The 57416-nt window shown below is 59.5% G+C and carries 51 protein-coding genes, 1 tRNA gene and 1 riboswitch (2 of these 53 cut by a window edge); of the genes, 34 read left to right on the top strand and 18 right to left on the bottom strand.

The features are described from left to right. Positions 1–311: the beginning of an aldo/keto reductase gene (locus ACIQJ2_RS12200; RefSeq protein ID WP_400668885.1), read on the bottom strand. Its footprint begins 748 nt before the window's first position; only the first 311 of its 1059 coding nucleotides appear in the window; its start codon is at positions 309–311; the stop codon falls past the left edge of the window. Between the two features lie 173 nt (positions 312–484). Between ACIQJ2_RS12200 and ACIQJ2_RS12205 the strand changes: the two genes are divergently transcribed. The 11 genes from ACIQJ2_RS12205 (at position 485) to ACIQJ2_RS12255 (ending at position 12709) form a co-directional block, all read left to right on the top strand. Beyond that, complete coding sequence (locus ACIQJ2_RS12205) at positions 485–1465, top strand: ABC transporter substrate-binding protein (RefSeq protein ID WP_400668888.1); 981 nt, start codon at positions 485–487, stop codon at positions 1463–1465. A 17-nt stretch (positions 1466–1482) separates the two neighbouring features. After that, positions 1483–3177 (top strand): ABC transporter permease, encoded by a 1695-nt coding sequence (locus tag ACIQJ2_RS12210; protein ID WP_400668891.1) that lies wholly within the window; start codon positions 1483–1485, stop codon positions 3175–3177. Then, complete coding sequence (locus ACIQJ2_RS12215; RefSeq protein WP_400668894.1) at positions 3165–4196, top strand: ABC transporter ATP-binding protein; 1032 nt, start codon at positions 3165–3167, stop codon at positions 4194–4196. Before ACIQJ2_RS12210 ends, ACIQJ2_RS12215 begins: the two co-directional genes overlap by 13 nt. A gap of 78 nt (positions 4197–4274) precedes the next feature. Then, the gene (locus ACIQJ2_RS12220; protein ID WP_400668896.1) at positions 4275–5270 is read left to right on the top strand and encodes an isopenicillin N synthase family dioxygenase; all 996 of its coding nucleotides are present in this window, start codon (positions 4275–4277) and stop codon (positions 5268–5270) included. A 64-nt stretch (positions 5271–5334) separates the two neighbouring features. Continuing rightward, the gene (locus tag ACIQJ2_RS12225) at positions 5335–6450 is read left to right on the top strand and encodes an endonuclease/exonuclease/phosphatase family protein (protein ID WP_400668899.1); all 1116 of its coding nucleotides are present in this window, start codon (positions 5335–5337) and stop codon (positions 6448–6450) included. Next, the gene (locus ACIQJ2_RS12230; RefSeq protein WP_400668901.1) at positions 6447–7184 is read left to right on the top strand and encodes an NUDIX hydrolase; all 738 of its coding nucleotides are present in this window, start codon (positions 6447–6449) and stop codon (positions 7182–7184) included. Before ACIQJ2_RS12225 ends, ACIQJ2_RS12230 begins: the two co-directional genes overlap by 4 nt. Positions 7185–7252: 68 nt before the next feature. After that, positions 7253–8170, top strand: coding sequence for a PhzF family phenazine biosynthesis protein (locus ACIQJ2_RS12235; RefSeq protein WP_400668904.1), 918 nt, complete (start codon positions 7253–7255; stop codon positions 8168–8170). Between the two features lie 124 nt (positions 8171–8294). After that, a tRNA-Lys gene (locus ACIQJ2_RS12240) sits at positions 8295–8370 on the top strand. A 770-nt stretch (positions 8371–9140) separates the two neighbouring features. Continuing rightward, positions 9141–9929 carry an aminoglycoside adenylyltransferase family protein gene (locus ACIQJ2_RS12245; protein ID WP_400746529.1) on the top strand — a complete coding sequence of 263 codons (789 nt, stop codon included), beginning with the start codon at positions 9141–9143 and terminating at the stop codon, positions 9927–9929. Between the two features lie 535 nt (positions 9930–10464). Continuing rightward, entirely contained in the window at positions 10465–11925 is a 1461-nt protein-coding gene (locus tag ACIQJ2_RS12250) for an FAD/NAD(P)-binding protein (protein WP_400668910.1), read from the top strand. Positions 11926–12238: 313 nt separating this feature from the next. Beyond that, positions 12239–12709 (top strand): Rrf2 family transcriptional regulator, encoded by a 471-nt coding sequence (locus ACIQJ2_RS12255; protein ID WP_199148437.1) that lies wholly within the window; start codon positions 12239–12241, stop codon positions 12707–12709. 32 nt (positions 12710–12741) lie between these two features. Here ACIQJ2_RS12255 and ACIQJ2_RS12260 read toward each other — a convergent pair whose 3' ends face one another. Then, positions 12742–13950 carry an SfnB family sulfur acquisition oxidoreductase gene (locus ACIQJ2_RS12260; RefSeq protein WP_199148436.1) on the bottom strand — a complete coding sequence of 403 codons (1209 nt, stop codon included), beginning with the start codon at positions 13948–13950 and terminating at the stop codon, positions 12742–12744. Between the two features lie 195 nt (positions 13951–14145). On the opposite strand from ACIQJ2_RS12260, the gene ACIQJ2_RS12265 reads away from it, so the two are divergent. From ACIQJ2_RS12265 to ACIQJ2_RS12285, 5 genes are all read left to right on the top strand, one after another. Next, a complete protein-coding gene (locus ACIQJ2_RS12265; RefSeq protein ID WP_400668915.1) occupies positions 14146–14745 on the top strand; it encodes an RBBP9/YdeN family alpha/beta hydrolase in 600 nt (199 codons plus the stop codon). Positions 14746–15115: 370 nt separating this feature from the next. After that, complete coding sequence (locus tag ACIQJ2_RS12270) at positions 15116–16531, top strand: FAD/NAD(P)-binding protein (protein ID WP_400668918.1); 1416 nt, start codon at positions 15116–15118, stop codon at positions 16529–16531. 508 nt (positions 16532–17039) lie between these two features. Then, a complete protein-coding gene (locus tag ACIQJ2_RS12275; protein WP_400669595.1) occupies positions 17040–19655 on the top strand; it encodes a mechanosensitive ion channel family protein in 2616 nt (871 codons plus the stop codon). 244 nt (positions 19656–19899) lie between these two features. Continuing rightward, the gene (locus ACIQJ2_RS12280; RefSeq protein WP_199148433.1) at positions 19900–20730 is read left to right on the top strand and encodes a response regulator; all 831 of its coding nucleotides are present in this window, start codon (positions 19900–19902) and stop codon (positions 20728–20730) included. A 188-nt stretch (positions 20731–20918) separates the two neighbouring features. Beyond that, positions 20919–22250: a diguanylate cyclase gene (locus tag ACIQJ2_RS12285; RefSeq protein ID WP_400668921.1), complete on the top strand. Its 1332-nt coding sequence runs from the start codon at positions 20919–20921 to the stop codon at positions 22248–22250. Between the two features lie 38 nt (positions 22251–22288). Here the strand turns inward: ACIQJ2_RS12285 and ACIQJ2_RS12290 are convergent, their stop codons facing one another. The 3 genes from ACIQJ2_RS12290 to ACIQJ2_RS12300 form a co-directional block, all read right to left on the bottom strand. Continuing rightward, positions 22289–23308 carry a GlxA family transcriptional regulator gene (locus ACIQJ2_RS12290; protein WP_400668924.1) on the bottom strand — a complete coding sequence of 340 codons (1020 nt, stop codon included), beginning with the start codon at positions 23306–23308 and terminating at the stop codon, positions 22289–22291. A gap of 303 nt (positions 23309–23611) precedes the next feature. Further along, positions 23612–23818 (bottom strand): DUF1127 domain-containing protein, encoded by a 207-nt coding sequence (locus ACIQJ2_RS12295; protein ID WP_199148430.1) that lies wholly within the window; start codon positions 23816–23818, stop codon positions 23612–23614. 74 nt (positions 23819–23892) lie between these two features. Continuing rightward, positions 23893–24138 (bottom strand): hypothetical protein, encoded by a 246-nt coding sequence (locus ACIQJ2_RS12300; protein WP_400668928.1) that lies wholly within the window; start codon positions 24136–24138, stop codon positions 23893–23895. Between the two features lie 118 nt (positions 24139–24256). Between ACIQJ2_RS12300 and ACIQJ2_RS12305 the strand changes: the two genes are divergently transcribed. Beyond that, positions 24257–25156 carry a LysR family transcriptional regulator gene (locus tag ACIQJ2_RS12305; RefSeq protein ID WP_199148428.1) on the top strand — a complete coding sequence of 300 codons (900 nt, stop codon included), beginning with the start codon at positions 24257–24259 and terminating at the stop codon, positions 25154–25156. A 65-nt stretch (positions 25157–25221) separates the two neighbouring features. Here the strand turns inward: ACIQJ2_RS12305 and ACIQJ2_RS12310 are convergent, their stop codons facing one another. The 4 genes from ACIQJ2_RS12310 to ACIQJ2_RS12325 all read right to left on the bottom strand — a co-directional run bounded on the left by ACIQJ2_RS12310 (position 25222) and on the right by ACIQJ2_RS12325 (position 27529). After that, the gene (locus ACIQJ2_RS12310; RefSeq protein ID WP_400668932.1) at positions 25222–25569 is read right to left on the bottom strand and encodes a hypothetical protein; all 348 of its coding nucleotides are present in this window, start codon (positions 25567–25569) and stop codon (positions 25222–25224) included. Positions 25570–25707: 138 nt separating this feature from the next. Continuing rightward, complete coding sequence (locus tag ACIQJ2_RS12315) at positions 25708–26814, bottom strand: methylenetetrahydrofolate reductase (protein ID WP_400668935.1); 1107 nt, start codon at positions 26812–26814, stop codon at positions 25708–25710. Between the two features lie 3 nt (positions 26815–26817). After that, positions 26818–27396, bottom strand: a complete 579-nt coding sequence (locus ACIQJ2_RS12320) for a methylenetetrahydrofolate reductase C-terminal domain-containing protein (protein WP_400668938.1) — start codon at positions 27394–27396, stop codon at positions 26818–26820. Beyond that, positions 27389–27529: a hypothetical protein gene (locus ACIQJ2_RS12325; protein ID WP_199148424.1), complete on the bottom strand. Its 141-nt coding sequence runs from the start codon at positions 27527–27529 to the stop codon at positions 27389–27391. The genes ACIQJ2_RS12320 and ACIQJ2_RS12325 overlap by 8 nt, the downstream gene beginning before the upstream one ends. A 430-nt stretch (positions 27530–27959) precedes the next feature. Between ACIQJ2_RS12325 and ACIQJ2_RS12330 the strand changes: the two genes are divergently transcribed. The 4 genes from ACIQJ2_RS12330 to ACIQJ2_RS12345 all read left to right on the top strand — a co-directional run bounded on the left by ACIQJ2_RS12330 (position 27960) and on the right by ACIQJ2_RS12345 (position 32616). Further along, entirely contained in the window at positions 27960–28118 is a 159-nt protein-coding gene (locus ACIQJ2_RS12330) for an entericidin (protein WP_199086122.1), read from the top strand. Between the two features lie 257 nt (positions 28119–28375). Then, on the top strand, positions 28376–29122 hold the full coding sequence (locus ACIQJ2_RS12335) for a phosphodiester glycosidase family protein (protein ID WP_400668942.1): 747 nt from the start codon (positions 28376–28378) through the stop codon (positions 29120–29122). A gap of 106 nt (positions 29123–29228) precedes the next feature. Next, the gene (locus ACIQJ2_RS12340; RefSeq protein ID WP_400668944.1) at positions 29229–30707 is read left to right on the top strand and encodes a glycosyltransferase family 2 protein; all 1479 of its coding nucleotides are present in this window, start codon (positions 29229–29231) and stop codon (positions 30705–30707) included. Between the two features lie 73 nt (positions 30708–30780). Next, complete coding sequence (locus ACIQJ2_RS12345; RefSeq protein WP_400668947.1) at positions 30781–32616, top strand: FkbM family methyltransferase; 1836 nt, start codon at positions 30781–30783, stop codon at positions 32614–32616. A 227-nt stretch (positions 32617–32843) separates the two neighbouring features. Here ACIQJ2_RS12345 and bmt read toward each other — a convergent pair whose 3' ends face one another. From bmt to ACIQJ2_RS12370, 5 genes are all read right to left on the bottom strand, one after another. Continuing rightward, positions 32844–33806, bottom strand: a complete 963-nt coding sequence (bmt, locus tag ACIQJ2_RS12350) for a betaine--homocysteine S-methyltransferase (RefSeq protein ID WP_400668950.1) — start codon at positions 33804–33806, stop codon at positions 32844–32846. 161 nt (positions 33807–33967) lie between these two features. Beyond that, positions 33968–35020 (bottom strand): glycine betaine/L-proline ABC transporter ATP-binding protein, encoded by a 1053-nt coding sequence (locus tag ACIQJ2_RS12355; protein ID WP_400668953.1) that lies wholly within the window; start codon positions 35018–35020, stop codon positions 33968–33970. Next, positions 35013–35924 carry a proline/glycine betaine ABC transporter permease gene (locus ACIQJ2_RS12360; RefSeq protein WP_199086135.1) on the bottom strand — a complete coding sequence of 304 codons (912 nt, stop codon included), beginning with the start codon at positions 35922–35924 and terminating at the stop codon, positions 35013–35015. Before ACIQJ2_RS12360 ends, ACIQJ2_RS12355 begins: the two co-directional genes overlap by 8 nt. Before the next feature lie 244 nt (positions 35925–36168). After that, positions 36169–37167, bottom strand: coding sequence for an ABC transporter substrate-binding protein (locus ACIQJ2_RS12365; protein WP_400668956.1), 999 nt, complete (start codon positions 37165–37167; stop codon positions 36169–36171). Between the two features lie 795 nt (positions 37168–37962). Next, positions 37963–38106, bottom strand: coding sequence for a hypothetical protein (locus tag ACIQJ2_RS12370; RefSeq protein ID WP_199148417.1), 144 nt, complete (start codon positions 38104–38106; stop codon positions 37963–37965). A gap of 235 nt (positions 38107–38341) precedes the next feature. Between ACIQJ2_RS12370 and ACIQJ2_RS12375 the strand changes: the two genes are divergently transcribed. Next, positions 38342–39796 (top strand): cobyric acid synthase, encoded by a 1455-nt coding sequence (locus ACIQJ2_RS12375; protein ID WP_400668959.1) that lies wholly within the window; start codon positions 38342–38344, stop codon positions 39794–39796. Between the two features lie 21 nt (positions 39797–39817). Here the strand turns inward: ACIQJ2_RS12375 and ACIQJ2_RS12380 are convergent, their stop codons facing one another. Further along, positions 39818–41614, bottom strand: coding sequence for a chloride channel protein (locus ACIQJ2_RS12380; RefSeq protein ID WP_199148415.1), 1797 nt, complete (start codon positions 41612–41614; stop codon positions 39818–39820). Positions 41615–41797: 183 nt separating this feature from the next. Next, a riboswitch (cobalamin riboswitch) is annotated at positions 41798–42198 on the top strand. 140 nt (positions 42199–42338) lie between these two features. Here ACIQJ2_RS12380 and cobU point away from each other — a divergent pair. The 5 genes from cobU to cobO are packed head-to-tail and all read left to right on the top strand — an operon-like array spanning position 42339 to position 48959. Next, positions 42339–42863 carry a bifunctional adenosylcobinamide kinase/adenosylcobinamide-phosphate guanylyltransferase gene (gene cobU, locus ACIQJ2_RS12385; RefSeq protein WP_400668963.1) on the top strand — a complete coding sequence of 175 codons (525 nt, stop codon included), beginning with the start codon at positions 42339–42341 and terminating at the stop codon, positions 42861–42863. Positions 42864–42868: 5 nt separating this feature from the next. After that, positions 42869–43918 carry a cobalamin biosynthesis protein CobW gene (cobW, locus tag ACIQJ2_RS12390; protein ID WP_400668966.1) on the top strand — a complete coding sequence of 350 codons (1050 nt, stop codon included), beginning with the start codon at positions 42869–42871 and terminating at the stop codon, positions 43916–43918. Positions 43919–43927: 9 nt separating this feature from the next. Further along, the gene (cobN, locus tag ACIQJ2_RS12395) at positions 43928–47722 is read left to right on the top strand and encodes a cobaltochelatase subunit CobN (protein WP_400668969.1); all 3795 of its coding nucleotides are present in this window, start codon (positions 43928–43930) and stop codon (positions 47720–47722) included. After that, the gene (locus tag ACIQJ2_RS12400) at positions 47719–48315 is read left to right on the top strand and encodes a dimethylsulfonioproprionate lyase family protein (protein WP_400668972.1); all 597 of its coding nucleotides are present in this window, start codon (positions 47719–47721) and stop codon (positions 48313–48315) included. The genes cobN and ACIQJ2_RS12400 overlap by 4 nt, the downstream gene beginning before the upstream one ends. After that, the gene (gene cobO / locus ACIQJ2_RS12405) at positions 48315–48959 is read left to right on the top strand and encodes a cob(I)yrinic acid a,c-diamide adenosyltransferase (protein WP_400668975.1); all 645 of its coding nucleotides are present in this window, start codon (positions 48315–48317) and stop codon (positions 48957–48959) included. Before ACIQJ2_RS12400 ends, cobO begins: the two co-directional genes overlap by 1 nt. Positions 48960–48974: 15 nt before the next feature. Here cobO and ACIQJ2_RS12410 read toward each other — a convergent pair whose 3' ends face one another. The 3 genes from ACIQJ2_RS12410 to ACIQJ2_RS12420 all read right to left on the bottom strand — a co-directional run bounded on the left by ACIQJ2_RS12410 (position 48975) and on the right by ACIQJ2_RS12420 (position 51023). Beyond that, complete coding sequence (locus ACIQJ2_RS12410; protein ID WP_400668978.1) at positions 48975–49775, bottom strand: helix-turn-helix domain-containing protein; 801 nt, start codon at positions 49773–49775, stop codon at positions 48975–48977. Continuing rightward, entirely contained in the window at positions 49772–50137 is a 366-nt protein-coding gene (locus ACIQJ2_RS12415; protein ID WP_400668980.1) for a nuclear transport factor 2 family protein, read from the bottom strand. The genes ACIQJ2_RS12410 and ACIQJ2_RS12415 overlap by 4 nt, the downstream gene beginning before the upstream one ends. Before the next feature lie 100 nt (positions 50138–50237). Continuing rightward, positions 50238–51023: a TSUP family transporter gene (locus ACIQJ2_RS12420; protein ID WP_400668983.1), complete on the bottom strand. Its 786-nt coding sequence runs from the start codon at positions 51021–51023 to the stop codon at positions 50238–50240. A 149-nt stretch (positions 51024–51172) separates the two neighbouring features. Between ACIQJ2_RS12420 and ACIQJ2_RS12425 the strand changes: the two genes are divergently transcribed. The 7 genes from ACIQJ2_RS12425 to ACIQJ2_RS12455 all read left to right on the top strand — a co-directional run. Beyond that, the gene (locus tag ACIQJ2_RS12425; protein WP_400668986.1) at positions 51173–51577 is read left to right on the top strand and encodes a cobalamin biosynthesis protein; all 405 of its coding nucleotides are present in this window, start codon (positions 51173–51175) and stop codon (positions 51575–51577) included. Between the two features lie 160 nt (positions 51578–51737). Further along, positions 51738–52697: a nucleoside hydrolase gene (locus ACIQJ2_RS12430; protein ID WP_199148405.1), complete on the top strand. Its 960-nt coding sequence runs from the start codon at positions 51738–51740 to the stop codon at positions 52695–52697. Between the two features lie 278 nt (positions 52698–52975). Then, entirely contained in the window at positions 52976–53824 is an 849-nt protein-coding gene (gene cobA / locus ACIQJ2_RS12435) for a uroporphyrinogen-III C-methyltransferase (RefSeq protein WP_400668989.1), read from the top strand. After that, complete coding sequence (locus tag ACIQJ2_RS12440; RefSeq protein ID WP_400668992.1) at positions 53821–55125, top strand: cobyrinate a,c-diamide synthase; 1305 nt, start codon at positions 53821–53823, stop codon at positions 55123–55125. The genes cobA and ACIQJ2_RS12440 overlap by 4 nt, the downstream gene beginning before the upstream one ends. Then, positions 55122–56141: a threonine-phosphate decarboxylase CobD gene (gene cobD / locus ACIQJ2_RS12445; RefSeq protein WP_400668995.1), complete on the top strand. Its 1020-nt coding sequence runs from the start codon at positions 55122–55124 to the stop codon at positions 56139–56141. The genes ACIQJ2_RS12440 and cobD overlap by 4 nt, the downstream gene beginning before the upstream one ends. 88 nt (positions 56142–56229) lie before the next feature. After that, positions 56230–57210, top strand: coding sequence for an adenosylcobinamide-phosphate synthase CbiB (gene cbiB / locus ACIQJ2_RS12450; RefSeq protein ID WP_199147907.1), 981 nt, complete (start codon positions 56230–56232; stop codon positions 57208–57210). A 121-nt stretch (positions 57211–57331) separates the two neighbouring features. Next, positions 57332–57416, top strand: the 5' portion of a protein-coding gene (locus ACIQJ2_RS12455) for a L,D-transpeptidase (RefSeq protein WP_400668999.1). 344 nt of this gene lie beyond the right edge of the window; 85 of the gene's 429 nt are visible here — the first part of the coding sequence; its start codon is at positions 57332–57334; the stop codon falls past the right edge of the window.

Here is a 57416-nt window from a genome sequence, read left to right on the forward strand (position 1 = left end):
TGGCGGGAGGAGCCGACATCGTTGACGCCGGGACCCATCGGGAAGCGGGCCTTGGTAGCGATGAGCAAGCCGTCTTTGCGCCGACCACCGATGATCTCGCCGATGATTTCTTCCGAAGCGCCCTGCGAATAGACATCCGCTGTGTCGAGCAGGTTGACGCCGGCATCCACGCACATGTCCACGAGTTTCTTTGCTTCCTTGACGCCGAGATCGCCGGTGGCTTTTGCCCAACCGACGCCGCCGAAGGTCATGGTGCCCATGGTGATGGTGGAAATTTTGAGGCCGGAGCGGCCAAGCAGGCGATATTCCATAGATCTTTCCTCCTCGATCCCATCTGATATTTGCATGTCAGGAAATAGGGACAGATGACGGCGGTCAAGATTCAATCATCATACCAAGGACAATCTGTGCAAATTCAACTGTCACAATCATGTTAAGCCGCGCGTCTAGACAACCCTCCTACAACTCAGCCGAGGACGTTTTTATGAAGACCTTTGTTTCCGCCTTTGCCGGCCTGTTGGCCCTCGCTCTTTTCTCCGGCACCGCCAGCGCCGCTGACCTGGTCCTTTATACCAGCCAGCCGAATGCTGATGCGCAGGCCACCGTAGATGGCTTCATGGCGGCCAATCCCGGTATCAAGGTCGATTGGGTTCGCGATGGCACACCGCAGATCATCGCCAAGCTGCAGGCGGAAATGCAGGCCGGCGCACCAGCCGCCGATGTTCTTTTGATCGCCGACACCGTGACACTCGAGCGGCTGAAGGAAGCAGGCAAGCTGCTTGCTTACAAGTCGCCGGAAGCCGCGAATTACGATGCTTCGCTTTATGACGCCGAAGGCTATTATTACTCCACGAAACTGATCACGACCGGCATAGTCTACAACACTGCCGCGTCGCTCAAGCCGGCAAGCTGGCAGGATCTGGTCAAGCCGGAAGCCAAGGGCCTTGTCGCCATGCCGAGCCCGCTTGCTTCCGGCGCTGCTCTCATTCATGCGCAGACGCTTGCCGGCGTCGGCAGCCTCGGCTGGGACTACTATAAGAACCTCGCCGAGAACGGCGCTATCGCCTCGGGCGGTAATGGCGCTGTGCTTAAAGCTGTTGCATCCGGCGAGAAGGCCTATGGCATGATCGTCGACTACATGCCGATCCGGGAAAAGGCCAAGGGTGCTCCGCTGGAGTTCGTCTTCCCGAAGGAAGGCGTTTCGGCCGTTACTGAACCGGTCGGCATTCTCGCCAGCACGCAGCATGCCGATGCCGCCAAGAAGTTTGTCGATTACGTGCTCTCCGAAAAGGGCCAGGAAGGCTTCCTGAAGCTCGGCTATATTCCGGCCCGCAACGGCACGCCGTTGCCGGAAGGTTTTCCGGCACGTGACAGCATCAAGCTTTTGCCGTTGAATGCAGCCGATGCTCTCAAGAATACGGATCAGGACCTGAAGACCTTCTCCACCTACTTCAAGTCGAAGTAATCCGGCCCGGATTTTAGATGTACGGATATGTACGTAGGGGAAACAGCCAGCCGGCCTGGCTGTTTCCTTTTGTTGTTGCCGTCGTCCTGCTGCTCAGCGTTCTGCCGCTGGCGCGGCTGGCAATGGTCGGTGTCGAGGCGTTGCTGAGAGGCGGCACCTATGAGCTCATCACCGATCCCGCCCTTTGGCGTTCGGCATGGTACACGATCGAAACAGCCTTACTCGGCACGATCGTTTCTGTCGTTCTCGGCTGCCTCTTCGCATTCCTGCTGACTCTGACCGATCTTTCCGGCAGGGGCCTGCTCGGCTTCCTCTTCGTGCTGCCGATGATGATCCCGCCACAGGTGACCGCACTTGCCTGGGTGCAGATGTCCGGACCATCGAGCCCCTTGCTGAAAGCGTTGCACATAGCACCGCCGCTTGGATCGCCGCAGCCGCTTTATTCCATCGGCGGCATTGCGTTGCTCTATGGCGTACAGCATGCCCCGCTGGTGTATCTCGCGCTGCGGGCCGGCCTGATGGCGCTGCCGCGCGATGGCGTCGAGGCCGCCAGGCTTTCGGGCGCGTCCGGTCTGCGCGTCTTCCGCGATATCATCCTGCCCTTGTCTTTGCCCGGCGTCATCGCTGGAGCGGCAATCGCCTTCGTCTCATCGATCGGCAATTTCGGCATTCCCGCAATCCTCGGCATACCCGCATCGATCTACACGTTGTCGACCCTGATCTTCACCAAATTCTCCAGTTTCGGGCCGCGCACCTTCGGCGACATCGCCGTGCTGTCGACGATGATCGCGGTCATTGCGGTTGCCGGTCTTGCCGTGCAGAGCAGGGCTTTGAAGGGACGCGACTATCGCGTCATCGGCATTTCCGGTGCGACGGCCGCCTTTTCGCTCGGCCGCTGGCGCTATCTTGCCTTGCCCGTGCTCTGCGCCATCCTGTTCGTCATGCTCGTCGCGCCCTTTCTGGCGCTGGTCGCCGGTGCGCTGGTGCCGACCTATGGTGTGCCTCTGACCTTCAAGACGGCATCGCTGAACGCATTCACCGAGATCCTGTTTCGGCAAACGGTCACGCGCACCGCCTTTTCCAATTCCCTGTTCCTGGCAAGCATGACGTCGCTCGGTCTCCTGCTGGTGACAGTGCTTGCCGCCTATGCTTTGACGCGGCGCAAGGACATGCTGAGCCGCATCGTCAGCGGCATGATCGAGATCCCTTATGCGCTTCCGGGCATCATCATTGCCGTCTGCTTCATTCTCGTGTTCGCTGCACCTCTGCCGATCCTCAACATCACGCTTTACGGGACGATCTGGATCATCCTGCTTGCCTATTTCTCCGCTTACTTTGCCGTCAGCCTGAAACCGGTCATGAGTGCCTTCCTGCAGCTCGATCCGGCGCTGGAGGAGGCTGCTCGGCTTTCGGGGGCAGGCTTTTCCCGCCGGCTTCTCGATATCATCGTGCCGCTGATCGCTCCTGCGGCCGGTGCCTCGGTAATTCTCGTTTTCCTGATCGCCTGCAACGAGTTGACGGTTTCGGCGCTGCTCTGGTCGGCCGGCACCCAAACGCTCGGCGTCGTCATCTACAATCTCGATGATGGCGGCAGCGCCGATCTCGCCTCCGCCATGTCGGTCATCGTCATCGCCATGGTCGTTGTCATGATGGTGCTTCTGGAAATCATGGCCAAGCGCCTGCCGAAAGGAGTTGTGCCTTGGCGAAGCTGATCCTCAATCACATCAGCAAGGATTTCGGCACAGGCGGACGCGCCGCCGTGAATGCCTTGTCGCTCGACGTTCGCGAGGGCGGCTTCCTGGCACTGCTTGGTCCATCCGGCTGCGGTAAGACGACGGTTCTCAGGATGATCGCCGGCTTCGAGCAACCGACGGATGGGTCCATCCACCTCGGCGAGCGCTTGCTGGCGGATGCCGCAAACATGCTGCCGCCGGAACGGCGCAACATGGCGATGGTGTTCCAATCCTACGCGCTCTGGCCGCATATGAACGTATCGGAGAATGTCGGCTATCCGCTGAAGGTGCGCGGCATCTCCGGCGAACGCTACCGTGAGAAGGTGCGTGAGGCTCTTTCGACCGTGCGTCTCGGCGATTATGCGGAGCGGCGACCCGCTGATCTCTCTGGTGGTCAGCGTCAGCGCGTGGCGCTTGCTCGCTGCCTGGTGACATCGCCCGACGTCGTGCTGCTCGACGAGCCGCTCGCCAATCTCGACCGTCATCTGAAGAAGGAGATGGAGGAGACATTCCGCGAGTTTCACCAGCGTTCGGGCGCGACGATGGTCTACGTCACGCATGACCAGAGCGAGGCCATGGCGCTCGCGACCGACGTTGCCGTCATGTCTGAGGGACGGCTGTTGCAGATGGCTCCCCCGGCGGAGATCTATGCGCGCCCCGAAGGGCGAATGGTCGGTGGCCTTGTCGGGCAGGGCGCTATTCTTTCGCTCTGCCTTCCTAGTGGTGGGCTGCGTCGCATCGACTGGTCGTCCTTCCGGGGCCTGTGGGGCAGCCGGGCGGACGGCTCGGGGAGTGCCGATATTCTGGTGCGGCCCGAAGATGTGGTTGCCGATGCGGCAGGCATTTGCTGCCGGGTTGTTTCCGTTCTCTATGAGGGCGAGCGCTATGCGCTGAGGCTATCAATGCCGGATGGGCAGGTGCTGCGCGCCTATAGTCGCGAGCCGGTTGCCGCGGGCGACGACTATCCGGTTGCCATTCGCTCTGCATGGCGGCTTTGAGTGGACAGGGGACAAGATGGTTGTTCCCCGTCGCCTCCTATGATTGATTTACTTCGACGTCACGAATGGGAGTCGCGTATGTCCGATCATAGTTTTCCGATTTTCGATCTCGGCGCCTTCGAGGCTGCCGACCATAACGAGAAACAACGGCTCGGCGCAGAAGTGGATCGGATATGCCGCTCTACCGGCTTCCTGGCAATTGCCAACCACGGCGTTACCGACGCCGTTATCGGCCAGGTTTGGAAGAAGATGCAGGCATTTTTCGATCTGCCGCCCGAAACGAAACAGCGCGCCAAGACGCTCTATCCGGGCTATCCCTATGGTTATCTCGGGCCGGGCACCGAGGCGCTCGCAAAATCGCGCAATGTCGACACGCCGCCGGACCTCAAGGAGAGCTTCAATGGCGGCCCGCTTTCCGTTCCCGCAGGCATGAGCGATCCTGATGCGCTCGGCTTCTGCTATGCCGCCACCATCTGGCCGGATGGCCCCGATGGATTCGTCGAGGCATGGAAGGCCTATTACGGGGCGATGGAGGATCTGGCGGCGCGTATCATGCGGGTATTCGCAACCGCGCTCGGCCTCGACGAGCACTTCTTCGATTCCTATGTCGATGCGCCGATCAGCGCACTGAGAGCACTGAATTATCCCGAGCAGCACGTGCCGCCGCAACCCGGCCAGCTTCGTGCCGGCGCGCATACCGATTATGGCAGTTTGACGATTTTGTTGCCGCAGCCGGGCTCGAAGGGGCTTGAGATCATCGCGCCCGATGGCAACTGGACGCCGGTGCCGCCGGTGGAGGGCGCCTTCGTCATCAACATCGGCGACCTGATGGCGCTCTGGACCAATGATCGCTGGGTTTCTACGGTGCATCGCGTCGTCAATCCGCCACCGGAAGAGGGTGGCATGCAGCGGCGACAGTCGCTTGCCTTCTTCCACCAGCCGAACTGGTTTGCCGAGATTGCCTGCCTGCCCTCATGCCTGAAGGAAGGGGAAGAGCCGAAATACGCGCCTGTTCTTTCCGGCCCGTATCTGATGGGCAAGTTCAAGTCGACCGTTACCGCCAAAGCCGGCTGATGTGAAGTAATAAGCCGGCTCACAGTCTTTTCGTAAATTGGCTTCTCGTAAATTGGAATGCTTCATGTCCCTGCGTCTCGCGACATTCAATGTCGAAAACCTTCTGACACGTTTCGATTATACCGGTTTTCGCAATCAGCTGCGGCAGGATCGCGTGTTGCAGATCTTCGATGTCCGCAATGAAGAGGTCTATCAGCAGCTGGAAGCGGCGCGCGTGGTTGCCGCGACCGACGACACCCGACAGATGACGGCGCTTGCGATCGCTGACGCCGATGCGGACATCATCTGCCTGCAGGAGGTGGACAACATGGCCGCGCTGCAGGCGTTCGAATATGGCTATCTCTACCGCATGGTGGGAAATGGCTATCGCCAGAAATATCTGATCGAGGGGAATGACAGTCGCGGCATCGACGTCGCCGTCATGATGCGTGAGGAAACGCGTGACGGCCAGCCGATCGTGCTGAACGACATCAAGAGTCACGCCATGGTGACTTACGGCGATTTTGGCATTTTCACCGACGAGCTTGCGGAGCTTGGCCACCATGCAGAAGACAAGATCTTCAAGCGCGATTGCCTCGAACTGCATCTTCATATCGGTGGCGTGCCGTTCTCGCTTTACGTGGTCCACCTCAAATCGATGGGGCCGGCGCGTGAAGGAATGGACGGGCGCCACGCGACCATGCCGATCCGCCGGGCGGAGACGCTGGCGGTTCGTCGTATCATCGAGGATCGGTTTGGTGCCGGCCATACCGCGACGAAGAATTTCGCCATCTGCGGAGATATGAACGACTACCAGGAATGGATCGATGTCATCGGCACTCGCCGCACCGGCTATCGTTTCGAGCCGCGCACCGAGGACAATGAAAGCGCTCTCGACGTTTTCAGCCATGACGGCTTCGTGGAGAACGTCACGCGGCGGCGCGACGAATTGGATCGCTGGACGCTCTATCACGCACGCGGGCCGCAGGAGCAGCGGCTCTGCCAACTCGACTATATCTGGCTGTCTCCGGCGCTGGCGCGCGCGAATGCGACGCGCACTCCCGATATCGTCCGGTCGGGCCAGCCTTTCCGCACCATATTTCCCCCGGGGCAGGAGGTGGGGCGCTATCCGCGCGTCGGCTGGGATCGGCCGAAAGCCTCCGATCACTGCCCCGTCGTCATGACATTGGATTTGATATGACCGTTTCAGAACAGAACGACATGGCCGGCTGGCCGCCGGAAGGCAGCGTGTTTCCGGTTTCCCACATCGATCTCGCCGTTTCGCCCGGTGAGCATCCTTTTCATGTGCGTGAGGTGGAGGCGGTGCGGGAGAATTGGGCGAGGGAGATCGATGCCAATCCAGCGCTCTATGACGGCCGCATGGTCTTCCAGCATCACGTGTCAATCCGAGATGGGGTGGTCAAGGGCGAAGCCTATGTCACGCCGTTTTCGACCTTTCTCCTATGGCGCAAGCAGAGGGCGCGGGGTGGTTTTCATCTCTTTGCCTTTGCCGTGGCTATTTCGTCCGACGGAGCGCTGATTGCGATCCGCATGGCGCCGCACACGGCTAATCCCGGTCAGGTCTATTGCGCCGCCGGATCGATGGATGAGAGCGATATTGTCGACGGGCACTGCGATGTCGAAGGCAACATGCGGCGCGAGGTTCTGGAGGAGACCGGCCTGGATCTGAACGATGCGGTCGCCGAACCCGGCTATTACGGCACACATGTCGGCCGTTCGGTCACCCTTTTTCGCATTTTTCATTTTCCATGGACGGCTGATGATATGCTGCGGAAGATCGAGGCGCATATGCTGATTTCCGAAGAGGACGAGGTCGATGGGGCGGTCGCCATAAGATCGGCCGATCCGGCGGCGCATCACTACAGTCCCGCGATGCTGCCGATCCTCGCTTGGTTCTTCGGCAGAGGGAAATAGCTTGGGCTTGCGCTGGAGTCGCTGGCCGGTATGAATGATAGTGTCTTGAAGCGTGGATGGAGGCAGGATTGGCGCGCAGCTACAGTATCTATGATGTGTTTACCGACAGCAAGCTGGCGGGAAACCCCCTTGCCATCATCTTCGATGCCGAGGGCTTGAGCGACGAGGCGATGCAGGCGATTGCCCGAGAGATGAATCTCTCCGAGACGGTGTTCGTTCTGCCGCCGCAGAATCCTGCACATACCGCCAATCTTAGAATATTCACGCCCGGTCGCGAATTGCCTTTCGCTGGCCATCCGACGGTCGGAACGGCAATCGCGCTTGCGGAGAAGACCCATGCCAGCCATGGCGGCGATCTCGATCTTGTTTCCGTGCTGGATGAGCGGGTCGGCCCGGTCCGCTGTGCCATCAAGCTGCGTCAAAACAAGGCGAGTTTTGCCGAGTTCGATCTGCCGAGAAAATCGCAGCAGATTCCTCTGCCGCTCGACAGGGCTGATATCGCCAATGCGCTCAGTTTGAAGATTACCGAGATCGGCTTCGAGAACCATGTCCCGTCCATCTGGAGCGCCGGCGTGCCCTTCCTTCTGGTGCCGGTGCATGATGTTGGCGCTGCCGAAAGACTGGAGTTCGACCTGCAACTTTGGGAAAAGACCGTTCCTTTTGTGGATGGTGCGCTCGCTTCCGCCTTCGTTTATTGCCGCGGCGGCGTCAATCATGTCGCCAAATTTCATGCCCGCATGTTTCCTGTCGGGATGGGCATTGTCGAGGATCCGGCGACCGGCTCAGCCGTGGCGGCGCTCTCCGGTGCCATCAATCAGTTCGACGGACTGCCGGATGGGCATCATCCGGTTATCATCGAGCAAGGTATCGAGATGGGACGCCCTTCGCTGATTCACCTTCACCTCGATGTCGATGGCGGGCAGATCGCCAATGCCCGTATTGGCGGCCAAGCTGTGCGAATTGCCTCGGGAACTCTTGAGCTTTGATTTTAAAGGGTTTTCGGCGGCCGTCGAAATTTTTTTGAGAAATAATCAAAGAAAATTCGTCTGGCCGCTGGACAATCAAACCGATCCTATTTATATGCCCGGTCACGCCGCCAGCAAGCGGTACGGGTGATTAGCTCAGTTGGTAGAGCAGCTGACTCTTAATCAGCGGGTCGTAGGTTCGAGCCCTACATCACCCACCAAAAACCTCTTGAAATTGTTGAATAATAACAAAAATCTCAAGGGTTTTCGGCTGCGCGCATTTTGTGCGCTGGTTTTCTTCAACCGCCGCCGCCAAGCGATTTCCAAAGCGCGTCGCGATCTTTCAGATTCGCTTCATGCGCTTTAGCTCTTTGATTTCCCGCATGTCGTAGCCGCAAAAACCGCTGCACACTTTTGCGCGACATGCTTTAGGCGGCTCACCGCTGCCCATGGTTTGGGTCGCTGACTGCCCGCTTCAGCCCCATGCCTGTCGTGCGATCCGTCTCTCCAGCCGGTTATGCGCATTGCACGCGGCTCTGTTCCGCATCTCGGCCCCAGCTCAGATGGCTTGTCGACATGAAGGACTGGCGTCAGCGAAGGTGAAGCAAGAAGATCGTCGGTGCTGCCAGGAATATAGTGAAGAGGAATAGAGAGAGCCCATATTTCAGCTTCTGTATTCGCCGTGTCCTGCTGCCGTCCCAATCATATCTCATGCCTATATTTCCTCATGTGTGGAATCATGTCTGTAGGAGATATTGTCTCAAGCATCATTTGCGCGAAGCTTGTGATGGAAATACATGGAGATGTGAGGGGAAAAACATGGTTTTGTGCAATCATACATGGACGTGACCGCGGATCTTCTATTCGAAACCATGGCGCCTATTTCGCCGGGATCCTCGTGATATTCGGGAGAATAGGGGACATTGTGCGATCGAATATTTTGCTGGCGATCTCCCTTGGCTATAACGCGTCAAAATAGTGCGGAGGGATGATGGGGAACGCTAACATAACGCTTCCGCTCGAGGCAAAAGCGGCAATGTCGGTCGCCCGAGAGATCTTTGCCGATCATCTTCTTGCGATGTACCTGCACGGTTCGGCAGTCAGGGATGGGTTGAAGCCACAGAGCGATGTGGATCTGCTTGCCGTCATCGATCAGCCGATGACTGATGCGATTCGCGAGAAACTGGTTTCGTCCTTGATGAGGATTTCCGGCCGGCATCCTGTCAGCCCCGGCGGTCCGCGTTGCATCGAACTCATGGTGTTTCTCAAGGCCGATCTTTCCGAGCCGGCTTTTCCTGCTCGTAGCGAATTCGTCTATGGCGAATGGTTGCGCGAGGATTTTGAGGCTGGCGGAATTCCTGCGGCTGCCGTCGATCCGGAAATCACTCTCGTGCTTGCTCAGGCACGACAGGAGGCGCAACCGCTATTTGGGCCTGATCTCGATACCATCCTTTCCGAAATCCCGGATGACCAAATTCGTCGCGCGATGCGCGAGGGATTGCCGGTGCTTTTGGAGAGTTTGCATGGAGACGAGCGAAACGTGCTGCTCACGCTTGCTCGCATGTGGCGAACGACGGTGACGAGAGAGTTCGTTTCGAAAGGCGCTGCTGCCGACTGGGCTATTGAGCGCTCGCCAGAACATGTCGCGAAAGTGCTTCTACGCGCGCGCGATGCCTATCTGGGGAAGATAAGGGATGATTGGGCGGATTGCCCAGAGGAAACGCTGCAAGCCGCAGCTTACCTTCGTCATGAGACATGGGCACTATTAATGCCCGAATAGAGGCGTGCCGACCTTTCAAGCCGCCAGCTCAATCAACCCTGCTCATGCGCGCTCACGATATCAGGCGCACGTATCTTCGAGGCGTTTGACCCCCGGCAGTAAATCCCATGACCTTCAGGCCCGGGCCTAATGCTTTTTATGGCCGCCCTCCATGACGCTAAACACAAAGATGACTGCCAGAAGCAGTATCAACGTGTAGTCGAAAGCGGTGAGTAGACGAAACAGTTCCATGATGTTTCTCCTCCCGAAGAGAAAACGGATCAGAACAATCATTAGTATGTTCTTTTATTCGTTGTATGCCAAGTTTTTTACATCCTGCGGTGCAAAAACAATGTTGTGCGGGGCACAATTAAATACTTGTTTGCAAAGCTTTATTGGCCTCGCTTCTCAGGCTCGGTTGCAGGGCGCATGTGCGCTCGCCTGCGGATCGTGTTGTCAATAAAATTTATAGAGTATATCCTTATTGCGAACGGCAATTGCGATTGTTCGGCGAGCCGGGTGGCTTGGTGCCGATCAATCCGGAAGGAGTTGGCCATTGACCATTGGCTCTGACCATCAGACGCATGATCTGCCCGTTATCGCCATCGTCGGCGGCGGGGTATCCGGAACGGCAGTTGCATTTCATCTGCTGCAACGGCGGTCATTGCGCCCCGGTCAGCTTTTCATATTCGAGCCGCGCGAACGTCTTGGAGCGGGACTTGCCTATGACACGCGCGATCCCGCCCATCGCATCAATGTGCCGGCCGCCAGGATGAGCCTGCTCACCGATGACATCGAGCATTTTCAACGATGGATCCAGGAGAACGATGCGGTCGCCGACGATGATGACGCGCTTGCGGCCAATGGCAGCCTGTTTCCGCGCCGCGCCGTTTTCGGGAATTATATCAACAGTATGATACATCCCTTCGTCGAGGATGGGCGCCTTACCCACATCAGGCAGGGCGTCGAGCGCATCGCGCGCTCCGGACGCTCGTGGACGATTACCGGTGAAGACGGCCAGCGTGTGGATGCCGATATTCTCATCATAGCAACGAGCCACCCGTCGCCGCTGCCGCCACATTTATTAGGGGAAGTGCTCGCCGGCCATCCGCGCTTCGTCCCGGATCCGACCACGCCGGAGGCGCTTGTGGCCATCGGCGCTGATGATCGCGTGCTGGTGGTCGGCAATGGCCTGACGTCGGCCGATGTCATCGCCTCGCTTGAATTGCGGGGGCATAGGGGGCCAATCACCGCAATATCCCGTCGCGGCCTGCGTTCGCGCGGTCACGCCCGTGTGAAGCAGGAGCTGTTCGGCGACTTCGCCGATCATCCGTCGAGAACGGCAGTCTCCTTGTTGCGGCGTGTTCGCGCCGCCATACGGGAGGCGGAAGGCGAGGGGCGCAGCTGGCAAGGCGTCATCGATCAGGTAAGGGCGCAAGGACGGGACTTGTGGCAGGCACTGCCGCTCGAGGAGCGCCGCCGTGTCGTCCGGCATTTAAGGCCCTTCTGGGATGTTCACCGGTTCCGCGTTGCGCCGCAGGTGGAGGCTGTCAGCGAAGAGGCGATCGAAACCGGCCGGCTCGAAGTGCTTGCCGCCTCGGTTGCCGCCCTTGCGGTGACGGATGGTGTGGTCAATTGCAGACTCCGCCTCAGTCGATCGGAGCGAAGCATCGAACGGCAATATGATGCTGTCGTCGTCACGACCGGTCCGGGCCATCGCGGAATTCTGCAATCGCAGGACTGGATCGAGGCATTGGCGGGGGCCGGCTGTCTTGCGATGGATCCCACCGGGCTGGGACTTGCATGCGACACCCAATCGCGAGCGCTGGATGCGGCTGGCGCGATCGTGCCCTCCCTGTTCATCTCTGGCCCGCTGGCCCGCGGAACCTTTGGCGAGCTCATGGGATTGCCCGAAGTCGTCGAACATGCGGTTTTCGTTGCCGGTCAGGTGGCGGCGGCAATTGCCGAGCGTGAAAAGGAGCGTCGCGGGGCATATCCTGCCAGTAGCGCGGCTTGAGGCGCATGGCTATTCCTGAGCCCGTTGGCTGAACGTATGTCGAGTTTGGGATGTCTCGCATGGCGTTATCGCAAAACCGCCGAACATTTTGGCGAAACATGCTTCGAATCCAAGAAAAGCCGCAAAATCGTTGCTTGGGCGATACATCTGCCTAAATTTACTCATATAAACTATACAATTTGTGAGTTACTGTCTTGTTCGTCCGGGGTGGCAGGGTTACTTCCGCAATCCATGATGACAAGATCGGCCGGTTGAGTCTCTCTTGATCCAAGCCGGGTTTCCAACAATCGACTTTGCAGTAGAGCGGATAGCGATGCTTACGAAAAAAGGAAAATACGGATTGAAGGCGCTGGTGGATCTGGCGCGCCTGGCGCCCGGCGAAACCGCGTTCATCAACGATATCGCGCAGCGCAACAACATTCCGAAGAAGTTCCTTGATACCATCCTGCTCGAATTGCGCAATGCCGGCGTGCTGCGTTCGAAAAAGGGCCCGGGCGGCGGCTATTCCCTCTCACGTCCAGCCGCAGATATCCGCATCGGCCACGTCATTCGCACGCTGGACGGCCCGCTTGCGCCGATCCGCTGCGCCAGCCGTACGGCCTACGAAGCCTGTGATGACTGTTCCGATCCAGAGCGCTGTCAGGTGCGGCGCTCCATGACGGAGGTCCGCGACGCCATTGCCGAGATTCTCGACAACATGACCCTGGAGCAGTTCGTTGCCGGCGGCGGCCAAGGGATCGAGATCCAGGAGCAGGAAGACCTCCGCGCTTCGCATATCGGCTGAGTGTTTCGGCGGACCGGCGAAGACGGCAGCGATCACTCCCTCGTCGGCTTGATGCCGTTTAGATGATAGTTGCCGACGATCGCGTATTTCCGTCGCGCTGGGTCGTGCAGCGTATGAATCCGGGCATTGCGCCAGTGACGGTCGAGATTGAGGCCGATACGGGCAGCCGAGGCGCCGGCAAGGTCGAACAGCGTATTTGCCGTTTCCATTGCAATTTCGGCCGTCGTGGTTTGTGCCGCTGCAACAGAGAGTGCGGCGTCTATCACATGATCTTCGGTAAGATTGATCTGGGCGGCATCGATCTTGCCGCCGGCGCGCTCCACCATTGCGGTGGCGGCTTCGATGCGAACGGCGACTTCGCCTATCCTGGCAACGATCACCGGGTCGCTGACCGCCGATTTGGCGCCATTCTCTGCCCATGGATTGTTATGCGAGCGGATAAAGTCGATCGTGGCTGCCAGAGCGGATCGGGCAATGCCAAGATTGATGCCGGCGTGGGTTAGCCGATCCACGGAGTCGATGACGGTGCGCTGCTTGAATCTGTCGCTATGGACGAGCAGGGCATCGGCATTGAAATAGACGTTATGCAGGATAGCGGTACCGTTTCCGGAGGTGCGCTGACCGAAGCCGTCCCAGTCGTCGATGATCTGGATGCCGTCCGTGTTTCTCGAAATGACGGACACGGCGACATCGTCGCGCTCGTCGCGGACGAATACGGCGATCCAATCGGAAAACAGGATACTCGCAGAATGAAGGCTACGGCCATTGGCGCGGTAGCCGAGCCCTTCCTGGGTCAGCCGGAGATCGTCTTGATCGGCTCCATTGGCGCCAGTCTGCGAAAACATGCCGCTGAATCGGTCGCCGATGATGGCCCTTTCGAAATGGGATGCTTTCTGTTCCTCGCTGCCACCGATCCGCACGGCCTCCAGCACATGAAAATGCGCCTGCGGGATCTGCGCGATGGAGGGGTCGGCCTCGGCCAGAACCGCGACGACCTCCGTCAGCACGGAATTGGAAATATCGATGCCCCCATGTTCCGAAGGCACGGAAATGCCAAGCAGGCCGGATTGGGAGAGCATTTCGATTTCGTCGTAGGGCAGGACGCGGTTGATGTCGCGATCGCTGGCCTGTTGTGCGAAAGCGGCGGCTAGAGACCGCGCGATATCGAGCGCTTCCTCTTCGCTTTGAATGCGATGCGCGGGCTGCCTGACGCGTTCGTGTAACTGCGAAACAGTCCCCATTCATCACTCCATCGGCCGATGCCAGGTCGGTGTTTCAGGCAGGGTAAATCAGTAAGATCTTAATTTCTATAGACGTCGTATACAATGGATTTTCTTTGCTTATTCGCGCCGTGCCTTTCGGCATAATAGGGAGCAAATGGAAAAATTGTAAGCGCGCCGTTGGCTCAGGCGGGCACTTGCATGCAGGAGATTGCTATGGCCGCGACGTTGATCCTTCCCGGTTTAAACGGTTCCGCAGAGGGCCATTGGCAGCGCCACTGGGCGCGCGATGATGCTGCTGCAGCTATCGTGCGGCAGGCCTCCTGGTCGAAGCCGGTGCTGGATGAATGGCTGCAGGCGCTTGAAGGTGAGCTCGAACGAGTGGGAGACGCCTGGCTGGTTGCGCATAGCCTCGGGTGCCTGCTGGCGGCTCATCTCGCCAGCCGTCCGGCTGCGCGACACGTGAAGGGCGCCTTCCTTGTTGCGCCTTGCGACCTGGAACAGACCGAGCGATTGCATCCCGGCGTCATCGATTTCGTTGCGATGCCGACAGATCCCCTGCCTTTCAGAACCTTGGTGATCGGCAGCCGTGACGACCGCTACATGGATTTCGCCAGGCTTCGTCGGTACGCGGCGCGTTGGGGTGCGGAGCTGTACGATCTCGGACAGGCAGGGCATATCAATATCGAAAGCGGTTTTGGACGGTGGCGCGAAGGCTATCGGCTATTCTCGTCTTTCGCCCAAAAGACCGATCGCGGAGCGCCAAAAGACATCCAGCCGCAAGGCGTCTCGCGTGTAGTGACGGTGTCCGTTTGATCGGCTGAGATTGCCGCGCCGACAAGAAAGCACTTGCTTGCGACGCCTTTTCGCGCTTTCATATACGACTAAATAAGTAGACAATTGCAACAGTGCTGCTGCTCCTGACCCTTTTGTCGGTCGTCAAGCATGCAGCCGATTGCGGGCATCTGGTTCGAGATCAGAGTTGGACCCGCGTAGCGCATCTCTCTTGCGGCGGATGCGTCGAATATTGAGAACCGATGCGACGCTCGTGCGTTTTTCGGGCTGCAGCGAGTCGGTTGGCGAGCCACAGGCTACGGGGTTTCATGTCTCGCTGACGGCAACGGGTCGCCAAACTTGAGTAAACCCAGGAAAGCGTGATCGACCACCTCTTGCTACAGGAGTTGATATGACGGTTCAGGGATTTCTTTCCGCCAAGGCGAATGCGGCGAGCCGGGCTTACGCGATGCCCCGTATCGCCGTAATCGGCCGCGGCTTTTCCGGCATGATGATGGCGATCGCGCTGATGAAGACGGTTCGCTTTCCGTTTCATCTGCAGCTTTTCGATCCGAACTCCAGCGTCAGCGGCGGTCAGGCGCTGGCATCCGGCCACAGCAGCGAAATCCTGAACAGCCGTGTTCGCGATCTTTCCGTTTCTGCCGGCGATCCTGATGATTTCAATCAATGGCTTTGCGGCAACGCACCTTTTCGCAGCGCCGTCCCAGCCGCGATACCGGGCTTTCTCCAGATCTTCGTCCCGAAGAGCATTTTCAGCGATTATGTTTATCAGCGCTTTTCCGAGGCATTTTCCTCCCGGCGCGATGTGACCGTTCAGGTCAGTAGCGAAATGGTTTTCGGGCTGCGCCGTATCCGAGGCGAACGCTTCGTTGTTGAGAGCGATGGTGCGGTGAATGCGCCGTTCGACATGGTGGTGCTTGCAACCGGCTACGGCACGACCGATCAGGAAGCGCAAGATGATGATCTGACCAGCATTCCGACGACGGTGCGCGCTCGCCGCCTGGTTTCGCGTCCGCACACGATCCTGCTGGGCAGTGGCCTGCGCGTGGTCGATCGGCTGTTACAGATGCGCGACAATGGCTATACGGGCCAAATCACCATCGTCTCGAGACGCGGTTTCCTTCCGCAAAGTCATACACGCAGCAATGCCGATCCCGTCTTTCCCGTCGACGAGATGCCCAACCAGCTCAGCGGAATCGTCCGTTTCATTCGCCGGGCCTGCGAAGCTGCCGAGGCGGACGGGCAGAATTGGCAATCGATCATGAACGGCTTCCGCAAGCATGCCCGCTCCCTGTGGCGCTCTCTGCCCGCCGGTCAGAAGCAGCAGTTCAATCGCCATCTGCGGGCGCTGTATGACAGTCATCGCAATCGATTGCCGGAGGCGTTGCATGTCCGCCTGATGCAGGAGCTGGCGGAGGGCAATACCCTGCTGCGGCGCGGCCACCTGATCCGGCGGACGCCGACCGGATTGGTGCTGAGGCCAGCGGGAAGACAGGACACAGAGCAGCTCTATGCGGATGATGTGATCGACTGTCGTTGCCAGGCGCCCAATCTCAATGCGCCTTTACTGCGCAGTCTCATCGATGCCGGGCTGGCTGTACCAGACGAGCTTGGCCTTGGTCTGGCGGTTGAGGCCACGGGAGCGCTGGAGGTGGAGGGTGAAACGACGGGCGCGCTTTTCGCCATCGGTCCTTTGGGCCTCGGCAGTCTCCCGGACATAGACCTCGTGCCCGAAATCGTCACGCAGGCCTATGCGGCAGCCGAAAGCATGGCGGCGCGATTTCATCCGCAGTGCAAGGCAGTGTAGCCGCTTCCCGAATGTCAGGATGAACTGATCGGCGATGTCCAACGACAACCGAAGCGGATGGAGCATAGAGGCAGCGTTGTATGTCGCACCGTCTGACGCAACCTCCTTGGCTTCGTTTCACCGTCAACCCGCGGTGCGTTGATGAAGCGCATCGTGACTTTTGACATCGCAACGGTGTGCGTCGATTTTTACTCCAGCTCTGTGGTAGGAATAGGCTCTAGACTGCCTATTGCCATGCGCCTTCTCTGGCCTATTTCCGCCAGGCGGCGACCTGCGTGGCGGGCGATCTTGCGAGGGGAGCCGATTAACTGCGGCGTTGGGCGGCCGCTTGAGCTTCATAATCGCCGGAATGCCTTTGTGTCGCCTTTCTTGTCTTACAAGGCGTACGCGCAAAGACTATGAAATTCGCAACCACGATAGAAACGACTCGATTCTTCATTCTATGTGGCGATTCTGGTCATCCATTATCCGTGACGTCACGTGCGACGAGGAGCTTTGCTTGCGCCTGTTGAATTTCCGCCTTCTTCTGCTGCCCGTCTTGCTGCTGGGACTGAGCGCCGCTGTGGCCGCCGTTCCTCTGGGGAGCGCGGATGCCTTCGCGCAGGATCAGCAACCGGCACAGGTGCAGACACCTGCACAGGCGCAGCCGGCGCAGCAACAGCCGGCGGATCAGCAACTCCAGCCGCTCGCCAACGGACTGCTCGACGCCGCCGTCGCCGATCTGAACAAGGCAAGGAAGGAATATGCGTCGCTGCATGACAGCGCAAAGCAGCCGGGCGGCGATGACGAGGCTCTGGTCGCACTTTCCGGCCGTGCGGACGAGTTGGGTCGCGCCATTGCGAGCGTCTCGGCGCGGCTGAAGCCGCGTACCGCTGAGATCGATGCCCGCTTGACGCAGCTTGGTCCCGTGCCGAAGGAAGGCCAGCCGGCGGAGGCTGTGATCGTTACTCAGGAGCGGGATCGGCTGAATGCAGAGCGTTCGCAGATCAGCGCCCTGATACTCGATGCCGATAATCTCACTGCCGAGACCAATCGGATATCGATGCAGCTGGTGGAAAAACGCCGCAAGCTGTTCGCCGAGACATTGCTGAAACGAACGGAGATTTCTGCCGGGACATTGCAGGATGCTGGGTCTGCTCTTGTCGAGGAGAGTGTCAGCTTCCGCGATGCCATTACCAGCTGGATCGGGTTCGTGCTGAAGGCCAAGCTCGGTTCGCTTCTGGCCGCCGTTTTCCTGTCGATCGTTGCCGCACTCATCTTCCTGGTCGGTGGCTACCGGCTGTTTCGCCGCTATTACGTACAGGATGAGGCCGTCGAGAGCCCGCCTTATATCAGCCGGCTCTCCGTCGCCTTCTGGTCGACCCTGATCCGCACCATGTCGCTGGCGGCGTTTCTCGTCACGTCCTTTTTCTTCCTTTCCAACTTCAATGTGCTGCGGCCGGATATAGCGCCGATACTAGCGGCGCTCTTCGGCTTCATCGGCCTCGTCTATTTCGTCGGACGCCTGAGTAACGCCGTCTTCGCGCCGTTCAGACCGCATTGGCGCCTGGTGAAATTGTCGAACAAGGGCGCGTATTCGCTGACCTGGTGCCTCCAGGCCATGGCCGTGGTGAACGGTCTGGATTACGTCTTCGACCGTATCAGCGAGTCGATGGGATCTCCGGTCGTGGTCACGGTGGCGAAGAGCTTCTTTGCAGCCATGCTGATCGGCGTGATCCTGATCGCGGCTTCTTTCGGCTCGCCCATGCTGGCGAAGAATGGCGATCCCGATGCGCCGGGCCGCCGGTGGCCGCATGGCATGGCCATCATTCTTCGCGGTCTCGGCATATTGGTGATCTTCACCTCCTTCATCGGCTATGTCGGTCTTGCCCGTTTCATGGCAACGCAGATGATCGTGACGAGCGCCGTGATCGCCACCATGTATCTCGGCATCCAGCTCGGCAAAGCCGTGTCCAAGCAGGGCGTCTTTGCTGAAACGATTATCGGCCGGTTCCTGGAAAACCGCCTCAAGCTCGGTGAAGTGGCGCTTGATCAGGGTGGCCTCGTGGCTGGGCTCGCGACCTATGCCGTTGCGTTGCTGACGGGTATTCCGCTGATCCTGCTGTCATGGGGCTTCCATATCCAGGATCTGGAACTTTTCGCCTACAGGCTCTTCACCGAGATAAAGATCGGCAACATATCGATCTCGCTGCTCGGGATTTGCGTGGGCATCCTGCTCTTTGCTGGCGGTTATCTGGTCACGCGCTGGTTCCAGCGCTGGCTCGACAGCAATGTCATGGCGCGCGGGCAAGTGGATCTCGGTGTCCGCAACTCGGTCAAGACCGGCATCGGCTATCTCGGCATCGCCGTTGCCGCGATCATCTCCATTTCCGCTGCAGGCATCGACCTGTCGAGCCTGGCGCTGGTCGCCAGCGCCTTGTCGGTCGGTATCGGTTTCGGCTTGCAGAACATCGTGTCGAACTTCGTGTCCGGCCTGATCCTCCTGGTCGAGCGGCCGTTCAAGGTCGGCGACTGGATCGTGTCCGGTACATCGGAGGGGATCGTCAAGCGCATCTCTGTGCGCGCGACCGAGATCGAGACGTTCCGCAAACAATCGATCATCGTGCCGAACTCGGAGCTCATCAACGCTTCGGTTGGTAACTGGACCCATCGCAACAGGCTCGCGCGCTCGGAAATTCCGGTCTCTGTCAGCTTCGATTCCGATCCACGCAGGGTGATGGAGATTCTGCTGGAGCTCGTGCGCGGCGTTCCGAAAGTTCTGAGAAATCCCGAACCGCATGTGGAATTTCTGCGCTTCGGCCCTTCATCGCTCGATTTCGAGATGCGCTTCTATCTCTCGGACCTTTCCGACGGCATGGAGACCCGCAACAATCTTCGCATCGAGATCCTGAAGCGGTTCCGAGAAGAAGGGATCTCAATTCCCTATCCGCATCAGGAGCTGCATATCGTTCGCGACACCGGACGTGGCCGGCGGACCGATATCGCGGACAAGAAGCTGACGGATTCTGCTGATGGTCCGGAAGGCGAGAATGATGCGGCCGAACACATTCTCCCATCCGCGGAGGAGCGTGTGCCCGACGTAAAGAGCACGGGCCGTCGGCGCGGAAAATCAGCGGCGGAATAATCGAAACCAGGGGTGAAAATTGACCCTACCTGTTTTAGATCGGGTCGGGATTTGCGTTGCCGCCTTTTGCAGGGACTGTCGGGTCGCTAACGCCGGCGGCTGGACACGGCGCTTGCCCGAAGAGTCTTGCGCTAGCAATGCCTCGTTTCCTTCATTGTCGCGACGTGAGACGACTTAATAAATACTCAAAGACTTTCGTTCTAGAAAAACTATAGAGGGGCAATTTTCAAACAGGTTTTTTACTATGCCATTTCTGGGTGTTTCGGGGATGCAATATTCCGGTGCGTCGCTTGCGGGTTCGCGTATTCTTCTCGTGGAGGATTCAAATCTCTTTACCTCGATGATCCGTGCCAAGCTGAAAGAGCTTCTGGATATCGATGTCGAAAGCTGCCGCAATTTCGAGGAATTGCAGCTGGCCTACGACAAGTCGTCGGAACCGATCAAGCTGGCGATTTCGAACATGAACCTGCCCGGCGCCGAAAAGGGCGAAGCTCTGACATATCTGCTTGATCTCAGTATCCCGACGATCGCATTTACCGGCACCTTTCTGGAGGGCACGCGCGACGAGCTGATCGCCAAGGATGTGGTCGACTACATCCTCAAAGACAATGTCTTCGCCGTGGATATGCTCGCGGAGTCGATCTGCCGTTTCCTCACCAACCATCGCCATCACGTCCTCATTGTCGACGACAGTGCAACGGCGCGTGCGTTGCTCTCCAGTCGGCTGAAGCGCTACAATTTCCGTGTCAGCGTCGCGGAAAGCGGTGCCAAGGCGCTGGAACTGCTGAAGGCCAATCCGGACATCGGCTTGATGGTCACCGACTATAACATGCCCGACATGGATGGTTTCGACCTGACGCGGCGCATCCGCGCAACGACCGGTTCGCATGAGCTGCGCATCATCGGCGTTTCGTCATCCAACAATCGGCTGCTTTCGGCGCGCTTCCTCAAGGCTGGTGGCAATGATTTCATCCTGCGGCCGTTCATCGACGAGGAATTCTACTGCCGCGTGAATCAAAACCTGGACACGTTATTGCAGATCCGCTTGGCCCGTCAGGTGACGGAATCCGCCTGACGCAAGGCGATTCAAGAGACGTCATGTCTGTAAAATGTGAGGAAGATTCATTTTTATGTGAAAGTCTGCAATCAGTGGTTCCAATTTTTTCACGAATCCTGTTCAGGATATATGGAAGACGGTTTGGCAGACCTGCGATTGACTGAATATTCGTGTGTGCCTGATGGCATGGGAGGAATTGAAGGGAAATGGTATTGCATGCGGGATCCCTCGGCGATGGCGCAAGCCGTCGCAATGGCAGCCAGAAGATACTTCTGGTCGAGGATTCACGCATGTTTTCCGCAGTGCTGTCGCATCGGTTTGAAACTGAACTTGGCCTTGCCGTCACCCATTGCCCCTCGTTGAAGATGCTCAACGAGACGCTGGAGACGGCGGGAAGCGACTTCACGATGGCTGTCATCGACCTCAACCTGCCGGATGCAGCGCATGGCGAGGCGCTTGACGTCGCCGTCGCCCACAATATTCCGACCATCGTCTTCACTGCGTCGTTCGACATTGCGACACGCAATCGCATCATGGAGCGCAGCGTCGTCGACTATGTGCTGAAAGACAGCGAGTTTGCGCTCGACAATCTCGTTTCAGCCGTACGGCGCGCTATCGCCAATCGTTTGACGCGCGTATTGGTTGTGGATGATCTTCCGTCCGCGCGCAAGATGCTGACGGATCTGCTGCAGGCCCAGCAGTTCAAGGTCGCGGAAGCAAGCACAGGTGTCGAGGCATTGGCGATGCTCGAGCAATTCGATGACATCGAAGTCGTGGTGACCGACTACAACATGCCCGACATGAACGGACACGAATTGACCCGGCGCATCCGCCATCGCCATGGGTCGGACCGGATGCGTATCATCGGCATTTCTTCTTCGAACGACCGGCTCTTGTCTGCGACGTTCCTGAAAGCCGGTGCGAGCGATTTTATCTATCGCCCCTATGTTCCGGAAGAATTGCAGTGCCGCATCGCCTTGAACGTCGAGACGCTGACGCAGCTGAAGCAATTGCGCGCGGCGGCCGCGAGCGACTATCTGACAGGCCTCTATAACCGCCGCTATTTCTATGATCACGGGCCGAAGCTCGTGAACGAGTGCCTGCGCCGTCAGCGCCCGAGCTCGGTCGCCATCCTCGACATCGATCATTTCAAGAATTTGAACGACACCTATGGCCACGAGATCGGAGACCAGGTGCTGAAGGCGGTCGCGAGCAGGCTTCAGTCTCTCTTCGAGGGAAGTGGCAACCTGTTGTCTCGCCTTGGTGGGGAGGAATTCTCCATTCTCTTCACGGAAATGAATTCGCGTGCGGCAACGGCTTTGTGCGATGAAGTCCGCCTCAGCCTGGCAAATCTGAAGGTGCATGCTGACGACGAGGAGCTGTCCGTCACTGTCTCCATCGGCGTTGCAGAGATTGTCGGGTACGAAGCCTTCGACAATTATCTCAACGCCGCCGACCAGTTTCTCTATATGGCCAAGCACAATGGCCGCAATCAGGTCTATTCAGACTACAAGATGGCGGAACAGGCGGCAGAGTAGGCCGCCTGCGTTGCTGGCTCTTTCCGCTTGAAGGCTGTTCAGACGACGATGCCGGTGCGGTTGGTCGACATGGTCAGCTTACGCTCGGCGCGCTCCTGCTGCGGCGAGCGGTTGTAGAGTTCGCGATAACACTTGGAGAAGTGGGAGGCGGAGACGAAACCACAGGCAACGGCCACTTCAACCACTGGCATGGAAGACTGCACCAGGAGATGCCGGGCGCGATCCAGGCGGATTTCGAGATAGTAACGGGCAGGGGAGCGCCCCATTTCCTGGCGGAAGAGCCGCTCGATCTGACGGCGCGACAGGCCTGCATCGTCGGCGATTTCGAGCAGCGACAGCGGTTCGGCGAGATTGCTTTCCATCAGTTCGATGATCGACAGCACCTTGGCATTCTGCACGCCGAGGCGTGCACGCAACGGCAGGCGCTGGCGATCGTGCGGGCTGCGCACGCGGTCGGTCAGCTGCTGTTCGCAAACCCGGTTGACGAGGTTTTCGCCGAAATCCTGGCCGATCAGGTTCAGCATCATGTCGAGCGAGGCGGTGCCGCCGGCGCAGGTATAGAGATTGCTGTCGACCTCATAGAGATCTGCGTAGACTTCCGCCTGCGGAAAGGTCTCGGAGAAGCCGGGCAGGTTTTCCCAGTGGATCGCACAGCGCTTGCCATTCAGCAGGCCCGCCTGTGCAAGCACATGTGCGCCCGTACAGAGGCTGCCAACGGCGACGCCGCGATTATAGGTCTCGCGCAGCCAGGCATTGACGGATTTGTTCTGGAACTCCTCGACATAGATGCCGGAACAGACCAGCACCATGTTCGGGCGGTTCTCGCCGCCGAGGTAACGGCGCTCGTCGGCAAGCGCCGAATTGACCTCAAGCCCGATGCCGCTGGAAGAATAGACCTTCTGTCCGTCGGTCGAAGCGAGCCGCCATGTATAGGCAGGGTAGCCCAGCATGCGATTGGCAATCCGCAACGTCTCTACCGCGGCGGAAAACGGCAGCATGGTGAAGTGTGGAACGAGGAAGAAAACCAGGGAACGCGTCTTAATCGGAGTCTTGCTCATATCGTGAAAATCCATCCTCCAGGACCATACTGTATTCCTTGCGTCAAATAAGTCGACTGGATGGTCTATTAGCGACATTGGCATGGATAATCGCGGCCGCAAAGGGATATTTGCGCCTACTCTGAAAAATGTAGCTCTGGAAAGGGGAAGTGAGAGGAAGGCAAGCAAACTGTCGGGATGGCCAAATATATATGTGATTAATTATCAAGTTTAATGCGAAATGCGCGCAGAGGTGAGCGGATGTTCAAAAGGCGACACTCGTCGGAGTTGAATGCCGCCTTTGCTATTCACCGGCTCGCACGATCATCGCGTAGCCTTCGGGTTCTTGGTTTCGTCTGCGGCTGGCCAACCCATATCCTTACGGACGTCGTCGGACAGGGATTCAAGCTCACGCAGCGAACGCCACTGCTGCCAGTGACGGGCAACGCGGGAGAAGAGGGGCATGTGGCTGCTACCGGAGGGAGGCAATCCCCGCGTCCTTCCAGTGTGTCTGTAGGTGATGGACGTCATTTTCAAGCTCCTTTCTGCGTTAAACTCACAAAAGACCTCTGCCATCGAATGATACTATGAACCTGAGCCATTCATCAATCAAACGAATAGATCTTATAGTTGCCATTAGAATTCTTGAACGTGGCTAGCTTGCCGGGCTTTCGGTCCAGGGCGGCGAGCGTCCGATCCGGCGGCAAGCCGCGCGCATTGACGTCGTCGATCAGATGCGAGGGAAAGCGCGCTGCGATCTCGTCGAGCGTGTGCTGCGCCACCCGCTGGATTTTCCGGACATGAAAGCGTGTCAGAAGGCGAGAGGTTTCGCTGAATGCCGTGTCAGCCATGATTTTACTCCTTGCGGCTGCCTCTATCAATTTCGCTAGGTCTAATATGGTGATTTATTGACATTCAGACAAATGAAATGATATGGTGGTTAGTATCAGAAAAATTGAAGGTGTCGATATGACCGTACCGTTCCGCCGGCCCATACCGTTGCTCGACAATGAAGTTCTGCGCACCTTTGTGGCCATTGCCGAAACCGGCAATTTCTCCACGGCTGCCGATGCGGTCTTCCGCACGCCGTCTGCCGTTTCGATGCAGATCAAGAAGCTGGAAGAGCAGCTCGGTGTAACGCTATTTCTGCGCGACGCCCGCTCGGTGAGCCTCACCCAACACGGAGAGATGCTTCTTTCCTACGCCCGCAACATTCTGGCGCTCTCTAACGAGGCCGTTTCGCGCTTCATCATGCCGGAACTCAGCGGCGTGGTGCGGCTCGGCGCACCTGATGATATCGGCGAGCGCCTGCTGCCGACCATTCTGAAAAACTTCTCGGAGAGCTATCCTGGCATCATGGTCGATGTCGTCGTGGATATGAGCATCCAGCTGAAGAAGCGCATTGAAGAGCAGCGGCTCGATCTGGCGCTGATCAACTGCGCGACACGTCCGTTTCCGACGGAAGGCGAAGTGATCTACACCGAGCGTCTCGTCTGGGCCGGTGCCAAGTGTGGCACGGCCTATCGCCGCGATCCATTGCCGATCTCCATCTGGGAAGAAGGTTGTATCTGGCGATCCGAAGCCATGGCGCAGCTGGAGCGGCAGAAGCGGGCCTATCGTGTGTCCTATCTCAGCGCCCATACGATGGCGCAGCGCGCTGCGATCGTCTCCGACCTTGCGGTCGCGCCGTTTCCGCGTTCCTACATCACCGAGGATATGGAAATTCTCGGGCCGAACGAGGGGCTGCCGGAACTGACCCCCTTCGACATTCGCCTGTTGACGGCGTCACAGATGACAGGGCCGATGAAGGCGGTAGCCGACAGCATACGTCAGGCATTCGTCGAGATCGGCCGCAGGATGGCGGCGTAAGCCCCAGAAGCCGCAGACGATCGCCGCTATCCGGCGATCGTCGCGAGGCGCATCACATCTGCCGATCACGTCTTATGTTTGGTGAGGCGCCGCACGTTCGAGCGCACGCGCTTGCTGTAGGGCGTGACCGCTGCCTGGGCGATGGCATCGGCTGCGCGGCGCGACGAGGATCCGCCGCCTGTCGCCATTGCCGTCATTGCCGCGATGTTTTGCTGTGCCACGGCCATATTGACGGCGACGGCGCTTTCAGCGGCAGCCATCAGCTTTTCCGACACCATGCGATTGAGTTCTGTGGAATTGACGCTGCCCGTCATGGCCGTCATCCACATCTGCTGCATCCGCATCGCGATGACGATGGGCGCCTCGATCCATAGGGTGGCGAGGTCATTCGAAAGACGGCGGCTCGTTGACATCGTTATTTCCTCGTTGTGCTTACATTGGTACTCGCGTCTGTCATTTGGGCTGCGCGTCCTATGAGGCAGCCCGATGGGGGCGGTTGCGGAAGGGGGCGGTATCAAGGCGGATCGATCTTCCCGATTCAGCGTACGCCTTCAGTGTGCCTTAGGCTGCGGAAGATGCGCGGCGGCTTCTACCATTTCCTGCTGGTGCTCCTCCTTGCCCTGGCGGATATGGCCGAGCCGTTCCACGACAAGCGCGTCGCTGCGGCCGACCTCATGCTTCCATGGCTGGCGGCCTCGAAGCACGCCGGAATCATGCACTATTTCTGCGACATATTCTTCCTGGCGGTAAGCCATAACATGGATGCCGGAAATACCTTCGATCTCCTTCACCTCGTTGATGATATCGATGCAGAGTTGCTTGCCTTCCTTCTTCTGATCTGCTGCTCCCTCGATGCGTTCGATGACCGCGTCGGGAATATGCACGCCCGGCACGTTGGAGCGCATCCAGCGGGCGGCCCTGGCCGAAGCCAACGGACCGACGCCCACCAGAATGAAGCATTTCTCATGCAAGCCGAGGTCGCGCACCCTCTGCATATACTCTCGGAACATCGGCACATCGTAGCAATATTGACTTTGCACGAATTGGGCGCCGGCCTCGATCTTCTTCGCCAGCCGATGCGGGCGGAAGTCGTAAGGCGGCGCGAAGGGATTGATCGCCGCGCCGAGAAAGACTTTCGGCGGCGACGTCAATTTGCGCCCGGACAGGAATCTCGCATGGTCGCGCATCGTACGCACGGTTTCGAGCAGCGACATGGAGTCGAGATCGAAAACCGGCTTGGCGCCGGGCTGGTCACCCACCTGCACACCATCGCCGGTCAGGCACAGGACGTTGCATACGCCCATTGCGGCCGCGCCGAGCACGTCGCCCTGTATGGCGATCCGGTTTCTGTCGCGGCAGGAGATCTGCATGATGGGCGCATAGCCCATGCGGGTAAGGAGCGCGCAAATGCCCACGGAAGACATATGGCAATTCGCGCCGGATGCATCGACCGCGTTGATACCATCGACCCAACCGGAAAAGATTGCAGCGCGCTCGTAAACATCTTCAGGATTGGCGCTGTCGGGCGGGTTGAGTTCGGCGGTGACGGCGAATTCGCCGCGGCGCAGCACGCGCTCCAGTCGCCCAAGAGAGGAGTGGCCGGGCAGGGGATCGAGCGGCAGACCAATGCCCAATGGGTTTTCGTCAATATGGGCCATCGGTCAGGCTTTCTCTTTTGCCGCGCTGCGTGCCGCCGCTGCAGCAGCGGTAACGCGCAGCCATGAAGACGTGCCGCGTAACGACTGGTTCACCGGCTCCTGTACCGTCAAGATGGCATCGCCGTGAACCATGTTGCCGGCACCTTTCCATGCTTGCACCCAGACGCAGGGCATATCGGGTTCGACTTCGCAATTGCCATCGGCGCGTACGCCGCCGCAGGGCCCGTTTCGCAACTGCTTGGGACAGTTCATCGGGCAGGACATGCCGGTCGACGACAGCACGCATTGGCCGCACATGCGACAATCGAACAGCAAGCCTTTCACATGGCGCTCGACAAAGGCGACCGGCCGCTCCGCACGCTGGTAGCCGACGAATTTCCAAAAGGGATGCAGCAGCAGAAACGCACTGGCAAAACGGCCATAGAACCATTCGAAGAACCGCGAGTGACGCACGACCCATAGACGAACCGCGTATTTTCGTCCGGTTCTCCGGTTCGGTGAAGCATTGTCGGGTGTGGTGCTGTTGCCCGCGGCCGTGACGACGGGTGTCGTGACGTCGGTTTTATGCACGGCGTCAACCATTGTCGGTATCTCCGGCATGTGCGCTCATCGCCTGTCGTTCGGGCGCATAAGTGAACCTCGCCATTTGCGAGCTTCCTTTGGCGGCGATCCGGCTTCCCGTGCCCAACCAGTCGACGACCACGCTTACCGTCATGCGCAAAATCTCCCTCTTATTTCACAATGCACGGCCACCGCTGCGCGGACTGCGCTTGGCACGACGCTGCATGGGCCGGAAAGCGACGGCATAGCAAACAATCTCTGCAATCGGCAGCAAGGTGCTGGCTCCCATACTGAGCCTTTGCGGATTACGCTCCGGTGGCTGCAAGTATCAGCATAGCCGCAAGCGTCGGTTCACAACAATCCTTTCCAGATACCAGGCCGATCTTGTGAAGACAGAGGTGACGGATTGCGGGACGACAGTGCGGATCTACAAAGCAGGACCATTTATTCCGGTGACCGAGAATATCTCGCGCACGATTGCGCCGCGCGCGATCTCATGAACTTTTCGCGTTGTTGTGCGTTTACTTCGCGGAGAACTTGTCTCCGCTCTTGTTGATCAAGTCTATTCAGAGAGGGTAACAATCATGACCGCATCTACACTTGGCAAAATTGCCGCTGCCTGCGCCGTCCTCATGGTTCTTGCTTCATGTGCCAACACCATTCGCGGCGTGGGCAGAGACACCGCGAATGCGGTCCATGCGACACAGGATGCAGGTCATACCGTCAAGAAGGCTGCGCAGTAACGAATTACTGTCCTTCACGAGCCGGCGACATCCAAGACCTGTCGCCGGCTACGGATCTGACGGGCACGAGCGCCGTAGCGCATATTCTGTCACTCCCCGGCCGCTTCGCTCGTTAGAAGCATTGCGCTGAAGCGCTGCAGCTGGACGCTCCAATGACGCATTCCGGTATGCCTCTGACGGGCAGCGCGATCTAATGGGCTTCCTCGTTTCGCCGCAATTGCATAGCGCTCTGTCGCCCATGCTATGTCTGCGGAGTGATGCGCTTGATTCGATTGATGATGATCCTGGCTTTCCTTATCTGTGCCGGCGCAGCGTCGGCCGGAGAGGCATGCCGCAAGCTTCAGCATCTCGGTGACAGCTACACGGTTTGCGCCTTCGATCCGGCCACGGACGATATCCAGCTGTTTCAGAATGATCGCACCGGCAAGCCCTACGGTTCCTTCCGGGCGCTCGAAAACGACCTGCGCCAGGATCGCATTTATGTGCGCTTCGCCATGAACGGCGGCATGTATCTCGACGATCAGTCGCCCGTCGGTCTCTTCATCGAAAACGGTCGCGAATTGAAGGCGATCAACACCAACAAGGGGTGGGGAAATTTCCACCTGCTGCCGAACGGGATCTTCTATCTGCTGCCAGGGCGGGCCGGCGTTATGGAAAGCAAGGCTTTCGCTGCTTCCGGCATCAAGCCTTTCTATGCCACTCAATCCGGCCCCATGCTCGTCGTCGACGGCAAGCTGCACCCGTCCTTCCTTGCCGACAGCACCAGCCTCAAGACGAGAAACGGGGTCGGTGTCGCCAAAGACGGCAAGGTCGTCTTCGCCATCTCCGACGGCCCTGTGCGTTTCCATGATTTTGCGACGCTTTTCCGGGACGAGCTCGGCTGCGCGAATGCGCTGTTTCTCGACGGAAGCATTTCCAGCCTCGATATTCCGGAATGGCAGCGGCGCGACGGCCTGTTTCCGCTCGGTCCGATCATTGCCGTGACGGAAATGCTGCCGGGTTGAGCCCGGCGGCGCGCAAGGTTGGAGCCAGCCACATCAGCTAATCGAGATAGTAGGGGATTTCATATCCTCTGGCTGCAAATTGTCGGATTGAGGCTTCGGAACGTTGATGACAGATACTGCAAACGAGGTGAAGGCGCTGATCTTCATGACGGCGCGCGATTGCGAAATGTATGTCCGGCAATCCCTCGCGAGCCTTTCGAGGCAGACGCTTGACGAGTTGCACGTTCTTTTCGTCGATGATTGCTCCAAGGACGACACCGGCGTCATCGCCGCTGGCCTTCTGAGCGATCTGTTTCCGAACCGGCACACCTTCATCCGCAACGATGTGCAACTCGGAAAATCGCGCAATGTCTGGGAGCATTTGCGGCCACGCGCTGACATGGCCGAGTTCATCGCCATCCTCGACGGCGACGATCAGTTGATCATCGCCGACATTCTCGAGCAGATGTCGCAGAGCTATGCAAACGGCAAGGACGTCGTCTGGACGAATTTCATCACCGACGGCGGCGGGCTCGGCGGCAATGGTCCCCTCGATCCAAATCTGTCGCCGCGCCGGCAAGGTTGGAAAACCAGCCATCTCTTCAGTTTTCGCGCGTCGTTGCTTGCAAATATTCCCGAAGACTATTTCAAGGACGATGCCGGACAGTGGTTTATGGCCGCTTGCGATATCGCTCTTGCGTTGCCCATCCTCGACCAGACGCGGCGTTACGAATTTATGCCGGTCAATGCGCATTGCTACACCGCGACAAACCCCTATTCGCATCACAACCTTGACCCGCATTCGCGTGGCCTGAATTCCACATCGCAACAGCGTTCGGCGCAGCATGCTTTCACCAAGCCGCCGCTGCCGTTGACGCGACCTCTAAAGTCGGCAGCCCAAAGCCGCGTCGTCGCGCCCGTTCTCGCTGACAACGACGCGCCTGCGGCCGCTTCTACCGTTACCGCTATCGGTGGCATCGACGCTTGGCAGGTGACGGCCGGCGGAATTCTTGCCGCAGATTATCCGAACCTGCTCGATGCTCAATGCGTTGCCGGCCGAAACCCGCTGACGCCGATCCAGATATGGGCGCTTCGTCGCGCGGCATTCGGAAGAACCGAGCGGCCGAATGTTCTGCATATCGGAGCTCCGCGCTCTGCATTGGCGCTGGCTTCGTTGCTATCCGGCCAGGGTGCCGGCCTCAACTGCCTGTGCATGACGCCGGAGGAGGTCGCGGATCTGGAAGGGCGCTTCGTCGCGAGCGGTCTGACGGAAGGCATTTCCATCATAGAGACCGAGGCAGCCCAGGTGGGCTTCGAGGATGTCACGGCGGTTTTCCCCGATACCCGCCAAATTGGCGAGGAGATCAAATTCGATCTGGTCGTCGTGGATCTGCAGAATACCTCCTATCCGGCCGAGAGTGCGTTGCTCGCTCTGCCAGCCCTGGCAAACAACCTGTCGCCTCTGGGTTTCAGCCTCTGCCTGTTCGCGCGGGACCGCGCAACCGAGGCGCTGGTAGCCGAGCGATGGGCCGGTGTCAGTGCCGGATTGAAGTTCAGTCTCGATGCCATCGGTGGCAGTGGATTGTTGGTCGGCGGCGGTCGCTGACGATATTTCGACCCTCCGATGTATTCCCGATAAATCCTTGCCCCTAAACCTTTGCATGTTGGAAAGAACTGCGATGACGCTGCAAGCCACAATCGCCTGTGAAGTGAACAGTTACCGGAATCCGGTCCGGTTCCACCTTCCTGATCCGAACGATCACATCCAGAGGATCATCCAGCAGAACAGCGCCTTCTACGAGCGAGCCATGCTTGAGGATGTCGGCTCGTCATTGCCGGAAGATGCCCTGGTCGTCGACGTTGGGGCGCATGTCGGCAATCATACGCTCTTTTTCAGTTCCGTCCTTGGTGTTCGGACGATCGCTTTCGAACCCAATCCGGCCGCTTTTGCTACGCTGCAGGCGAATGTGGAGCTCAACGGTGTCAACGGGCTCGTCGAGCTTTGCCCGCTTGCTCTTGGCGCCGGTCCGGGTGCGGGTGAGATCGTCGGCACGGATTTTGCCGATCTTGGGGACGCCCGTTTCCAGCCGGCGGAGCAGGGTACCATCCAGATGGCGAAGCTCGATGACCTTGTCGCTGAGCATCGGGTACATCTGATCAAGGTCGATGTCGGCGGTGAGGAGGCCGAGGTTCTTCGCGGGGCGCAGGAAACCATCGCCCGGTCTCGGCCGAAGCTGCTTGTCAGCGCCGCTACGCGTGAGATCCTGGCAGCAGTCGAAGTCGTGCTCCGCCCGCTCGGCTACCGCAAGATACGTTTCTACAACGACACTCCGACCTATCTGTTCGAACCGATTCCTCTGGAAGCTGCGACTTCGACGCGCGCCCTCGATTTGATCGATTCTCGCGACCTGATGCTGCTTCCGCCGACGCAGCAGATCGTTGCCGGCATCGCGTCCATGGCCGGAAACGAAGTCACCCTGCGCGCCGCCGTGATGTCGCTGTTGCCGCAAGTCGATTGTCTCTACGTCTATCTGAACGGCTTCGTACAGCCGCCGCGCTTTATTACCGAGCACACGAAGATCCGGTATTTCATCGATGCGGATGGTGTTCGCTACGGCGATGCCGGCAAGTTCTGGGGATTGGAGCAGGTCGAGGACGCCGTCTACATCACCTGCGATGACGACATCGTCTATCCAGACGATTTTGTCGCGCGAATGATCGGCGAGTTGGCGCAATCGCGCGGTCTGGCTGCCGTCGGCGTTCGTAGCACAATCATGCTGCAGTCGAGCCGGGGTCACTACGCGCGTGACGAACGGGTGATTGTTGATTTGGAGCGCGCTTTGATGCGCCGTCGCAGAGTGCACATTGTCGGGACCAGTGCCTCTGCTTTCCATTCAACCACGGTGAAGGCGAAGCTGAGCGATTTTCAGGATATCAAGACGGTCGACGCTTGGTTCGCGGAATATCTGCTTGGTGAAGGCATTCCCGCCTATATCGTGCCGAGAAAGCAAAGGTGGCTGCAGCCGATAGAAGGGCGGCATCCGACGATTCACAATCAATCGCATGCCGGCTTCGGTTTGAGGCACGGCAGCCTGACGAAGCAGGATGACATTCCCGCATCGACGTATCCGATCTCGCTGCTGCGTTCGGATGCGGCGGATGCCTCTTCGATCATCTATCTTGTCGATGCCAAACAGGTTGATGGCTTGGTGGAGTTCATTCTGGCCGTAGGCGGACGAGAACGCGATCCGGTTGTTTTCGTCACCTGCGATCACGAGACGGACGATATGCGTCGTACGGTGCTTCATCCCGAGTTCCTTTGCGAAGTGCATCTTGTCGCGCGCAGTGGCGAGCATATCTCTAACTATCGGGAATTGCTGTGGAAACATGCCGGTCGGGTCAGGGCATGGACACTTCGTAACGGCAATGAATTGAAGATGGTGGACGCCGACGAGTGGGGAAATTGGTTCGAGCCGCTCGTCGATGTTGAGCCCCGGACGTTTTCGCCCGCCTGACCCGTTTCGTATGAGTGATCTGGCTCTGATTCTGCCAGGGCTGGAGCTCTGCTGTCGGACCGGCGATGATTTCCCATCTGCCTTGGCGATGCGTTCCGAGCTTTGACGCGCTGTTCTCTTATTTGCCTCCCAGAGAGTTTCTGCTTCTCCTCGAAGCGCAGAGATGTTCCATCTCTTGCTTTTGCATTCCGGATGGGAGAACCGTTGCGAACGTCTCCTGGAAATGCTCAAGGGAAACTTAGCGGCCCCATCCGTCCGATGATTGTCTCCAACGACGGGCGAGGCCCTGTGGGATTGTCGTCCAGCGCTTGACGCATGGCGGCCAGATGTTCGCAGGAGGTGCCGCAGCAGCCGCCGACGATCCTGGCGCCGGCATCCCGTGCCAGGCGCGCGTAGTCCGCCATCAGCTGCGGCGTGCCCGGATAGAGAAGCTGGCCGTCTCGAAATTCCGGGATGCCGCAATTGCTCTTGACGACGACCGTTGCCGCCGGGTCCGCCTCCGTCATGAAAAGCAGGCTTGCCAGGGTATCGGCGGGGCCTGCGCCGCAATTGGCTCCGACGGCGAGGCGACCATCGCCGATATCCGTCGTTATGCCGTGAATGTCTTCCGGATGCAGGCCCGTCATGGTCCTACCGCCTGCGTGAAACGACGCCGTGTAGATATAGGGCAGGCCGACCTTGACGGCGGCTTCGGCGGCGGCCCGAATTTCGTGAGGAGACGACATGGTCTCGATCCAGACGATGTCGACGCCGCCGGCCTGCAGTCCCTCGATCTGTTCGACAAAGGCGGAAACGGCGTCTTCATAGGCCAAGGCGCCGAGCGGCATCAGCAGTTCGCCGGTCGGCCCGACCGATCCGGCGACGATAATGGCGCGATCAGCCTCATCGGCGGCGGCACGGCAGATTTCGGCTGCCATCTTGTTGATGCTGTGTACGCGATCCTGCGCATGATGCAGTTTCAGGCGATGATGGGTTCCGCCGAAGCTGTTGGTGAGAATGATGTCGGCGCCGGCGCTGATGAAATCCCGATGCAGTTTTGCGACCAGTTTCGGATGTTGTTCGTTCCAAAGTTCGGGCGCTTGACCGGGCTCGAGACCCAGAGCAAAGAGGCTCGTTCCCATCGCACCATCGGCCAGCAGAACGCCTTTTTCAGCAAGAAGATCGGCGAGAAGATTGGCTGATGCGGGCATGACACCTCTTGGAACGCGGGTGCGGAAGCATGAGGTGACAATATGAACGCTTCTACCGGCAGGTGCAACGAGCGAACGGTTCTGACGCAAGGCTCGATTGCCTCGAGGAACAAGAGCGCCCGCGAGGGCGCTCTCGGTGATCGGAGAGGGACAAGGCCCTCTTAAGCCGCTGCCATGTGCGCCGCTTCGTGGGTAGACGGAGTGACCATGGCGGCGATGATGCTTTGCAGATCGATCGCGCCGATGGGCTTGCCGCCGGCATCGGTGACGGTGGCTCCGGTCTGCCCCGCTTCGGTTATCTGCTTGGCGACGATTTCCAGTGTCATGTCCCCGGCGACGCGCGTACCGCTGGGCTCGCCGGCAAAAGGCTTCATGATGGTCTGGGCCTGGATGATGCGGCCGCGGTTCACTTCCTTGACGAAGGCGGTGATGTAGTCGTCAGCCGGCTGAAGCACGATCTGTTGGCCGGTTCCCTGCTGCACGACCTTACCGTCACGCAGGATCGCGATCTTGTCGCCGAGGCGCAGCGCCTCGTCGAGATCGTGGGTGATGAAGACTACGGTCTTCTTCAGCTCCTTTTGCAGATCGAGCAGTACGGTCTGCATGTCGACGCGGATCAGGGGATCGAGCGCCGAATAGGCTTCGTCCATCAACAGGATGTCGGCGTCGTTGGTCAAAGCGCGGGCGAGCCCGACGCGCTGCTGCATGCCGCCGGAGAGCTGGTTCGGATAGTGCCTTTCGAATCCCTTGAGGCCGACGCGTTCGATCCAGTACTGCCCCTTCTTTTCACTTTCGCTGCGCTGTACACCCTGAATGTCCAGGCCATAGATGGTGTTTTCGAGCACCGTGCGGTGGGGCAGCAATGCGAACTTTTGGAACACCATCGCCGTCTTGTGGCGTCGGAATTCGCGCAGGGCATTCTCGTTCATCTTGCAGACGTCGACGCCGTCATAGAGGACTTCACCAACGGTCGGATCGATCAGCCGGTTGATATGGCGGATCAATGTCGATTTGCCGGAGCCGGACAAGCCCATGACCACGGTGATCGCGCCGGCCGGCATATCGATGCTGATATCCTGTAGGCCGAGCACATGGCCATGCGTCTCATTGAGTTCCGCCTTTCCCATGCCGTTCTTGACCAGATCCACGCAGTCACGCCCGCGGCGGCCGAAGATTTTATAGAGGTTTTTGATCTGGATCGCGTGACTAGCCATGAATGACCTCCGAGTGCTTCTGGAGCCGTCTGCCATAGGCCTGGCTCGTGCGGTCGAAAATGATGGCGATCGCCACCAGAGCAAACCCATTGAGGAAGCCGACGGTGAAGAACTGGTTGTTGATCGCCTGCAGCGTGTTCTTGCCGAGGCCGCCGACGCCGACCATCGATGCGACCACGACCATCGCAAGCGACATCATGATGGTCTGGTTGATGCCCGCCATGATGGTGGGGAGTGCGAGGGGGATCTGCACGTTGAAGAGTTTCTGCCGGTGCGACGAGCCGAAAGCATCGGCCGCCTCCAGTACCTCTCTGTCGACGAGGCGGATACCGAGATTGGTCAACCTGATCATCGGCGGAACGGCGTAGATGACGACAGCGATAAGGCCAGGCACCTTGCCGATGCCGAAGATGACGACGACGGGAATGAGATAGACGAAGCTCGGCATCGTCTGCATCACGTCGAGGATCGGATTGACGATGGATTGCAGCCTGTCTGAACGCGCCATCAATATGCCGATCGGCAGGCCGATGACGATGGCGATCAGCGTACAGACGGTGACCATGGCAAGCGTTATCATCGTATCGGTCCAGAGGCCGAAGACGCCGATGAGAACCATGGAGATTGCCGTGCCAGCGACGATCTTCAGGTTGCGGCTGGCGGCATAGACGATGGCCATCATGACGACCAGCACGATGAACCAGGGCGTATTGGTGAAAAGCCACTCCAGATAGTTGAGAAACCATTGCAGCGGCTGCACTATGGTATCGATGATATTGGCGTAGGCGCGCACCATAGCCCTGAAACCGTCGTCGATATTCTTGCGCGCGACTCGTATGAGCGACTCGTCTATTGCCGGGAAGTTGCAAAGCACATCCGGCAGGATCGTACACTGAATAGCCATGTATTTCCCCTTCTTGATCCGGTTCTGTCCCTATTCGGGCATGTGGCCTTCATGCACGAACGGTATTGCAGCACTGCGACCGGTTCTTCAGGCTGCTTTTCAATTCTTACTACATTTGCGGCAGCCGATCTGCACTCGTTGCGACCTGTGGCCGCGTCCGTCTGTCGGTCTGAGTGTCGTTTTCGATCGGAAAATACAAAATCGGCGGCGGCGCGTGGGCCAGCCGCCGATTCTCCCGCTCGGGTTAGAGCGAAGCCTTTACCTTGGTTGCGACGTCGGCAGAAACCCACTTGGTCCACATGTCCGGATAGGTCTTGAGGAAGTACTTGGCGCCGTCCTCATTGGTACCCTGATTGTCGGTCATCCAGGCGAGAACCTTGCCGACAGTGGCGTTGTCCCATTTGCGGGTCTTGACGTAATCCATCGCAACGCCAGCCTTTTCCGAGAAGCTCTTGGTGACGACGGTGTAGACGTCGGAAACCGGATAGGAGTTCACTTTCGGATTGGCGCAATCCTGGATCGCGGTGCAGGCGTCCCATTCCTTCTTGTCGTGCGGTACGTTGAAGCTCAGGCGAACCATGTCGTACTTGCCGAGGATGGCAGTCGGAGCCCAATAGTAGCCGAGCCAACCGGTCTTCTTTTCGAAGGCGTTGGCGATCGAACCGTCGAGGCCGGCGGCGGAGCCGGTGTCGACCAGCGTGAAGCCGAGCTTGTCGGCGCCGAGAGCCTTGTACAGGTTAGTCGTCGAGATTTGGCAGTTCCAGCCAGCCGGGCAGTCGTAAACGGCGCCCTTGGACGGATCCTCAGGGGCGGGGAACAGTTCAGGGTGTTTCAGCGCGTCCTGAACGGTCTTGATATCCGGATGGGCGTCGGCAAGGAATTTCGGGATCCACCAGCCTTCGACACCGCCGTCGCTGAGGAGCGGCGCCGCCTCGATCAGACGTCCTTCGGACACGGCCTTGTCGAGCGCGGTGCGCACGGCATTGACCCAGAGCTCGGGCGCCATGTCGGGCTGACCCTTTTCGTCCATGGAGGTGAAAGTCGGTTGCGTGTCGCCGGTTACCAGCGTGACATTACAGCCGTAGCCGTTCTGGAGGATGATCTTGTCGACCTGAGCGGCAACGCCGGCGGAGGCCCAGTTCATTTCGGCAATCGATACGTCGCCGCATGATGCAGCCTGCGCCGAGCCAGCCAAAGCATAGGCGCCAAATGCAAAAATGGCGGAAGCGAGAAGCTTCTTCATTTGATGATGTCTCCCAATTTTTCGTTACGTTGCGGAGATCGACCGGACGCATGCATGATGTCTGTCGATCCCTGTCAGCGGTGGTCCAACCACAACCGTTCATACGCCGCTGACGACGCTCGTACGGTCCCCTTGCTGTGTCGTGCATCTGGTCTTTTTGCGACCGCGGAACCCTGTCGCGGCCGGGCATTCTTTGCATCGACAACGGGCAGCCTAAGGATTTAAGGGAAGAAATCAACAGTCAGGCCTCCGGGTGGAGTTATCGTGGCTGTTGGAGAAGCGGATATAAGCGCCTGAATTAGCCTATTTTCTGCTATTCACGGCTGCAAAATGGGCAATGCGGGGCCTTGCGAAAGCCATTCGGCATGGGCGAAATTAAATAAGGCTAAAATATCGCGTCCCTGAAAGACGTTTTCTATTCCAATTGCGTCGTTTGCGCTTTCACAACGCCAATGAGAAAATTTTCAAAAAAATTTCGGATTCATTCTTAATTAAGCACTTAATAACCGTCCGGTAACGATGTCGGTTTATCAATCGATACGTGGCGGGGGACACCGCTGCTTCTCCGGATCAGGTATTGCGTACCGGGGGAAGCGAACCTTGCGGCGTATGTGCAAGGAAGCCGGCGTTTTTGGCAAACCGCGCGGATCTTCGGATCGCGCGGTTTTCGCGTTTCAGGCGCCTGTGCCAATATTGGCCGTTCGGCCGGTTCCATTCTCGCAGCAACAAAGATAAAGCCGCCGATGCGGTCGCATGGCGGCTTGGTGCGCATAGGAGCCGTGGCTTGACCTGATATCAGCCGACGTTATACGTGCGGATGAAACCGATGGTGCCGAAGCGCGTGTCGAGCTGCTGCAGGCGGCTTTCCGGGCGGCGCGTCGGCAGCTTGCCATTCCAGGCGATCTGGATGGAATTCTGTCTGTTGAAGATGAAGAGCATTGGGGTATCCTTCGAGCCGCATCGGCCCTTGTCGGTGTATGTTTTCGCGATGGAGATAATCCTCTTCAACGTAACTAACAATGGATGAAATCGTCATCCTATGTCGCAAACAGAGCATGATTGGAATTGATGCATTTTTGTCTGGTGCCAGCGGCATCCGGCCGTTAAAGATCGCGGCAAAATCAAGGCGGAATGCCTGATTTTCAGGGGCTAGGTCATCGTGGAGCGAAGAGGAATGACACGGGCGATCATGCTGCAGGGGACCGGCTCCGATGTCGGAAAAACGGTATTGGTCGCGGGACTTTGCCGACTGTTTGCCAACCGGGGCGTGAGGGTCCGTCCATTCAAGCCGCAAAACATGTCCAACAACGCAGCCGTGGCGGAGGATGGCGGCGAGATCGGCCGCGCCCAATGGCTGCAGTCGCTCGCGGCGCGCGTTCCGTCTTCCGTCCATATGAACCCGGTTCTGCTGAAGCCACAATCGGAAACAGGCAGCCAGATCATCGTACAGGGCAAGGTCTGGGGCCATGCCAAGGGCAGGGACTATCAAGCACTGAAGCCGCAGCTGCTTGGAGCCGTGCTCGAAAGCTTTGCCGCCATAAGGGCCGGAACCGATCTCGTGATCGTCGAGGGTGCAGGCTCCCCGGCCGAGATCAATCTTCGGCGGGGCGACATCGCCAATATGGGTTTTGCGACCCGCGCCAATGTGCCGGTGGTGCTGGTGGGCGATATCGATCGCGGTGGTGTCATCGCGTCGCTGGTCGGCACCTATCATATATTGCCGGAGGAGGATCGACGCATGATCCGCGGCTACCTCATCAATAAGTTTCGCGGCGACGTCTCTTTGTTCGCGGAGGGCATAGAAGCCGTCGGCGGCTTTACGGGCTGGCAATGCCATGGCGTCGTTCCGTGGCTGAAAGCGGCCGCTCGGCTGCCGGCAGAGGATTCCGTCGTGTTGGAGAGGCTGGCGCGTGGCTCCTCTGCTGCGCTGAAAGTTGCCGTGCCCGTATTGTCGCGCATCGCCAATTTCGACGATCTCGATCCGTTGAGGGCCGAGCCAGACGTCGATCTCGTCTTTGTCCGTGCGGGCGAGCGCCTGCCTGCAGACGCAGGCCTCGTGGTGTTGCCGGGCTCCAAGTCCACGATCGGTGACCTCATCGATCTGCGCGAACAGGGCTGGGATCGCGATATCGCCATGCATGTGCGTCGGGGCGGCCGCGTTATCGGCATTTGCGGCGGCTACCAGATGCTCGGCAGAACGGTCTCCGATCCGCTCGGTATCGAAGGATCGATCATAGAGACGCCCGGACTGGATCTTCTCGATATCGGGACGGAAATGGCGCCGGAAAAGACGGTACGAAACAGCATTGCCGTCTCAAAGGAATATGACGTGCCGCTCTCCGGTTATGAAATTCATCTCGGCGTGACGACCGGCGCCGACTGCGAACGGCCCTCGGCTGTCATCGATGGCCGGCCGGACGGCGCGATATCGCCTGATGGCCGTGTCATGGGCACGTATCTGCATGGTCTTTTCGGAAGCGACGCCTATCGGGCAAAGCTGCTTGCAAGTTTCGGCCTGGCCGGCGAGCGGATGGATTATCGCGCCGGCGTCGATGCGGCATTGGACGAGATCGCTCGGGAGCTCGAAGGCGTTCTCGATCCTGCCTGGCTGGATAGCCTGGTTCGCTGAAACCGGTTTCTATGGCCTGTTCTAGAGTTCGCCCGAAACTTCGCGGCGACGGCGGTCGAGTTCTTCGCTGTAGCGCCGCAGCGTATAGCTTTCCGTCAGCAGACCAATGACCTTGCGTTCGATCAGATCGTTGACCACGACCAGTGCTTCGCTCTTTGTCTGGTCGAACATCGCAGCTGCCTGCTTGGCGTTCATTTGCGGCTGCAGGAATTCGTTGCGAAGCCGGATGAAGTCAGCAAGACCGTGCTCCTCGTCATCCTTTTCGACCGGGCTCGCATAGACATCGGGCACGAGAACCATCCCGGAATATTTCTCGTTCTTGTCGATCAGGATGACGCGCTGCGCCGAGCCGATCGGGAAGTTCTTACGGAACTCCTCGATGCTCATGTCGATGCTTCCCGTATGAACGTCAGGGCGCATCATGCGGGCAACGGTGAGGTTGCGGATCCAGCCGACGTCATGCGCGCTGCGGATGCTTTCGCCGCGCAGGTGGAAACGCCATGTGGCGAAGGAGTAGCCGAAGGTGGTGCGCACCACGAGTGACGAGGTGATGACCGCCGCCAGCACGAGGGCGGTGATGGGGAAATCGCCGGTGATTTCCAGCGCCAGGAACGTCATGGTCAGCGGACCGCCGATGATGGCGACGGCAAGCGAACTCATGCCGACCACGGCATAGACTACCGGTGTCAGGGTGGCGTGATCGAGATAGGGTGCGCAATAGGCGAAGATCTTGCCGAGCAATGCGCCCATGAACAGGGAGGCGAAGAACAGGCCGCCTCTGAAGCCGGAGCCGATCGACACGGCGGAGGCGAGTGATTTGAGCAAGAAAAGCCCGACGAGCGCTCCCAGCGTCACGTCCGTGGACAGATTGAGATGCAACGCGCCGTGCCCGGCCGACAGAACCTGCGGCGAGATCAGTGCCAGCAGGCCGACGACGAGGCCGCCGAGAGCCGGGCGGAAGGGCATTGCGATCGAGCTCTTGCGGGCCAGCTCCTCCACCCAGGCGACGCCTTGCATGATCAGGATGCCGATACCGGCGCAGAAAGCGCCAAGCAGGACGGCAGGAAGATAGTCTGCTGGCACGATCGCGCCGAAATGGCCGATATCGATGGCGAAATCGTCGCCGGCGAGCAGTCTGGCGATCATTGTCGATATCAGCGCCGAAACGACGACCGGCGTCAGTGTCAGAATGGAATAGGTGCCGATAATCAGCTCGAAGGCGTAAAAGGCGCCAGTCAGGGGCGCGTTGAATGCGGCGGCGATAGCGCCTGCCGCACCGCAGCCGACGAGCATGCGCAGATCTGCGCGGCGCATCTGCATCTTGTAGCCGAACTTCGACGCGATGCCGGCGGCCAGCTGCGTGTAGCCTGCCTCGAGCCCGACGGACGCGCCGAAGCCATTCGAGATCAGGTTCTGGACGGCAACGATGATACTGTCGGTAAGCGACATGCGACCGCCATGCAGCGCATTGGCTTCGATCGGGTCGACCATCGGCTTTTTGCGCGTACGCGACAATATATAGAGAAGGATGCCGAGGATGATGCCGCCTGCGATCGGTGCGATCAACAGCACCGACTTGTCAGGAATTGCGACTGCGGCTGAGCTGAGGCGCTCATAGTCCGTTATGCCATAGATGAGGCTGTGGAGCTTGCGCGAGATGTAGCTCATCGCCGTCACGGCGCAGCCGGAGGCTATTCCCGCCAGCGCGCCCGCGAAAACAAGACCCAATTCGCCGCGGCGTAGCAGCGCCCTGAATCGACCGAGATCGAATAGGGCCGAGAAGGCGCCGAGGCGGCGAGGTTGAAATTTCTGTAGCATGGGGAGCGGACGATATATTTTTACTCGAATGTGAGGGCTTAACCTCTATAAACTCCTAACATCAAAGAAATACGGCAAAAAGACCGGCGTTCTCTGGGGAATTTGCGACGATTTCGCACAAGATGCGTCGGACGTCACATCATCTATGCCCTTGATTGACTTGAACTGGGCGAAAGCCTAATCATTGCGGCCATAACGAATGGTTCCTAAGCGGCGATCTGCCGCATGGGATGAAAAGGGAATGTGAAGGGGCGGACCCAATCCGGGCGTTCTCATCACAGCCGACCCCGCGACTGTAGAGCGGTCAGGGTCTTTCGTTCTGTTTGCAGGGTATTCCGTCTGCGGTTTGCATGGGGCGACCGGGCGGGACAGCCGCAAGCCGAAAAAAGCCACTGGCGTGGCATCATGATCAATCGGGGCAGGACGCCTCTCATTCTACGAATCGTCCGCCTTTTCATGATGTGTCTGCCGGGAAGGTGAGAAAGATCCGCTGGTGCACGATCGGGGGCGACCGGTTTCGGTCCGCCCCCGTCGCGGCGCCTTATCCGCGAGCCAGGAGACCTGCCAAGCGTGCCGGGCGAAGAGCCTGTTTCGGGAACGCAAGTTCCGCTGCCAGCACGGAGGTTGTCGTGGCACAAGACGAGTTTTCGGCGTGTAGACGCCCGTTTCCGGTTTCAGCGCCACGCTGCCGACCCGCGCTTTCGTGCGGGAGCGGGAATAGCTGATGTCTTCCGCGACCTCCCGGTCTGTCTTCGTCCTCGGTGGGGCGCGCTCCGGCAAATCCAGATTCGCCGAATCCCTGATTTTGGACACTGGCCTCGAACGTCACTACGTGGCGACAGGGCAGGCGTGGGATGACGAGATGCGCGAGCGCATTGCACAGCATCGTGCCGATCGCGGCGATCTCTGGCAGACGCATGAGGAGCCGATGGATCTCGTGGCGCAGCTCGCCGCCATCGACGCCGAAGGACGCGCTGTTCTCGTGGACTGCCTGACGCTTTGGGTGACCAATCTGATGATGGCGGAACGAGACATGATGTCGGAGTTCGCCACTCTTACGAAATTCCTGCCGCAAGCGAGATCGCGGCTCGTTCTCGTGTCCAACGAGGTGGGCCTTGGAATCGTGCCGGAAAATCGCATGGCGCGCGAGTTTCGCGATCACGCCGGCCGTCTGCACCAGATGGTCGCGGCGGCAAGTGCCGAAGTTTATTTTATCGCAGCGGGTCTGCCGCTGAAAATGAAGGGTTAATCCATATGAACCAGCAAAAGATTCCCGCTACCGTCATCACCGGCTTTCTCGGCGCCGGCAAGACGACGATGATCCGCAACCTCCTGCAGAATGCCGGCGGCAAGAAGATCGCGCTGATCATCAACGAATTCGGCGATCTCGGAGTCGACGGCGACGTGCTCAAGGGCTGCGGCGCGGAGAACTGCACGGAAGACGATATCATCGAGCTGACCAACGGCTGCATCTGCTGCACGGTTGCCGATGATTTCATTCCCACCATGACGAAGCTCCTGGAGCGCGATGTGCGTCCGGATCACATTGTTATCGAGACCTCGGGTCTTGCGCTGCCGCAGCCACTGGTCGCAGCCTTCAACTGGCCTGATATCCGCACCCACGTCACCGTCGATGGCGTCATCACCGTGGTCGATAGCGCCGCTGTTGCCGCCGGCCGCTTCGCTGACGATCACGATGCGGTGGAGGCTCGCCGCGTCGAGGACGATTCGCTCGACCACGAAAGCCCGATCGAGGAATTGTTCGAGGATCAGCTGACCTGCGCCGACCTCATCGTGCTCAACAAGACTGACTTGATCGATGTCGACGGTCTCGGCCGCGTCCGCGCCGAAGTTGCCTCGCGTACCGTCCGCAAGCCGACGATCATCGAGGCGAAGAACGGCGATGTGCCGGCCGCCGTCCTGCTTGGTCTCGGGATCGGCACGGAAGACGATATCGTCAACCGCAAATCGCATCACGAGCTTGAGCATGAGGACGGCACGCCGCACGACCACGACGAGTTCGACAGCTTCGTCGTCGAACTCGGCCCGATTGCCGATCCTGTGGCCTTCGTTGATGCGCTGAAGGGCGTGATCGCAGAGCATGATGTACTGCGCCTCAAGGGCTTCGTCGATGTCCCCGGCAAGCCCATGCGCCTGCAGCTGCAGGCAGTCGGTAGCCGTATCGATACCTACTTCGATCGTGCCTGGACACCGGGCGAAGCCCGTGCAACCCGGCTTGTGGTCATCGGTCTGCACGAGATGGACGAGGCGATCGTTCGCAAGGCGATCGGGGCGCTGGTCTAAGGTCAGTCCATGCACCTCCTCCTAGCTCAAAAGGGAACGATCAGTGACGGCGAAGAGGCGATCGATCTTGGGCAGTCGCCCGGCGATATCCTTTTTCTGTCGGCCGCCGATACCGAGCTTGCGGCGATTGCCGCAGCGCATGGCGGGGGCGACTGTTCCCTTCGGCTTGCGAGCCTGATGAGCCTCAAGCATCCGATGTCGGTCGATACCTATGTCGACCGGACGGCTCGGCATGCGAAGCTCATCATCGTCCGGGCGCTGGGAGGGGCGAGCTATTTCCACTATGCGCTGGAGGCGCTGCACGCCTGTGCGGCGCGCCGGGGTGTCTTGATTGCTGTATTGCCGGGGGATTCAAAGCCCGATCCTGGGTTGACGCCCTTCTCCAATGTCGCGCTGGATGATCTCAATGCGCTCTGGTCCTATCTGATCGAGGGTGGCGAGACGAACTCGAACGCGTTTCTCGCCTATGCCGAGGCGATATTGTCGGGTGCGGAGAAGCCGATGCCTGCCGTGCCCCTGATGAAGGCCGGCATATGGTGGCCGGGCCGGGGCGTGATCGGCGTCGAGGAGTGGAAGAGAGTTTCCACTTCGGAAGTGGTAGGCCCGGAGGGACGCGCCCCCCCGACCGTGGCGATCTCCTTTTATCGCGCTCTCGTACAGAGCGGCGAGACAAAGCCTGTCGAAGCCATGATGCAGGCGCTTATCGGCGAGGGCATGCGGCCGCTGCCGGTGTTTGCCTATAGCCTCAAAGATCCGGTCTCTGTCGGCATCCTTGAAAGCGTCTTTACCGAATTGAAGCCGGGTGTGGTCATCAATTCCACCGGTTTTGCCGTTTCGGCGCCAGGCGCGGCTCGCCAGGCGACGGTCCTGGAGACAGGCGATGCCATCGTCCTGCAGGCCATCTTCTCGGCTTCGTCGAAGGAGGCGTGGGAGGCATCATCGCAGGGACTGTCGGCGCGTGATCTCGGCATGAACGTGGCGCTGCCTGAAGTCGATGGGCGTGTTCTTGCCCGTGCCGTGTCCTTCAAGGCGGCGGCTCGCTATGACGAAAGGGTCGAGGCCAATATCGTCGCCAGCGAACCGCTCGAGGATCGCATGCGCTATACGGCGCGGCTTGCCGCCAATTGGGCGCGGCTGCGCAACACGTCGCCCGACGATCGCCGTGTCGCGCTGGTTCTGGCGAACTATCCCAACCGCGATGGACGCCTGGGCAACGGCGTCGGACTCGATACACCGGCCGGCACGATCGAGGTGCTGAAGGCGATGCGGGCGGTTGGCTATGGCGTTGCCGATCTGCCTTCCGATGGCGATGCGCTGATGCGGCATCTGGCGGAGGGGACGACAAATTCGGGGCATGACGGCCGCATGGTCCGCGAGAGGCTTTCCTTCAGCGACTACAAGGATTTCTTTTCGTCGCTTCCCAAACAGATTCAAGATGGCATCGTAAGCCGCTGGGGTGAGCCGGAGGCTGATCCCTATGCACTCGATAACGGCTTTGCCCTGCCGTTCGCCCGCTTCGGCGAGGTGCTGGTCGGCATCCAGCCGGCACGCGGTTACAACATCGATCCGAAGGAGAGCTATCATTCTCCCGATCTCGTTCCGCCCCACGGCTATCTCGCCTTTTATGCGTTCCTGCGCCGCTCCTTCGGTGCCCATGCGGTCATCCATATGGGCAAGCATGGCAATCTCGAATGGCTGCCTGGCAAAGCGCTGGCGCTGTCGGAAAGTTGTTATCCGGAAGCGATCCTCGGGCCGCTGCCGAACCTCTACCCCTTCATCGTCAATGATCCCGGCGAGGGCACGCAGGCCAAGCGCCGCACCAGCGCCGTCATCATCGATCATCTGACGCCGCCGCTGACGCGCGCTGAAAGCTATGGCCCTCTCAAGGATCTGGAGGCGCTGGTCGACGAATATTATGAGGCTTCGGGCGGCGATCCGCGCCGCATCCGTCTGCTGCGCAAGCAGATCCTCGATCTCGTCGCCGATATCGGTCTCGATCAGGATGCCGGCATCGCCAAGGGTGAGGGCGAAGATGAGGCCTTGCGCAAGCTGGATGCCTATCTCTGCGACCTCAAGGAAATGCAGATTCGCGATGGACTGCACATCTTTGGCGTTTCGCCTACCGGACGATTGCTGACTGATTTGACGGTAGCGCTGGCGCGGGTGCCGCGCGGGCTGGGCGAGGGGGGCGATCAGAGCCTGCAGCGGGCGATTGCACGGGATGCTTTTGAGTCCCGAGATACTGAAGGAAGCGCTCCGGCTCAAAAGCCATTTGATCCGCTGGATTGCGATATGGCCGCCGAATGGACCGGCCAGCGCCCCGTTATTCTTCAAGATATCTCCGACGCTCCCTGGCGCACACATGGCGACACGGTCGAACGCATCGAACTTCTGGCCGCAAAACTCGTCGACGGCGAGATAATTTGCCCCGACAACTGGCCAGAGACCAACATTGTTCTCGGCGAAATTGCCGCAACGCTCCAGCCATCCATCCTCGCCTGCGGCGAAGCCGAAATCGCGGCGCTGTTGAAGGGTCTGGACGGCCGTTTCGTTCCGCCCGGCCCCTCCGGTGCGCCGACGCGGGGACGGCCGGATGTGCTCCCGACCGGTCGGAATTTCTATTCGGTCGACAGCCGTGCCGTGCCGACACCGGCGGCCTATGAGCTCGGCAGTAAATCGGCCGAATTGCTCATCCGCCGGTATGTCCAGGATCACGGCGAGTGGCCCGTTTCCTTCGGTCTGACGGCTTGGGGCACGTCGAACATGCGAACCGGCGGCGATGATATCGCGCAGGCTCAGGCATTGATCGGCGTCAAGCCCGTCTGGGATATGACGTCGCGCCGTGTCACCGGCTACGAAATCATTCCGCCAGCGATGCTCCGGCGGCCGCGTGTCGATGTCACGCTGCGCATCTCAGGCTTCTTCCGTGATGCTTTTCCCGAGCAGATCGCTTTATTTGACAAGGCAATCCGCGCTGTCGGCATGCTGGAAGAGGATGAGACCGACAATCCGATTGCGGCGCGCATGCGGGGCGAGATTGCGCGGCTTGAAGCCGCCGGCCTCGACAAGGCTGCCGCCAGCCGCCGAGCCGGCTATCGCATTTTCGGATCCAAACCCGGAGCTTATGGTGCCGGTCTGCAGGCGCTTATCGATGAGAAAGGCTGGGAGCGGCGCGCGGATCTGGCCGAGGCCTATCTCGTCTGGGGTAGCTATGCGTACGGAGCCGGCGAGGAAGGCAGAGCCGAGCGCGGCGTCTTCGAGGAGCGGTTGCGCTCGATCCAGGCGGTGGTGCAGAACCAAGACAATCGCGAACACGACCTGCTCGACAGCGACGACTATTATCAGTTCGAGGGTGGCATGGCGGCGGCGGCCGAGCAGCTCGGCGGGGTGCGGCCTTCGATCTATCACAACGATCATTCGAGGCCGGAAAAGCCTGTGATCCGTTCGCTGGAAGAAGAGATCGGTCGCGTGGTGCGCGGGCGCGTCGTCAATCCCAAATGGATCGACGGCATCATGCGCCACGGCTACAAGGGTGCCTTTGAGATCGCCGCAACGGTGGACTATCTTTTCGCCTTTGCCGCGACGACGGGTGCGGTACGCAATCATCATTTCGAGGCGGTCTACCAGGCCTTCGTCGTCGATCAGCGCGTGCGCGATTTTATGGCAGAGAAGAATCCGGCCGCGCTAACGGATATGCGGGAACGCTTGCTGGAGGCGATCGATCGCAATCTCTGGACTCCGAAAAGCAATTCGGCGCGGTTCGATCTGGAAGGCCTGAAGGATGGAAAAGAGGTGGCGGCATGAATGCGGTCCACGCGCTTTTGATTGCCTTTCGGAACTATCTTCTATCGCGCACCGACTTGACGCTGAAGCATTTCATCGATGGTTTTGACTGGTCGATGGAGGAGCGGTCGCTTGCGGCGCGAGATCTGCCTGTCGTTCGTAGTCTTCGCGAAATACATCCGGCAGGGAACGGAGCGGAAGGAGCGCTGTTCGGCGAGCTCTCGCGCGCAGCTGATGTGCTGCATTGGGCTCAGACCTACAGCATCACCGATTTCGGCAGCGATTTTCTTGAGAAATACGGCTGGGTCGAGCTGTTCGGCATGCGCGGACATTTCGCAAGCAAGGAGATGGCCGGTGGTTTCCTGTTGCTGGGGCGTGGCGTGCATTACCCGGATCACCATCACACGGCCGAGGAAATCTATATCCCGCTGACCGATGGCTCGCTGTGGAGCAAGGATGGACAGCCATTCCTGCCGCACTGGTCGGGCGGGATCATCCATCACCCTTCGAATATTCGCCATGCCATGCGCACCGAAGATGAGCCGCTTGTCGCGCTCTATCTCTGGCGCGGCGGGCCGCTGGCACAAAAATCGATCATATCCGGGAGACTATAATGAGCGACGAATTGGCCGAAAGCGGCGTGGATGCACCGAAGAACGACGATGCCCGTCATGCCGACAAGATGGCCAAGAAGAAGGCCGCGCGCGACAAGATCATGGCAACCAAGACCGACGAGAAGGGCCTGATCATTGTTCACACCGGCAAAGGCAAAGGAAAATCCTCCTCCGCTTTCGGCATGATCTTCCGTCATATCGCTCATGGAAAACCCAGCGCCGTGGTGCAGTTCATCAAGGGTGCCATGTGGACCGGTGAGCGCGACCTGATCGAGAAGCATTTCTCCGATCTCTGCCAGTTTCATACGATGGGCGAGGGATTCACCTGGGAGACGCAGGATCGCGCCCGCGACGTGGCGGCCGCCTCTGCTGCCTGGGAAAAGGCCAAGGAACTGATCCGCGACGAGCGCAATTCCATGGTGCTGCTCGATGAGATCAACATCGCGCTTCGTTACGACTATCTCGATATCAACGAGGTGCTGGAATTTCTCAGGAACGAAAAGCCCTACATGACCCATGTCGTTCTGACGGGCCGCAACGCCAAGGAAGAGCTGATCGAGATCGCCGATCTCGTCACCGAGATGGAGTTGATCAAGCATCCCTTCCGTTCCGGCATCAAGGGTCAGCCCGGCGTCGAGTTCTGATCGCTGGTCGGGCTTTCAAGCATCCGGCAGCATCGCTCTCAGCGCTTCCGCAGTCTGCGGGTTTGCAGGGAAGAAGGATTCGATCGCGAGTTCCGACAGAGTGACATCGACAGGTGTGCCGAAGACGGTCGTCGTGGACAGGAATGAGAGTTGTCCCGCCTCGGTGATAAGCTCCAGCGGCACCGCAATCCCGGCAAAGTCCTGTTCCGGGGCGATCTTGTGCATCGCGGGTGCCGGATAGGCCGACAGTTCCTCCAGCAGCCTTGTCAGCACTGGATCGCCGGTTGCCGAGATCTGCTGGCGCAGCCGTTCCAACAGATGCGCGCGCCATTCGGCGAGATTGGCGATCCGCGGTGCCAGACCCTGGGGATGCAAGCTGAGCCGGAGAACATTGATCGACCCCTCGGTGAGCGAGGTATCGACGACGCCGGCGAGTAGCGGTGCGACCGCAGCGTTGGCGGCGACCAGCGTCCAGTGCCGATCGACCGCCAGAGCCGGGAAGGGCTCATGCCCCTTCAAGATCATGTCGATGGCGCGCCTTGCCGGGGCAAGTGCCGGATCGTCGAGTTTGCGCTCGGGAAAGACCGGGGCAAATCCCGCCGCGAGAAGCATTGGGTTGCGCTCGCGTAGCGGTATGCCGAGCCTCTCTGCGAGATGCATGAGCATCTCGCGGCTTGGAAGCGAGCGCCCGCTCTCGATGAAGCTGAGATGTCGTTGCGAAACATCGGCTTCAAGGGCGAATTCGAGCTGGCTCAGGCGGCGTCGCTGCCGCCATTCGCGCAGGTAATCGCCGAGAGAGCGGGCAGGGCTCATCATGCCGCAACCGGCAGTTGGTCGATAAAGCCGTGAACGGACTTCAGCCGGTCGCCTTCCAATATGGCGAAATCCGTACCCTTGATCAGCGGTTCGGCATCGACCGGACCGAAGCCCCAGGAGAAGCGCAGATTGTCGCCATGGCGGTCGCCGTCGGAAATCAACGTGAAGCGAAAACCGGGGAAGCGGTCGTGCGCGGCCGTGACCAGCGCGTGGATCTGCTCGCGGTTGTCGGCGCGCATCATCGGGTCGATATAGCTGCAGTTCTCCGTCCAAGCTTCGGCAATGAGGGCACGACGGCGCTCGGCATCGGCCTCGTTCCAGATGGCGATGTAACGTTCGGCAATGATAGCGGCTTCAGTCATCGGTCAACTCCTTTGGATCGCCTGAACCGTTCAGGCAGGGCGATCATCGGTGCGTATCGGAGCAGTATCAATTACGTCGGAGGTAATCAAAGTCCGTTTCTTACAGCCCGAGCCAGACCCGCACGGGATGGGTCGGGTCTGCCAGAAGTTTTACGGCAAAGGCGATGCAGACGATGACGAGCAGCGGTTTGATGAGCTTTGCGCCGATGCGCATGGCAAGCCGCGAGCCGAGCTGGGCGCCGAGGAATTGGCCGAGTCCCATGGTCAGACCAACTTTCCAAAGGATGGCGCCGGAGAAGGTAAAGACGATCAGGCTGCCGAGGTTCGAGCCGAAATTGAGCAGCTTCGTATGGGCCGTCGCTTTCAACAGACCGAAGCCCGCGAGCGTCACGAAGGCGAGCATCAGGAATGAACCCGTGCCTGGCCCGAATGCGCCATCGTAGAAGCCGATCAGCGGCACGAGCGTAACGCCAAAAAGGCCTGCGCTCATGCGTCGGTGCTTCTCGACGTCGCCTAAATTCGGCTTCACGGCGAAATAGAGCGCGATGGCGATCAGCAGGAACGGCAGGATGATGCGCAGCACCTCGCTCGGCATGACCGTTGCCAGCATTGCGCCGAACATGCCGCCGATCACGGCCATAAGTGCCATGGGCAGCTGTTCTCGAAGCTGCACATGCCCCTGCCGTGCATAGGCGATGGTTGCAGAGGCCGAGCCGAAGATCGATTGCAGCTTGTTGGTGCCGAGCGTCTGCAACGGCGGTATGCCCGCGAGCAACATGGCGGGCACGGTCACCAATCCGCCGCCGCCGGCGATGGAGTCGACAAAACCGGCAAAGAAAGCGGTGGCAAAGAGCAGAAGCAGGATCTGAAGGGTGATGTCGTGCAAGGCGGAAACTCTGGGGCTTGAAATCAAAGGCCTTCTTGCACTCCCGCAGCGCCATGGCAATCGCCTGCGGGACACAGCGAGCAAAATTGACGAGCCGGGTTCGTGTGGTTACAGCTATCGGCGTCCGCCGCCGTCACCGTGGAGTGAGCATGACGACATATGCCGATTGCACCCGCCGTTACATTCTCGGCCTGGGCTGCGAGAGCGGCGCCGACTGGAATGAGGTCCGAATGCTGGTGGAGAGGGCCTTGCAGGAGGTTGGCATCGGAAGCGAGCAGCTTCTGGCGGTGGTTTCGATCGACACCCGCATGGACGAACCGGCCATCCTCGAGGTTGCCACGCATTTTCGGCTACCGGTACGCTTCTTCAAAGCGGCGACGCTTGAGCAGGAGACGCCTCGCCTGAAGAACCCGTCCGAGCTGGTCTTCGCCCATGTCGGTTGCCATGGCGTTGCCGAGGCGGCCGCCTTGGCGGCGGCCGGTCCCGATGCAGAGCTCGCGCTTCCCAAGATGAAGTCCGGCGCTGCTACCGTGGCGATCGCCAGGATCGCCTGAGCGTCAAAAGCGCCGCGAATTCCACAAATGATCCATGCGACGCCATGGCAGCATTTCGCCATCGGCGGATCTCGTGTATTCCAGTAGTTCAAGCATGGTCCGCGACGGGAGGAACTTTCCGGAAGATCAAGCTTATTCAGTATGTTGGTAAGGAAAAAACATGCATAAGGTCATTTATGATACGGATCCGGGCGTCGATGACGCCATGGCGCTTCTCTTCCTGCATCGTCACCCGAATATCGATCTTCTGGGCGTGACGACGGTTTTCGGCAACGCCTCCGTTGATACGACGACGCGCAACGCGCTGTTCCTGAAGCGCGAGTGGAATATTCCGTGCCCCGTGGCTCGCGGCGCCAGCGTCACGTTCGATCCTTCAAGACAGGAGCGCCCATGGCCGACGATGGTTCATGGCCATAACGGCCTCGGCGACATCGACGTGCCCGAGACGATCGACCTGCCGACCGATCCGCGGCCGGCCTATCAGTTCATCATCGACACCGTTCGCGCCAATCCGGGCGAAGTGACCCTCGTCGCAGTCGGCCGCATGACCAATCTGGCTCTGGCGCTGAAGCACGACCCGGAGATCGCGTCGCTGGTGAAGGGCGTCGTGATCATGGGCGGCAATTTCTATGTGCCGGGCAATGTCTCCCCGGTTGCTGAGGCCAATATCCATGGCGATCCGGAAGCCGCCGATTTCATCGTCAAGGCGCCGTGGAAGGTTGTCGTTGTCGGTCTTGACGTTACGTCGGTGACGACGATGAGCCGCAGCTACCTTGCAGACATGGCAAAGGCGGGTGGCCCGTCCGTGCAGTTGTTGGCCGACCTCTCGCAATCCTACATCGACTTCTACAAGCATGCGGTCGAAGACGGCATGATGGTGCACGACAGCTGCGCCTGCGTCTACGTCGTGGCGCCGGAGCTGTTCGACACGATCGAAGGATCGATGCGCGTTGTCTGCGGCGGCATTGCCGATGGCCAGACTGTTATCAAGCAGGACGGCCGCCGCTTCCCGCCTGGTGATTGGGACAATCTGCCGAGCCAGATCGCCTGCACGGGTATTCGCTCGCAGCAGGTCCTGGACCTGATCCGGGACGTCATCGTCGGCAAAGTGAAGCACTAAGCCTCTGACGCGAAGAGGGCTCGGGCTCTCTTCGCGCTATCCTTCTCTGCAGACCGGGTATTTCGCCGCCCGTCATTTGGGTCAACCGCATTTTCGGAAGCGTTGCCCCCACAAACCGAGCTGCGGGCATTGAGGTTTCGGTTCTCGCCGTGGTCGGAAGCGCCATTCGTTCCGACCAAATGCGGACGCTCCCATGAGCCGCCTCGAAGCGAGAGGGACACCGCCTTATCCTGTTCTCAACATTGCAATTTCACCCATGCGGGCATAGGACAGATGGGATGAGCGATACCGCATTTTCCAATCTTCCGGCACTTGAGCCGGGCTCCGTCTGGCTCGTGGGTGCCGGGCCGGGAGATGCAGGGCTGTTGACCCTGCTGGCCGCCAAGGGGCTGGCCGAAGCCGATATCGTCGTGCATGACGCCCTCGTGAACGAGGATTGCCTGAAGCTCGCCCGCCCGGGTGCGGTGCTTGAATATGCCGGCAAGCGCGGCGGAAAGCCTTCGGCCAAGCAGCGGGATATCTCGTTGCGCCTCGTGGAACTGGCGCGTGCCGGCAAGCGTGTTCTGCGCTTGAAGGGCGGTGATCCCTTCGTCTTCGGACGAGGTGGTGAGGAAGCCTTGACCCTGGTCGAGCATGGCATTCCCTTCCGCATCGTTCCCGGCATTACCGCCGGCATCGGGGGGCTTGCCTATGCCGGCATTCCCGTTACCCATCGTGACGTCAATCACGCCGTTACATTCCTGACCGGCCATGATTCGTCGGGTCTCGTGCCTGATGCGATCAACTGGGATGCGATCGGCAAGGGCTCGCCCGTTATCGTCATGTATATGGCGATGAAACATATTGCCCAGATCAGCGCCAATCTTATCGCGGCCGGTCGCTCGGCGGACGAGCCGGTCGCTTTCGTCTGCAATGCGGCAACGTCCGCGCAACAGGTGCTGGAGACGACGCTTGGTCGGGCGACGGCCGATGTCGAAGCCTCTGGTTTGGAACCTCCCGCCATCGTCGTCGTCGGCGAAGTCGTGAAATTGCGCCCCTCCCTCGATTGGCTCGGCGCACTTGCCGGTCGCAAGCTGCTGCCCGCGACGGAGACGCGTGCAGAAAACGGGCATAGGGTGTCGGCATGAGCGGCGTGATGATAGCTGCCCCGGCATCCGGCTCCGGCAAAACCACTTTTACGCTCGGCCTGCTGCGGGCGTTGCGGCAGAAGAACATCCCCATCGCGCCAGGCAAGGCCGGTCCCGATTATATCGATCCCGCCTTTCATGCCGCCGCGGCGGGGTCGCCCTGTCTCAATTTCGACCCGTGGGCCATGCGCCCCGAGCTCATTTCCGCCAACTCGGCGCTGCATCGCGTCGGAGGACGGATGCTCGTCATCGAGGCGATGATGGGGCTATTCGACGGCGCGGCCGACGGCTCCGGATCGCCGGCCGATCTCGCTGCTCTGCTCAATCTTCCGATCGTGCTGGTGATCGATGTCTCGCGCATGTCGCATTCCGTTGCGGCTGTCGTCAGCGGTTTCGCCAATTTCCGGGCCGATATTCGTATCGCGGGCGTCGTGCTTAATCGTGTCGCCAGCGAGAGACATGAGGGGATGCTGCGTCGGGCGCTGGATGCGGTGCGGATGCCTGTTTTTGCCGTGATCGGCAGTGACAAGAGCCTGGCGCTGCCGGAGAGACATCTGGGGCTTGTGCAGGCGGGAGAGCATGTCGCGCTGGAACATTTCATCGAAACTGCGGCCGGGATCGTATCCAAGGCATGCAATTTCGAGATGCTGCTGAGGGCAGCGCAGCAGAATGTCGTGCGCCCGTCGGCCGCCAATATCGCGCGGCTCATGCCGCTCGGGCAGCGTATCGCAGTGGCCCGGGATATGGCTTTTGCCTTCTGCTATGAACACATGCTGCTCGGTTGGCGGCGACGCGGCGCGGAGATTTCCTTCTTTTCGCCTTTAGCGGACGAGGCGCCTGCGGATGACGCCGATGCGATCTATCTGCCCGGCGGCTATCCCGAACTGCATGCGGGCAAGCTCGCAGGCGCTCATCAATTCCATCAGGGCATGAGGGATGCGGCGGCGCGTGGGGCGCGAATCTATGGCGAATGCGGTGGCTATATGGTGCTCGGCGACGGGCTGATCGATGCGGCGGGAATGCGTCATGCCATGCTCGGCCTGTTGCCCGTCGTGACCAGCTACGAGAAGCGGCAGCGACATCTGGGCTATCGGCGCTTGGCGCCGCTCGGCTCATTCTTTCAAAAGCCGATGACGGCGCATGAGTTTCACTATTCGACTATCGTTTCGGAAGGCGAGGCGGATCGTCTGTTTGCTGTCAGGGATGCTCTTGGCGCCGATTTGGGCGTGGCTGGACTTCAGCGTGCCAACGTCGCTGGCTCCTATATGCATCTGATCGATCTTGCCGGTGATGTTGAATGACGGACAGGATCGTACATGGCGGCGGTATTACCGCTGCGGCTCGTCAATATGGCGGCCGGCCGGAAGACTGGCTGGATCTGTCGACCGGCATCAACCCCAATCCCGTCGTCTTGCCGGATGTGCCCGTCGCGGCCTGGCATCGGCTGCCCGACCAGCACCTGCAGGAGCGGGCACGCGAAGCGGCGAGGGGATATTACCGGAGCGGCGATATTCCACCCTTGCCCGTTCCAGGCACGCAATCCGTTATCCAGCTGCTTCCCAGGCTCCTGCAGGGCGGAAGCGCTGCCATCCTGTCGCCCACCTATGGTGAATATGCCCGGGCCTTCACGCTCGCCGGCCTGCGAGTGCGGCAGGTTTTGACGATCGCCGATCTGGCCGAGGACGATAGGCTCGTCGTCGTGGTCAATCCCAACAATCCCGATGGGCGGCTGTTGTCGATCGATCAGCTGCGTGATTTGCACGAGAGGCAATGCCAACGCGGTGGCCTTCTCCTGGTCGACGAGGCATTCGGCGATGTCGAGCCGGAAGCCAGCATCGTGCCCTATGCATCGTCCATGCCGGGCCTCATCATCTTCCGGTCGTTCGGTAAGTTTTTCGGCATGGCCGGCTTGCGGCTTGGCTTCGTCATTGCCGAGGCGTCGGTCTTGGACCGATTCGAGGATTGGCTCGGCCCCTGGGCGGTATCCGGTCCGGCGCTGTCGATCGCCGCTTCCCTCATGGAAAGCGATGCGAGTGTCATTCGCCACCGCATTCTAGACCGGCGTTCCGCGCTCGAGACGATTCTTCGTCGCTCCGGCCTGTCCGTCGCGGGTGGCACGGCGTTGTTCACACTGGTTGCCGACGACCGCGCGGAGGGCCTATATACGCATCTCTGCCGCCACCATATTCTTGTCCGCAAGTTCGATTATGCGCGCAATTGGCTGCGCTTCGGCCTTGCTCCGGATGAGGAGGCGGACCGAAGACTCGCCGGGGCACTGGGGTCGGATGATTTCAGGTCTGTTCGACCTAAAATCTGAATCCGCTTCAGAAACAAATAAGTAGAGCATGATGTCATCCGAAAGCGGCTGACACTTTTCGGTATCCTGCTCTAGAGGATTATTCGATATGACCGCCGACGAACATCTGCTCATTCTCGTGCTTGCGTTGCTGCTGGATCGCATCGTTGGGGACCCCGATTGGCTGTGGCAGCGGCTGCCGCATCCGGTCGTGCTGTTCGGCAAGGCGATTTCCTACTTCGATCAGCGCTTCAACGGGAAACATCTCTCCGGCGTGCTTCGGCGCCGCAATGGCCTCATGTCGATCGTCGCGCTGCTTATGGGCGCGATCATCATCGGCTGGGCGGCCCATGGTTTTCTCGCTTTCTTCGGCTGGCTCGGCATCTTGGTCGAAGCGGCGCTGGTGGCCGTGTTCCTCGCACAGAAGAGCCTGGCCGATCATGTGGGCGAGGTGTCCCAGGCTCTGCGGACCGATGGATTGGAGGGCGGCCGTCTTGCGGTTTCGCGTATCGTCGGCCGCGATCCCGAAACGCTCGATGAGCCTGGCGTTTGCCGGGCGGCGATCGAAAGTCTCGCCGAAAACTTTTCCGATGGCGTCGTGGCGCCGGCACTTTGGTACGGAATTTTCGGCCTGCCTGGGCTGTTCTTCTACAAGATGCTCAACACCGCTGATTCGATGATCGGCCATAAATCCGAGACCTATATCGACTTCGGGCGGGCTGCCGCACGGTTGGATGATATCGCGAACTGGCCGGCCGCAAGGCTGTCGATCCTGCTGATCGCGATCGGTGCCCTTGCCAAGCGCGGGATCTCAGCACTCGGAAATGCCATTCGCATCGCGGTCAGGGATGGCGGTCTGCATCGGTCGCCAAACTCCGGGAGGCCGGAAGCGGCCATGGCCGGCGCGCTGGATATACAGCTCGCGGGGCCGCGCATCTACGGCGGCGAGCTGGTGCGCGAGCCGATGATCAATGGCGCCGGCCGGGATACGGCCACAGTCAGTGATATCGAAGCCGGTATCACTATCTTCTATTCGGCATGCTCCGTGCTGACGTTTCTCGCCTTTGTGGGGTTCCTGATCCTACTCTGAGCGGTCGCTTCCATTAATAGATTGCTCACTATACGTATTAATTTGGTATAATTGGCCTGCTGCTAAGCTTTCCCATCGTCTGAATTGCTTCACGAAGAAGCAAACAGTCGGAGGGGATAAGATGAAATATGTAACGATAGCTGTTGCCGCATGCCTATGTACACAACTTCACGTCGCTTCGGCGAATGCAGGCACTGTTCTTGCAA

Source organism: Rhizobium sp. NPDC092011, from assembly GCF_044756305.1.
Lineage (GTDB): Bacteria > Pseudomonadota > Alphaproteobacteria > Rhizobiales > Rhizobiaceae > Rhizobium.

Coding starts and splice junctions, on each gene's coding strand:
- ACIQJ2_RS12205 (WP_400668888.1), top strand. CDS start 485: ATGAAGACCTTTGTTTCCGCCTTTGCCGGCCTGTTGGCCCTCGCTCTT.
- ACIQJ2_RS12210 (WP_400668891.1), top strand. CDS start 1,483: ATGTACGGATATGTACGTAGGGGAAACAGCCAGCCGGCCTGGCTGTTT.
- ACIQJ2_RS12220 (WP_400668896.1), top strand. CDS start 4,275: ATGTCCGATCATAGTTTTCCGATTTTCGATCTCGGCGCCTTCGAGGCT.
- ACIQJ2_RS12225 (WP_400668899.1), top strand. CDS start 5,335: ATGTCCCTGCGTCTCGCGACATTCAATGTCGAAAACCTTCTGACACGT.
- ACIQJ2_RS12230 (WP_400668901.1), top strand. CDS start 6,447: ATGACCGTTTCAGAACAGAACGACATGGCCGGCTGGCCGCCGGAAGGC.
- ACIQJ2_RS12245 (WP_400746529.1), top strand. CDS start 9,141: ATGGGGAACGCTAACATAACGCTTCCGCTCGAGGCAAAAGCGGCAATG.
- ACIQJ2_RS12255 (WP_199148437.1), top strand. CDS start 12,239: ATGCTTACGAAAAAAGGAAAATACGGATTGAAGGCGCTGGTGGATCTG.
- ACIQJ2_RS12260 (WP_199148436.1), bottom strand. CDS start 13,950: ATGGGGACTGTTTCGCAGTTACACGAACGCGTCAGGCAGCCCGCGCAT.
- ACIQJ2_RS12265 (WP_400668915.1), top strand. CDS start 14,146: ATGGCCGCGACGTTGATCCTTCCCGGTTTAAACGGTTCCGCAGAGGGC.
- ACIQJ2_RS12270 (WP_400668918.1), top strand. CDS start 15,116: ATGACGGTTCAGGGATTTCTTTCCGCCAAGGCGAATGCGGCGAGCCGG.
- ACIQJ2_RS12280 (WP_199148433.1), top strand. CDS start 19,900: ATGCCATTTCTGGGTGTTTCGGGGATGCAATATTCCGGTGCGTCGCTT.
- ACIQJ2_RS12285 (WP_400668921.1), top strand. CDS start 20,919: ATGGTATTGCATGCGGGATCCCTCGGCGATGGCGCAAGCCGTCGCAAT.
- ACIQJ2_RS12290 (WP_400668924.1), bottom strand. CDS start 23,308: ATGAGCAAGACTCCGATTAAGACGCGTTCCCTGGTTTTCTTCCTCGTT.
- ACIQJ2_RS12295 (WP_199148430.1), bottom strand. CDS start 23,818: ATGACGTCCATCACCTACAGACACACTGGAAGGACGCGGGGATTGCCT.
- ACIQJ2_RS12300 (WP_400668928.1), bottom strand. CDS start 24,138: ATGGCTGACACGGCATTCAGCGAAACCTCTCGCCTTCTGACACGCTTT.
- ACIQJ2_RS12305 (WP_199148428.1), top strand. CDS start 24,257: ATGACCGTACCGTTCCGCCGGCCCATACCGTTGCTCGACAATGAAGTT.
- ACIQJ2_RS12310 (WP_400668932.1), bottom strand. CDS start 25,569: ATGTCAACGAGCCGCCGTCTTTCGAATGACCTCGCCACCCTATGGATC.
- ACIQJ2_RS12315 (WP_400668935.1), bottom strand. CDS start 26,814: ATGGCCCATATTGACGAAAACCCATTGGGCATTGGTCTGCCGCTCGAT.
- ACIQJ2_RS12320 (WP_400668938.1), bottom strand. CDS start 27,396: ATGGTTGACGCCGTGCATAAAACCGACGTCACGACACCCGTCGTCACG.
- ACIQJ2_RS12325 (WP_199148424.1), bottom strand. CDS start 27,529: ATGACGGTAAGCGTGGTCGTCGACTGGTTGGGCACGGGAAGCCGGATC.
- ACIQJ2_RS12330 (WP_199086122.1), top strand. CDS start 27,960: ATGACCGCATCTACACTTGGCAAAATTGCCGCTGCCTGCGCCGTCCTC.
- ACIQJ2_RS12335 (WP_400668942.1), top strand. CDS start 28,376: ATGCGCTTGATTCGATTGATGATGATCCTGGCTTTCCTTATCTGTGCC.
- ACIQJ2_RS12340 (WP_400668944.1), top strand. CDS start 29,229: ATGACAGATACTGCAAACGAGGTGAAGGCGCTGATCTTCATGACGGCG.
- ACIQJ2_RS12345 (WP_400668947.1), top strand. CDS start 30,781: ATGACGCTGCAAGCCACAATCGCCTGTGAAGTGAACAGTTACCGGAAT.
- bmt (WP_400668950.1), bottom strand. CDS start 33,806: ATGCCCGCATCAGCCAATCTTCTCGCCGATCTTCTTGCTGAAAAAGGC.
- ACIQJ2_RS12355 (WP_400668953.1), bottom strand. CDS start 35,020: ATGGCTAGTCACGCGATCCAGATCAAAAACCTCTATAAAATCTTCGGC.
- ACIQJ2_RS12360 (WP_199086135.1), bottom strand. CDS start 35,924: ATGGCTATTCAGTGTACGATCCTGCCGGATGTGCTTTGCAACTTCCCG.
- ACIQJ2_RS12365 (WP_400668956.1), bottom strand. CDS start 37,167: ATGAAGAAGCTTCTCGCTTCCGCCATTTTTGCATTTGGCGCCTATGCT.
- ACIQJ2_RS12370 (WP_199148417.1), bottom strand. CDS start 38,106: ATGCTCTTCATCTTCAACAGACAGAATTCCATCCAGATCGCCTGGAAT.
- ACIQJ2_RS12375 (WP_400668959.1), top strand. CDS start 38,342: ATGACACGGGCGATCATGCTGCAGGGGACCGGCTCCGATGTCGGAAAA.
- ACIQJ2_RS12380 (WP_199148415.1), bottom strand. CDS start 41,614: ATGCTACAGAAATTTCAACCTCGCCGCCTCGGCGCCTTCTCGGCCCTA.
- cobU (WP_400668963.1), top strand. CDS start 42,339: ATGTCTTCCGCGACCTCCCGGTCTGTCTTCGTCCTCGGTGGGGCGCGC.
- cobW (WP_400668966.1), top strand. CDS start 42,869: ATGAACCAGCAAAAGATTCCCGCTACCGTCATCACCGGCTTTCTCGGC.
- cobN (WP_400668969.1), top strand. CDS start 43,928: ATGCACCTCCTCCTAGCTCAAAAGGGAACGATCAGTGACGGCGAAGAG.
- ACIQJ2_RS12400 (WP_400668972.1), top strand. CDS start 47,719: ATGAATGCGGTCCACGCGCTTTTGATTGCCTTTCGGAACTATCTTCTA.
- cobO (WP_400668975.1), top strand. CDS start 48,315: ATGAGCGACGAATTGGCCGAAAGCGGCGTGGATGCACCGAAGAACGAC.
- ACIQJ2_RS12410 (WP_400668978.1), bottom strand. CDS start 49,775: ATGATGAGCCCTGCCCGCTCTCTCGGCGATTACCTGCGCGAATGGCGG.
- ACIQJ2_RS12415 (WP_400668980.1), bottom strand. CDS start 50,137: ATGACTGAAGCCGCTATCATTGCCGAACGTTACATCGCCATCTGGAAC.
- ACIQJ2_RS12425 (WP_400668986.1), top strand. CDS start 51,173: ATGACGACATATGCCGATTGCACCCGCCGTTACATTCTCGGCCTGGGC.
- ACIQJ2_RS12430 (WP_199148405.1), top strand. CDS start 51,738: ATGCATAAGGTCATTTATGATACGGATCCGGGCGTCGATGACGCCATG.
- cobA (WP_400668989.1), top strand. CDS start 52,976: ATGAGCGATACCGCATTTTCCAATCTTCCGGCACTTGAGCCGGGCTCC.
- ACIQJ2_RS12440 (WP_400668992.1), top strand. CDS start 53,821: ATGAGCGGCGTGATGATAGCTGCCCCGGCATCCGGCTCCGGCAAAACC.
- cobD (WP_400668995.1), top strand. CDS start 55,122: ATGACGGACAGGATCGTACATGGCGGCGGTATTACCGCTGCGGCTCGT.
- cbiB (WP_199147907.1), top strand. CDS start 56,230: ATGACCGCCGACGAACATCTGCTCATTCTCGTGCTTGCGTTGCTGCTG.